Origin of the sequence: Leucobacter alluvii (assembly GCF_039530485.1) — a bacterium.
Lineage (GTDB): Bacteria > Actinomycetota > Actinomycetes > Actinomycetales > Microbacteriaceae > Leucobacter > Leucobacter alluvii.
Genome location: NZ_BAAAOP010000010.1, coordinates 19842 through 71444 on the forward strand (window position 1 = coordinate 19842; position 51603 = coordinate 71444).

The following is a 51603-nucleotide window of genomic DNA, read 5'->3' on the forward strand; positions in this document are numbered from 1 at the left end:
TCGCCGTCGCACTGGTGGGCCTGCACCTGACGATCCGCCGCATCGCTCCCGATGCCGACCCGCTCATCATGCCGATCGCGGCGATGCTGAACATGGTGGGCATCGCGATGATCTACCGCATCTCGTTCGACGAGGAAGCGGCCGATCCCGTGCGCCAGCTGCTGTGGTCGACCATCGCGGTCATCGCCGCGATCATCGTGCTGTGGGTGATCCGCAACCACATGGTGCTGTTCCGCTACACCTACCTCACGGGCCTCGCGGCCGTCGTGCTCCTGCTCCTGCCGATGCTCCCGGGCATCGGGCAGACCATCAACGGCGCACGGGTCTGGATCAACATCGGAGGGTTCTCCTTCCAACCGGGCGAGATCGCCAAGATCCTGCTCGCCATCTTCTTCGCGGGCTATCTCGTGCGCAGCCGCGACTCGCTCGCGATGGCCGGGAAGAAGATCCTCGGCATCCGCTTCCCGCGCGCCCGCGACCTCGGGCCGCTCATCGTCTTCTGGCTCGCCGCGATGTCCGTGCTGGTCTTCCAGCGGGACCTCGGCACCTCGCTGCTCTACTTCGGCCTGTTCCTCTCGATGCTGTACCTGGCGACGGGCAGGATCGGCTGGATCATTCTCGGGCTCGGCCTCTTCCTGGCCGGAGGGCTCATCGCGAGCCAGACGCTGAGCTACGTCGGCAACCGCTTCGCGAACTGGCTCGACCCGTTCGCCGACCCCAACGGTGCGAGCTACCAGATGGTGCAGGGGCTCTTCGGAATGGCGAACGGCGGCATGACCGGCACCGGACTGGGACAGGGCTACCCGTGGGTGACGCCGCTCTCGTTCAGCGACTACATCATTCCGAGCCTCGGTGAAGAGCTGGGTCTGATCGGAATCTTCGTGATTCTCGCGGCCTACCTGCTGCTGGTCGGCCGCGGGCTCCGGATCGGCTTCGCCGGGCACGACGACTTCGGCAAGCTGCTGGCCGCCGGGCTCGCGTTCACCATCGCGTTCCAGGTCTTCATCGTCGTCGGCGGTGTCACACGCGTGATCCCGCTGACGGGTCTCACGGCGCCGTTCCTCGCGGCCGGCGGCTCGTCGCTGGTCTCCAACTGGATCATCATCGCTCTGCTGATCCTGCTCTCGAACTCGGTACGCAATCGACCGAAGCTGGTGATCCGCGCATGAACAAGCCCCTCAAGATCATTACCCGCGCCGTCTTCGGCATGTTCATCGTGCTCTTCTTCTCGGTCACCATGATCCAGTTCGTGCAGGCCGACGACCTGCGCGCCAACTCGTTGAACTCGCGCGCGCTCATGAACAGCTACAAGGTGGAGCGCGGCGCGATCCTCGTCGATGGCGATCCGGTCGCCTACTCGACGCCGACCGACGACGATTTCCAGTACGTGCGCCAGTACGCGAACGGGCCGATGTACGCGCCGCTCACCGGCTACTTCTCGCGCACCCAGGGCATGACGGGCCTGGAGTCCGCGATGAACCAGGACCTCTCGGGAAGCGGCAACGCGCAGTTCTTCACGCGCATCATGAACACCCTGAACGGCGTCGAGCCGCAGGGCAGCTCGGTGGAGACCACGATCGACCCCGCGGCTCAGGAAGCGGCGTATGCGGCGATGACCGAGAACGGGTTCGAGGGCGCCGTCGTGGCCGTCGAACCGAAGACCGGCAGGATTCTCGCGCTCACCTCGACGCCAGGGTTCGATCCCAACGCGCTGTCGAGCAACAACGACGCCGACATCATCACGAACTACCGCCAGCTCAACGATGACCCCGCGCAGCCGCTCCAGAACCGCGCCATCGCCGGCGACCTCTACCACCCGGGCTCGGTGTACAAGCTGATCTCGGCCGCCGCCGCGATCGAAGCCGGAGAGGCGACGCCATCGACGGAGTTCGACAACCCGGCGCAGTGGACGCTGCCCCAGTCGACCTCCGTGCTGCAGAACGCCTCCCGCAGCACCTGCGGCCCCGGTGAGAAGGCGACGCTCGATCAGGCGATCGTGCTCTCGTGCAACATCCCGATCGCCGAGATGACGACGAAGATGGACGACAACGCCGTGCCGGAGATGGCCGCGAAGTTCGGGTTCGAGCAGGAGATCGCGATTCCGACTCCGGTGACGCCGAGCCAGTCGCCGGTGCCGGAGAGCAAGGCGCAGGTCGCCCTCTCCTCGATCGGTCAGCAGGATGTGCGTGCGACGCCGCTGCAGATCGCGATGGTCTCGGCGGGCATCGCCAACGGCGGAACGGTCATGAAGCCGTACCTCGTCGACAAGGTGATCACGCCCGATCTGAAGGTCGAGAAGGAGTACGCGCCCGAGGAGTTCAGTCAGCCGGTCTCGAAGAAGACGGCGGATGCGGTCGCGGGCATGATGGAGCGCGGTGTGAACACGCCGGAGGGTCTCGCGCAGAACGCGGGCATCGACGGCGTGCGCGTCGCGGGCAAGACCGGTACGGCGGAGAACGGCACGGACGCAGATGGGAATGATCTTCCCTTCACGCTGTGGTTCACTGGTTTCGCACCGGTAGAGGACCCGGAGGTCGCGGTAGCCGTTGTGGTCGCCGACGGCGGCGGCGCGAACTTCGGAAATGAGGGGGGCTCGTTCGATCTCCCCACGGCTGTTGGAAAACGAGTAATGGAAGCGGTGTTGAGCGAATGAGGCCAGCGGCAGGGATCACATTCGGCGGACGCTACGAGCTCAGCTCGAGGATCGCCGTCGGTGGCATGGGTGAAGTGTGGAAGGCGACCGACAGCATTATCGGCCGCACCGTCGCCATCAAGATCCTCAAAGACGAGTACATGGGGGATCCGGGCTTCCTCGAGCGCTTCCGCGCCGAGGCCCGTCACGCCGCTCTCGTGAACCACGAAGGCATCGCCAACGTGTTCGATTACGGCGAGGAGCAGGGCTCCGCGTACATCGTGATGGAGCTCGTCCCGGGCGAGCCGCTCTCTGCGATCATCGATCGCGAGGGGCGCCTCCCCGCCAATCGCGTGCTCGGCATCGTCGCGCAGACCGCGACGTCGTTGCAGGCAGCCCACGACGCCGGCCTGGTGCACCGCGACATCAAGCCGGGCAACCTGCTCATCACGCCTGAGGGGCGCGTGAAGATCACCGATTTCGGGATCGCGCGCATCGCCGACCAGGTACCGCTCACCGCGACCGGTCAGGTCATGGGCACCGTGCAGTACCTCGCGCCGGAGCAGGCCAGCGGGCACACGGCGACCGCGGCGACCGACATCTACTCGCTCGGCGTCGTCGCCTACGAGTGCCTCGCCGGCAAGCGCCCCTTCACCGGGGAATCGCAGGTGGCCATCGCGATGGCGCAGATCAACGACACGCCGCCCGACCTGCCGAACGACATTCCTGAGCCGGTGCGCAACCTCGTGTACGCCTGCCTCGCGAAGGATGCGGCAGGTCGGCCGATGACCGCCGCGAAGCTGGCGCAGGCCGCGACCGCACTGCACCGCGGCGACGTGCAGCTTGCCGCGAGCTACGTTCCGCAGGTGCTCGGCGACAGCCAGCCCGCGACCATGGCGCTGCCGCAGACCGCCTCGAACGATGCTGCGACCACGGCGCTGCCGCGCACCACGGCCATGGCGGGCGCCGTTGCGGGCGCCGATATCGCGGACGACGAGGCCCCGGTCGAGGAAGAACCGAAGAAGAAGAAGCGGAGCCCCTGGACCTGGCCGCTGATCACCCTGCTCGTGCTGCTGCTGCTCATCGGCGGCGGCACGGCGATCGCCCTGTTGAACGGCAACGACGACGCCAACCAGCAGCCGACGACCTCGACGCCGAAGCGCACCACCACTCCCACGAAGACCACGACTCCCCCGGAGCCCACCACGGGCGTCGTGAACGGCGACGAAGTCGTCGGGCGGAACGTCGAGGAGGCCGTCGGGTACCTGCAGGGACTCGGCTTCACCAACGTGACGACCGCCCCCGGCAATCAGGCCCCCGATGATCAGGTCAACCTGGTGACCTCGGTCAACCCGACCGGCAGCAGCGTGCCGCTCGACGAGCCGATCACCCTGACCTACAACGTCGCCTACGGTGAGGCACCCGCCCCGGTCGCACCGACCGGCCCGAGCTCCGTCAAGTCAGGCGCGTCATTCACCGTCTCGCTGCCGACCTACGTCTGCCCCACCGGCATGCAGGTCACGAACTACAACGTCGTTCCCACCGGCGCCTCGCTCGCCAGCCTCTCCGGCACGACCGCGAATCTCGTCGCTGATGAGCTCGAGGAAGGCGCGAGTGACGGCGCCATCACGGTGAACTACACGGTCTCGTGCCAGGGCAACGGCGCGGAGCGGGTTTCGCCGGCATCACCCGCCCTCGCGATCACCCTCGAAGCACCCGAGAAGGCCCCGACCACCGGCTCGAACTCCGGGTCGAACGGTTCGGGCAACCCGAACGGCAACCCGAATTCGGGGTCGAACGGCGACGACGAAGGGTAACAGCTCGGCCACACGGCGAAATCCCGGTTCGCATCGAGATAAACTGAGGACGATAATCCATGACCACGGAAGAGGTGAACATGCCCGAAACGACCGATGTCGGCGAACAGCGAATTCTCGCCGGCCGGTACGCGATCGGGGAGTTCGTCGGCCAGGGTGGCATGGCGACCGTGTATCGGGGCACCGACACGAAGCTGGGCCGTCAAGTCGCCATCAAGGTGATGAAGGCCGACCTCGCGGGAGACGCGCAATTCCGCTCGCGCTTCCGTCAGGAGGCCCAGTCCGCGTCGCGCATGGCCCACCCCACGGTGGTCCGCGTCTTCGACGCCGGTGACGACCTGATTCAGACGGCCGATGGCCCGAAGCGCCTGCCGTTCATCGTCATGGAGTACGTCGAGGGCACCAACCTCCGTCAGCTCGAGGCCAAGGGCCGGCTGTCGCAGTCGGAGGCGTGCCGTGTCGTGGATTCAGTGCTGACGGCGCTCGAGTATTCTCATCGCGCCGGCATCGTGCACCGCGATATCAAGCCCGCGAACATCATGATCACGAAGAGTGGTCAGGTGAAGGTGATGGACTTCGGCATCGCCCGCGCCGTCTCCGACACGTCGTCGACCTTGCAGGAGACGACGGCGATTCTCGGCACCGCAGCGTACTTCTCGCCCGAGCAGGCCAAGGGCGAATCGATCGATGCTCGCACCGATCTCTACTCGACCGCGGTCATGCTCTACGAACTGCTCACGGGCGACGTGCCGTTCCGCGGCGACACCGCAGTCGCGGTCGCGTACCAGCATGTGAGCGAACGCCCCAAGCCGCCGAGCGATCGCGAACCAGAGGTGACGCCCGAACTCGACCGCGTCGTGCTCTACGGTCTCGCGAAGGATCGCGCCAAGCGCTTCCAGTCGGCGTCCGAGTTCCGTGAGGCTCTTCGTGAAGCGGCTGAAGGGCGCATGCCGAAGCTCGCCGTGCAGCAGCAGGACACGGTGCTGTTCTCCGGCGGCGAGGAGGTATCCGAGTCGGATCTCGCGCTCCGCCAGCTCTCCGAGGGGGGCGGCGCGACGCGCACGCAGAGCCGCCCGCCGGTCATGTGGACCTGGGCCGCGATTCTCACCATCGGCGCTGTGATCGTCGCCGTCGTCTTCTGGCTGGTCACCCTGGCGCCGCAGGAATTCCTCCCGGATTCGTCGCGCGAGGTGCCCGATCTCATCGACATGCCGCGCGGCGAAGCGCTCGACCGACTGCGCGATCTCGAGCTCACGACCATCAGCGTGGAGCAGACGAGCGAGACGATCGCCAACGACCACATCATCTCCACCGAGCCGGAGGCCGGCTCAGTGCTGACCTCCGGCGACAGCATCACGATCTACATCTCTACCGGGCCGGAGACCGCGAAGGTTCCGTCGGTCGGCCGCATGTCCGAAGACGACTATCGGCAGAAGCTGGAAGATCTCGGCCTCACCGTCGGCATCGTGTCGAAGCAAGACGACCCCACCGAGGCTGCGGGTCGCGTACTCAGCGTGACGCCCGAGCCGGGTACGGAGCTGGAGTCGGGCTCCGGCGTCGAGATGGTGGTGTCGAGCGGCAACGTGCAGGTGCCGGAGGTCGTGGCGCAGCCGATGCAGGTCGCGAAGTCGATGGTGGAGAGCCTCGGTCTGAACGTGACCTACACGCCCGACCCGTCGTGCCCCACCGTCGAGGGGTATCCGATCATCGAGCAGTCGATCGTCGGGTCCCAGGCGCAGCGTTCCGCTCTCACCCTGAAGTACTGCGCAGGCTGACCTGCGGGTGAACGTGGCGGTCGTCCGCCGCAGTCCCCGCAGTTCCCCGCGCACGCGGTGGCCGCGGAGTCAGTCGATCAGCAGCGGCGACAGGGTGCGCGCAACTTCCGCCGCGTTCGGGACGCCGACGACTGCGAGCCAGTTGCCCAGCTGCTGGTACCCGCCCTCGGTGAGTACCGATTCCGGATGGTACTGCACGCCGTAGATCGGGAGCTCGCGGTGACGCACCGCCATGACGATCCCGCTCGCAGTCTCCGCGGTGATCACCAGACTGTCGGGCACCGTGTCGCGCACCACCGCGAGCGAGTGGTACCGCGTCGCATCGAACTCACGAGCCACACCGTCGAAGAACGGATCGTCAGTGTGGATGACGCGCGAGACCTTGCCGTGCATCAGCTCTTCCGCGTGAGTGACGGTGGCTCCGAGCGCTTCAGCGATGGCCTGGTGGCCCAAGCACACACCGAGCAGCGGCACGCCGGTGCGGAGCGCAACGTCGACCATGGCGATGGAGACACCGGCGTCCGTCGGCGTCCCCGGGCCCGGGGAGATCAGCACACCGTCGTACTCGGAGACGAGGGCTTCAAGGCCTCCGCGGGTGACCTCGTCGTTGCGCAGCACATGCGTCTCAGCGCCGAGTTGCTGCAGGTACCCGTTCAGCGTGTAGACGAAACTGTCGTAGTTGTCGATGACCAGGATCTTGCTCACGTGTTGACCGTCACTTCCTCGCCAGGCATCTGCGTGGCGACCCAGGGGTAGACGTACGCGATGAGCGCGTACACGATGGCCGCCGCAACGAGCAGCAGCACGATGACCCGGAGCCATGCCGGGCCGGGGAAGAAACGCCAGAGCATCGAGAACACTATTCCTGATCCCCTCTGAGGGCCTGGGTTGCACCCATCGTCGGATTGAGTTCCAGAAGCTCCTGCGGCGGGCCGTCGGAGCGAGGCTGGAATCCTTCGTACACGGAGTAGGCGATCGCGCGCTCGTCGCTCCCGGCCATCTTCGGGTGACACGTGGTCAGCGTCAGAATCTGATCGTCGCCAGGGGTTCCCTCGAGACGGGGGAACGGGTTCAGTACGTCGGTCTCATCCGGCAGCACGTACTCGATCGACCGGAACCGGTAGGTGTACCAACCGTCCGCGGTCTCCACGAACAGCGGATCGCCGACGCGCAGATTCATCACCTCGCGGAACGAGTTGATGAGCGGCCCGGAACGGTGGCCCGCGAGCGCGACATTGCCCGGTTCGCCCGGCATCTGCGTCATCTCGTAATGGCCGATGCCCTTGTCGTCCAAATTCAGGACGGTTTCCCACTTCGTCGTCTCAGCGACGCGGTTCGCATAAGTCGTACCGAATGCCGGCACCCGCAATACCGCGAATACTTCGGCATCCGCGGGGCGAGCCGTGACCGGAACGACTCCGTCGAACGGTGCCGACGCTGCTTCGCTGTCCCATTGGGCAGAGTCTTCAGCCGAAAGATCAGTCTGCTTGGCTGTGACACCGACGCCGGTGTGCCAGGGCTGCCAGACGATGTAGCCCATGACGGCGAGACCCCCGACCAGCAGCAATTCGCCGATCACGGTCAACGGGCTCAACCTGGCGCGACGGCGCCGGCGGCCTCTCTCGACTGTCTCGCTCACCCCCACATTCTAAAGCCCGCTCACTGGGCGTGAGCCAGGTTCCGGGTAGACTGTCACCCATGGCAGCACCTGGAAAGAATGTTAGTAAGCGAAACTCGGCCGAGGTTGCGCAGAATCGTGCAGACCTTGCGGCCGCACGGAAAGATGCTCCGAATCCCGTCTGGTTCAAGCCGGTCATGTTCGGCTTCATGCTGCTCGGTCTCGTGTGGATCGTGCTCTACTACATCACCAGCGCCGGGCTCCAGCTCCCCGTCCCCGCGTTCGGACAGGCCAACATCTTCATCGGCTTCGGCCTCGTGCTCGTGGGCTTCCTCATGACGCCATGGTGGAAGTAACGTCGTCATTTTCCGAATCACACGGGTGTAATTCCTCCCCAGGTGGGGATGAACCTGTGGATAACTGACTGAGGCCCGGCAGATGCCGGGCCTCAGTCAGTTCTGGGGGCGTCTCAGGCGACGAGGTTCGCAGCTGGGGCGACGACGAAGTACGCTCCCGAGGCGAGCACGAGCACGGCGCCGAGCGCGACGAGGCCGGCGACGCGCTGCTTTCTGCGCCGCACACCGCGTGTGGCGAGGATCACCCACATCGCAGCGGCACCCACGACCATGCCGCCGAGATGGGCCTGCCATGAGATCTGCGCGCCCGGGATCAATCCGAAGGCGAAGTTGATCGCGATGAGCACCGCGAGCGACGTCACATTGACGCGGGCTGCGCGCATCGTGACCAACGTGGCGGCGAGAACTCCGAAGATGGCGCCCGATGCGCCCACCGTCGGATACACGAGAGACTGCGGGTCGAAGTACGCCCACATCATCACGCCGAGCGATCCGCCGATGCCCGCGAACACGTACAGCACGGCGAACGCCCCTCGCCCGATGGCCTGTTCGAGATTGCGCCCGAACAACCAGAGTGCGTAGAGGTTGAACAGGATGTGGAAGATGAAGCCCGTCGAATGCGTGAACATCACGGTCAGCATGCGCCAGGGCTCGAACACGCCCGGCATCGAATACAGCGGCGCGTACCAGAGCGCCGCGGTGACCTCGTTCCCGCCGAAGGTCGCGCTCAACCACTGCGCGACGAAGACCACTGCGCAGAGCAGCATGATCCCGTACGTCACCGGGGCATCCATCGCCGCGATTCTGCGGCCGGCCACCCTGGTTGATCGAGCTGCGCGTTTCGTCGCGGGCGCGCGCATCTCCTTCGTGCACTCCGGGCAGAGCACGCCGACCGCAGAGGTGACCTGGCAGTCTCCGCAGATCGTTCGACCGCACCGCTGGCAGAGCGCGAAGCTCCGCACGCCCGGATGCCGGTAGCAGACGTCGTCGGGGCCGGGCTCGACCCGTTCGCCGAACGCCGGCCCCGACCCGTTCGTCACCTGAACTCTTCCTTATGCCGCGGCGATATCGACGCCGGAGATCACGACGTCGTCGACCGGACGGTCCTGAGCGCCGGTCTGCACGCTCGAGATCGCATCGACGACGGCCTTCGACGCATCGTCGGCGACGACGCCGAAGATGGTGTGCTTGCCGTTGAGCCAATCAGGAGCCGTGGTCGTGATGAAGAACTGCGAGCCGTTGGTGCCCGCGAGGCGACCGGTCATGTCGGGACGCTTTCCCGCGTTCGCCATGGCGAGCTGGTACGGCTCGGTGAAGCCCAGCTCGGGGTGGATCTCATCGTCGAAGGTGTAGCCGGGGCCGCCGGTGCCGGTGCCGGTGGGGTCGCCGCCCTGGATCATGAAGTTCGGGATGATGCGGTGGAAGATCACGCCGTCGTAGAACCCCTTCTCGGCGAGATCGACGAAGTTCTTCACGGTTTTCGGAGCGTGATCTCCGAACAGGTTGACCACGATGTCGCCGTGGTTCGTGTGGATGGTGGCTACAGAGGAGTGAATCGTCATGCGACCAGTGTAGGCCGGGGGGCGTGTGAAGAAAGTGTTGTCAAGGCCCTTCGGAGCCTGGGAAACCCTGACAACGCGCGGTTTCCGGGGATCCGGCCGCCGCCGCCGGGCGGGTTCGGTGTAGCGTGGAGGCTACGGGTGATATGGCCAAAGGATTGCCTCGTCGAGCAAGGAGGATACGAATGAATCTCTCACGTAAGCGCCGCCGCGAACTCCGGAAGCTGCGGAAGAACGCCCAGGAGCTGCTCGATCAGCAGCGGGTCGTACTGGGACACGCCGGGGAGGTGCTCGGTCAGGCCGGTGGACAGGCTCGTCGACTGAGCGATGAGCACCTGATGCCGCGCGTGGACGGCGCCATCGAGGCAGTCCGTCCGACCGTCGATCGCGGGGTCGCATCGGCGCGGCGGGCAGCGGACACCGTGCGTCGGGCCACGACGCCGTTCGTCGCGAGCGCCCTTGCGCGCACCATTCAAGCGCTCGACGAGATCGACAACCCGAAGGCGGCGAAGAAGGTTCGCGGATTCGGCGAGCGCTCGGGGTATCTCAAGCCGAAGAAGAGCGCTGGCGGCGTGATCGCGCTGGGTCTCGGCGTGGTCGCCGCGGCGGGCGTGGGGTACGCGCTCTGGCAGGCATTCCGCACGGACGATGAGCTCTGGGTCGCACCCGAGAACTGATTCCGATGCGGTGGATGGCGTCCTGGCACACGAGCCCGGGCGCCATTCGTTGTTTCACCGGAGAACGTCGGCTGATTCTCACGCCGGCATGCGCCAGCATCAGGGACGCCGGAACTCGGCAGCGTCAGGAGAGAATCGCTCGGTCGCCAGCGCTTACTTCCGCGGTTTGGCTGCTCGATTCTGGCGGTTCGCGCCCTTTCCGGGCTTTCCCGATGGCCGCCGGTTGAGGCCGGCCATCCGCAGCCCGGTCTGCACCAGGGAGAGCGTGCGCAGCGATTTGAGATCGCGAAGAGCGACCCAGCGCGCCTCGTCCGAAGATCCGTCCACCTCGTTCCGCAATGGCCCATCCACGACGGTGGCGCGGTAGACGATGCGAATGGTGTGCAGCTCCGGGTTGTCCCCGGCGGGCACTTCCTCCCGAATCATCACGCGCGAGTCGACGCCGAGCAGTTTGCCGACGCGCGCCTCGAGCCCGGTCTCCTCGGCGACCTCGCGCACGACGGTGTCCCGTGGATCCTCGCCGTTCTCGATGCCGCCGCCTGGCAGCGTCCACCCGTGCAAGTGACCCCGTCGCCAGTGTGTGAGCAGGATCTTGCCACGCCGCTCAACCACCGCGTAGGCGGCCACCCGAAGATCCATGATCCGAGCCTAGTCGGTCGGGCGCCGCGACCGCTGACCGCGCGCCGCAGCCCAGCCGACGAGCCAGCGGTCGAGCCGGTGATAGGCCTCCGCGCGCACGGAGTCTCGGGAGAGGAAGACGTCGTGCAGGGCGCCGTCGAGCCGTTCGATGGTGAGCGATGCGCCCAGTCGCAGGGATGCCTTGGCGATCTCATCGACCTCGAGCACGGTGTCGGCGCTCGTGAGACTCGGGTCCCACTTCAACGGCAAGGCCGACCGCGCCGACAGCAGCATCATCATCGGGGCTTCGATGCCGAGGCCTCGGCTCACGCGCGCATGGCCGGCCAGGATCGCGCGCAACCAGACCGTCAGCACCGCATGGCTCCGCGTCGGTCGCCACCGCTCGTCGATCAAGTCCAGCTCATCGGCGGGGCCCACCTCGCGCTGCGCGCGCGTGTACAGCCCGGCGTCGAACTGGGGCGCCGAGTCGCGAAGGTTGAATCGGGCCCCCAGATCGAGCAGTGGTGCCAGCATCTGTCGCCCGGCTCCGGTCAACTGGAACTCGAGCCACGGGCTGTTGAGCACGAGGCCGTCAGCGCGCCCCGTGTGCCGCGACGCCCAGAGGCTCAACACCAGCCCGCCGGTGGAATGGCCGAAGAGCATCAGCTTGCGCTCCGAGCCCGAGCGATGCTGCGTCTCGCCGGACCCGCGCTCGGGATGCCCCAGCGCATCGAGAGCCATGCCGATCTCGAGGTCGTACTCGTCGAGGTTCTCGATGTAGCCCGGCGTCTGTCCATCTCGCAGACTCCGACCGTACTTGCGCAGATCGAGCGCGTAGAACCGGGCGCCCCGGTCCGTCCAGAAACGGGCCATCGTACGTTGGAAGAAGTAGTCGGACCACCCGTGCACGTAGAGCACGTCGACGTCCTCCAGCACCCGAGTGCGATGCAGCACGCGATCGAGCAGTGACCGGTCGTCTGGCAGGCACCTGACGAGGGTCGCGACCAGCGGCCCCTCGTCATCCGCTCCGAGATCGAGTTCGGCCGCCTCGAAGCCAGGGCCGAGTATGTCGGGCCTCCAGCTCAGCGGCTCGCGGGTCTCGACCACCGTCGGTTGAGGTGCTTCAGCCGGGAGCGTGGTCGCCGAGCGATCCGTGTGCGGCCCGGCGGGTGCCGGATCGCGGGCCGCTGCGCTCGGCCTCGCCGATCGGCCGTGTCGCGCAGAAACCCCGCCGTGGTCCATGCGCCCAGTGTACGGGTCGCATGGGCCGCGGCGGGGCGGAAGGTCGTCACCGTGCCCACCCTGACGTCGCGGTGTGCACGGGCTCGCCTCACTGCAGCGTCACCTTCGCAGCTTCGGCGCGAACCGTGATCACGTGCGCCGCGTCTGCGGCTGCCGAATCGTCGCTCTTCGACAGGCGATCGTCGAGTTCACCGAGTTCGGTCTTCGCGTCGACGCGGTAGTCCGCTTCCGGCAGGTCGAGGGCGGCGCTGCCGGCACTCGCATCGACGGACACGCGATCCGGAGCCTCGCCCGTCAGCGACAGGCGCGCCGAGCCGGCTTCGACACCGACCTCTGCTGTGACGACATCCGCGAAGTCCAGCTCGGCCTTCCCGGCCTCGACGTCGACCGCGAGGCGCTGCGCGCTGCCTTCCAGACGGAGTTCGCCCGCCTCGAGTCCGAGGTCGAGCGAGCGGAAGGATCCGGCTCCGCGCACCGCTCCCCCTTCGACGCTGATCTCCGCATCGAGCCTGCCACTCTCGCTCATCGATTCGGGAAGGGTCAGTGTGGCCGTCGCGTTGCCGAGTCCGCCCGCCCCGCAGTTGAAGAGGCACCCTGCAGTCAACGCCCTGGCCGGGGTCTCGACGCTCAACTCCCCCTCCTCGACGCTCACCACCCATTGCTCGGCCCGGTCGCCACTCGTGACGAGTTCGGCCTCGGTGACGTCGCCGAATGCGAGTTCGAAGCCGGCTGCCGCGATATCCAGGTCGAGCGACTGCACGTCGTCGACGTTCGCGAAATACGTCTGCGTTCCGGAGCCGTCGCCCACGGCGGGCACTGCAGCATCGTCTGCATCGTCGAATCCGTACTCGGCGTTCGCGTCGCCGACGATCGCCTCGATGCCGTCGAAGCGCTGCGGCGCGATGGCGGCGTAGGCCGCCGAGACACCGACCGCCAGGAGCGCCACGCCGCCGACAGCCGCGGTGACCACGAGGATGGCGCGGGACGTTGGGGACTGCTTGCCCGAAGCCCCGGTGGGGCTCGGTGCGGAGGGCTGCTGCCCGTGATGCTGTGCGGAGGGCCCCTCCGGCTGCGACGGGTGCTGGTGCGGGTCTGTGGGGGTGTTCATGCTAAAGCTCCGGTCTGTGGGTACTGGGAAGGTCGATCGGCGTCGGATGCCACGGTTGAGGAGGATCCGATGCTCTCGAAGTGGGCGATGGCGGCGAGCACCCGACGATTGCCTCCGCCGTCTGGCTCGAGCTGCAACTTCTGGAAGATCGCCGTGATGTGCTTCTCGACGCTCGCCTCGGAGAGGAAGAGCAGAGCGGCGATCGCCTGGTTCGATCGGCCCTCGGCGAGTGCCGCGAGCACCGTGCGCTCCCGCTCGGTGAGCGCTCGCATCCGGTCGTCTCGAGACCTGCGCGTCAGGAGCTGAGCCACGACCTCGGGGTCGAGCACTGTGGCTCCTCCTGCGATGCGTCGCACCGACTCGATGAACTCGCCCACGTCGGCCACACGGTCCTTCAGCAGGTATCCGAAGGCTCCGCCCTGCGCCGCGATCAGTTCGCTCGCGTAACGCTCTTCCACGTACTGGGAGAGCACCAGCACCGGGAGCCCGGGGCGGAGGCGACGCAGCTCCAGCGCGGCGAGGATGCCCTCGTCGGTGAACGTCGGCGGGAGGCGCACATCCAGAATGCACAACTCGGGATCATTGGCCTCCACCGCTTCGAGGAGACCACTGGCTTCGGGCAGCGCCGCCACGACGGTGTGCCCGCCGTGTTCGAGCAGACGAACCAGGCCCTCCCGCAGCAGCACGGAGTCCTCGCAGATCAGGATGCGCATGGGACGCTCACCTCCAGGGTCGTCGGGCCGCCGTTCGGGCTGTCGAGCCGGGTCGTGCCGCCCGCGGCGAGCACCCGGTTCATGATCCCGTCGAGGCCGCCTCCGGGCGTGACCCGGGCTCCCCCGATGCCGTTGTCCTCCACTCGAGCCCACAGCTGGGGCGCCTGCGTCGGGCCGTCCTCGCGCATGCGCACCACCACGCGGGCTTCGCTGGCGCGGGAGTGCTTCGCCGCGTTCGTCAGCGACTCAGCGATGGCGAAGTACACAGCGGCTTCCGCGTCGCGGCTGCAGCGGTCGGTCAACCGCACGTCGAGGTGCACGGGGATGTGGGAGCGTGCAGCGAGCGCCGAGAGCGCCGCGTCCAGCCCGCGGTCGTCGAGCACCGAGGCGTAGATGCCCCGGGCGAGCTGCCGCAATTCCGTGATCGCCGCCTTCGTCGAGGTGTGCGCCTCGGCGACGAGCAGCTTCGCCGCCTGCGGATCGGTATCGATCTTCTCCTGAGCGAGTCCGAGGGTCATGCCCACCGAGACGAGCCGGGGCTGCACCCCGTCGTGCAGATCGCGTTCGATACGGGTGCGCTCGACGTCCGCTGCGCGCACCGCGCCCTCGCGCTGACGCGCCGACAGGCGTGCGGTCTCCGTGAGCTCGGCCTCGGTCGCGGTCGATCCGATGATCGCGACGGAGATGAGCCGGTGCAGCAGTGCGAGACCGACGATGCCTGCTGCGCAGAGGAGCATGCCGATGATGCCCGGCTGCCACCAGACGTTGAACGTGCGGAAGACCGAGACGAACGCCTGCACGAAGCCCTGGACGAGGCCCAGCATCGCGGCGCCGAGAGCGCTCGCGATGGCGAAGTTCGCGACCGCGCGCCACATGCGCCCGTCCACCGCCTGCCGCACCATCGAGGTGAACCAGCCCTTGAAACCTGGCGCACGACGCTGCTGCCACTGCGGAGCCGAGACGTGCAGTCCGTAGAGCCCGCCGACCCGGAAGGTCTCGAACCAGGCGATGCCGTACAGCGCATAGACCAGCGCTGCGAGCAGCACGAGACCGACTCCGATGACGAGCATTCCGATGCCGGTGCCCATGAGCGCGAGCAGCACGGCGGTGATCGTGAACCCCACGACGCCGAGTGCTGCGAGATGCAGCAGCGTCAGCAGGAGGTTGAGCGGCGGCTTGGGGATGGAGGACGTCTTCACCTCGGGCGGTGCCGACCGCTTCGACTTCTGGCCTGGAGCAGTACTCGGCGCCGCCGCCGGGATGCCCGGCGCTCCCGGCGCTGGCGCGGTCGCACCCGGGCCGGGCGCCGATCCCTGCGGGCCTCCGGGGACGGCGCCGGCGTCAGCGCTGGAGAGCGGAGGCAGCGGTGTCGTGGCTGCCTCTGAGTCTTGAGGAGTGATCATGTCTCTACGGTAGGTGCTCCCCCGGGTCGTCGGTGAGCGTGGGACCCGGAGAACGCGGTTCGGGTTTTCCCTACTTCGCAGCGGCGGCGTAGCCCTCGGGGCTTCGCACCCCGCATGAATTTGCCGCCAGTTCGAGCAGTGCTGCGATGTCGCCTCCACATGCCCCTGGCGACGTTCCACGTGAAACGAAAAAGCCCCCGTCGTGAACCGACAGGGGCTTGATGGTGGATCCTGGGAGAATCGAACTCCCGACATCCTGCTTGCAAAGCAGGCACTCTACCAACTGAGTTAAGGACCCGAGGGAGGTGGAGAACCTCCGCTCACCGTTCCCGTACGAAACCGGAACAACTCGCTCTACTTTACAGACATCTGCACTGAAGTGCAAAACGAGCCGAGCCGCGTACCAGCGGGTTCGTTGGCGGCATCATGAGTTCGGGGACGAACAACGGCCACGGGAATGATCCCGTAAACCACGAAAGTCCCGCTGAATTCAGCGGGACTTTCGTGTGGTTGTGGTGGGGCTACCAGGACTTGAACCTGGGACCTCTTCATTATCAGTGAAGCGCTCTAACCACCTGAGCTATAGCCCCTCGACCAAGCAATGACTCTACCCGAAGCCGAGACAAATCCGAAATCGGGCTCGTATACCGGGCGTGGCCCGGGCCGTTTCGGGCCCGGGCCACGAGTCAGTTGCTCGTGAAACCGAGCTGGAAACCGCCCAGAACCCGTACGAGCAAGTTGTAGACGAGCGATCCGACAGCGCCGAGCGCAGTGCCGACGATGACGTTCAGGATCCCGACGACGACGGCGAAGCCGAGCACCTGCGGGAACCCGATGATTCTCATCAGGCTGTTGTCTTCTCCCACGATGTCCATGAAGAGCTGGTCCACCTGCGCGAAGACACCGGTCTGCAGCAGCACGGTGTAGATCAGGATCGTCGCGACGACGCTCACGATCGCGAAGCACACCGCCACGAGGAACGAGAACTTCACCGCAGACCAGAAGTCGACGTACACGAGCTTGAGGCGAACCTGCTTCGCCGGCGCCTTCTTACGGGTCTTCTTGGCCAGCTTGTCGGCGACAGTGTTACTCATTCAGGTCTTCCTCGTTTTCCGCGTTCTCGGGCCCGGGGGCCTCGGACTCATCGTCGTCGAGCCCACGCTCCGGATTGCGCGCGATGCCAATAATACGGTCCTGCTCTGGGAATCGTGCAAAGACGACGCCCATGGTGTTCCTGCCCTTGGCCGGCACTTCTGCAACGCCCGAGCGCACGACCTTACCACTTGCGAGCACCGCGAGCACCTCGTCGGTCTCGTCGACGATCAGAGACCCGATCAACACGCCGCGGTTCTCGTCGAGCTTCGCGACCTTGATGCCGTACCCGCCGCGCTGCTGCACGCGGTACTCGTCGACAGCGGTCCGCTTGGCGTAACCGCCCTCGGTCACGACGAAGACGTATCCGCCGCTCCCATCGATGCGAGACGCCCCGAGAAGCGCGTCGCCCTCCCTGAAGTTCATCCCGCGAACGCCGCTGGTCGAGCGCCCCATAGGCCGAAGAGCCTGGTCAGACGCGGTGAAGCGCACCGACATACCGTGGCGCGAAACGAGCAGCACGTCGTCGCTCGCCTCGGCGATGAGCGCCGAGACCAGTTCGTCTCCGTCGCGCAACTTGATCGCGATGATGCCGCCCGTGCGGTTCGTGTCGTACTCCGTCAGCGCGGTCTTCTTGACCAATCCGTCCCGAGTGGCGAGTACGAGATACCCCGCTGCGGCGAAGTCGCGCACGTCCAGAATCTGCGTGACCTGCTCGTCGGGAGCGAGCGCGAGGAGGTTCGCGAGGTGCTGGCCCTTCGAATCACGACCGGCCTCAGGAATTTCGTACGTCTTCGCTCGATACACGCGCCCCGTGTTTGTGAAGAACAGGAGCCAATGGTGCGTCGTCGTCACGAAGAAGTGCTCGACGATGTCGTCAGCGCGCAGTTGAGCGCCCTTGACGCCCTTCCCGCCCCGGTGCTGCGAACGGTAGTTGTCGATTCGGGTTCGCTTGACGTATCCCCCGCGGGTCACGGTGACGACCATTTCTTCCTCGGGGATGAGGTCTTCCATGGACATGTCGCCGTCGAACCCGTGCAGGATCGCGGTGCGCCGATCGTCGCCGAACTTCGTGACGATCTCGCCGAGCTCCTGCACGACGATTCCACGCTGCTCCGAGGGAGAGGCCAGGATCTTCTCGTACTCGGCGATCTGCGCTTCCAGTTTCGCTGCGAGATCGAGGATCTTCTGCCGCTCAAGCGCAGCGAGGCGGCGCAATTGCAGACCGAGGATCGCGTCAGCTTGGATCTGGTCGACGTCGAGGAGCGTCATGAGACCTTCGCGGGCCTCGTCGACCGTGGGCGAACGCCGAATGAGGGCGATCACCGCATCCAGGGCGTCGAGCGCCTTCAAGTAGCCGCGCTGGATGTGGGCCTCGGCCTCGGCCTTCTTCAGGCGGTACGCCGTGCGGCGAACGATGACTTCGATCTGGTGCTTCGCCCAGGCGGAGATGAAGCCGTCGAGCGCGAGCGTCCGCGGGATGCCGTCGACGATCGCGAGCATGTTCGCACCGAAGTTCTCCTGCAGCTGCGTGTGCTTGTAGAGGTTGTTCAGCACAACCTTGGCGATCGCGTCGCGCTTCAGCACCACGACGAGTCGCTGGCCGGTCCGACCGCTCGATTCATCGCGGATGTCCGCGATGCCCTGAACCTTGTTCTCCTTGACCAGGTCGGCGATCTTCACGGCGAGGTTGTCGGGGTTCACCTGGTACGGGAGCTCCGTCACGACGAGACAGGTGCGGCCCTGGATCTCCTCGATGTTGACGACCGCCCGCATCGTGATCGACCCGCGCCCGGTGCGATAGGCCTCGCGTATGCCCTTGGAGCCCAGAATCTGAGCCCCCGTCGGGAAATCAGGCCCGTGCACTCGCTCCATGAGCGCTTCCAGCAGCTCTTCGCGAGTCGCCTCCGGATGCTCGAGGTGCCAGATCGCGGCTTCTGAGACTTCCCGCAGGTTGTGAGGCGGAATGTTGGTGGCCATGCCGACCGCGATGCCGACTGACCCGTTGACGAGCAGATTCGGGAAGCGCGCCGTGAGCACGGTCGGCTCTTGCGTGCGCCCGTCGTAGTTGTCTTGGAAGTCGACGGTGTCCTCGTCGATGTCCCGCACCATCTCCATGGCGAGCGGCGACATCTTCGTCTCGGTGTAACGGTGCGCAGCGGCCCCGTCGTTTCCGGGAGATCCGAAGTTGCCCTGTCCGAGCGCCAGTGGATAGCGAAGCGTCCATGGCTGCACCAAACGCACGAGTGAGTCGTACACGGCGCTGTCGCCGTGAGGATGGAACTGGCCCATCACGTCGCCGATGACACGGGTGCACTTCGAGAATGCCTTGTCGGGTCGGTAGCCGCCGTCGTACATCGTGTAGATGACACGCCGGTGCACGGGCTTCAGGCCGTCGCGCACATCGGGAAGCGCTCGTCCGACGATGACGCTCATCGCGTAGTCGAGGTAGGAGCGCTGCATCTCGAGCTGCAGATCGACTTGATCGATCCGCCCGTGGACGGCGTGGTCCGCCGCCAGGGTGACGTCGGACTCTGTTTCTGGGGTCTCGTTCTCAGATGTCAAGGAAGCGCACGTCCTTCGCGTTCTGCTGGATGAAGGTACGACGCGCTTCGACGTCTTCGCCCATGAGGGTTGCGAAGATCTCGTCGGCGATCGCCGCGTCATCCATGGTGACCTGCAGCAGGGTGCGGGTCTCGGGGTTCATCGTGGTCTCCCACAGTTCTTCGTGGTTCATCTCGCCCAGGCCCTTGTAGCGCTGGACACCGCTCTCCTTCATGAGCCGCCGTCCCTGTTCGGCGCCGATGGCGAGCCGCGAATCGCGTTCTGCATCGCTGTAGACGTATTCGTCTTCAGCATTCGACCACTTGATGCGGTACAGCGGCGGCTGTGCGAGATAGACGTAGCCGAGGTCGATCAGGGGTCGCATGTACCGGAAGAGGAGCGTCAGGAGCAGGGTCGTGATGTGCTGTCCATCCACATCCGCATCCGCCATGAGCACGATCTTGTGATACCGAGCCTTCTCCGGCGTGAAGTCCTCACCGATGCCAGCGCCGAAGGCCGTGATCATCGCCTGGACCTCAGCGTTATTGAGCGCTCGGTCAAGCCTGGCCTTCTCGACGTTCAAGATTTTTCCGCGAAGCGGCAGGATCGCCTGGGTGTGCGGATTGCGCCCCGTCTTCGCAGAACCACCTGCGGAGTCGCCCTCGACGATGAAGATCTCGGAGATCGTTGGATCCTTGCTCGAGCAGTCCGAAAGCTTGCCGGGCATTCCGCCCGACTCGAGCAGACCCTTGCGACGTGCGGTCTCGCGGGCCTTGCGAGCCGCGAGTCGGGCCGATGCCGCCTGAATGGACTTGCGAATGATGTCTTTCGCAGGGCCGGGGTTCCGCTCGAACCAGTCTCCGAGCTGGTCTCCCACAACTTTCTGCACGAAGGCCTTCGCCTCGGTGTTTCCAAGCTTCGTCTTCGTCTGTCCCTCGAACTGAGGCTCTCCGAGCTTCACCGAGATCACTGCTGTCAGGCCTTCTCGCACGTCGTCGCCCGAGAGGTTTTCGTCCTTCTCACGAAGAATGTTCTTCTCACGCGCATACCGGTTCACCAGCGTGGTCAACGCTGCGCGGAAGCCTTCTTCGTGGGTGCCGCCCTCGTGGGTGTTGATCGTATTGGCGTAGGTGTGCACGCTTTCGCTGTACGAGGTCGTCCACTGCATCGCGACCTCTGCTGCGATCTTGCGGTCGGTGTCTTCGGCCTCGAAGGAGATGATCTCCTCGTTGACGAGGTCGGAGCGCTTCGCCGCGTTCAGATGCTGCACGTAGTCCTGGATACCGTTCTCGTACATGAACTCGTCATGCGGGGCGGGCGGTGCGACCAGCTCCCCCTCTGCATTCTCGATCGGATCCTGCTCGCGCAGATCGGTGAGGGCGATGCGCAGACCCTTGTTCAGGAACGCCATCTGCTGGAAGCGAGTGCGGAGCGTCTGGTAGTCGAACTCGACGGTCTCGAAGATGTCTTCGCTCGGCCAGAAGGTGATCGTCGTGCCGGTCTCCGTGCTCACCTCGCCCTGAGCGAGCGGCGCGTCCGGGACGCTGTCGGTGAACGACATGTTCCACGTGAAACCTTGGCGCTGCACCGCGACATCGAACCGCTTCGAGAGGGCGTTGACGACCGAAGAACCCACGCCGTGCAATCCGCCCGACACCGCGTAGCCTCCGCCGCCGAATTTGCCGCCCGCGTGCAACACGGTGAGCACCACCTCGACCGTTGAGCGGCCCTCCGTCGGATGCTGATCGACCGGGATGCCGCGGCCGTTATCGACCACGCGCACTCCCCCATCCGCCAGAATGGTGATATCGATGAAGTCGCAATATCCTGCGAGTGCCTCATCAACGGAGTTGTCGACGATTTCATACACCAGGTGATGCAGACCCCGAGGTCCGGTGGAGCCGATGTACATGCCAGGCCGCTTGCGAACCGCTTCGAGCCCTTCGAGTACCTGGATCGCTCCGGCACCGTAATCTTCCGTGGCGGTCGCCTGCTCTGAACTCATACGTAGAATGATCCTTATCTGGGCGTCTCAGGGCGCGATTGAACCCTGCGTACTTCCGCCCACCAGCTTACCAAGATTCAGGCGCTGTACGGGGCATTACGGGCCTTGCAAACCGATGATTCGCCGGGGATCGTCCCCCCCTTCGTCCTGTCACCTCCCCGAGAATCGACATTGCTGAGCAGATGGTCCCGCTGAGCGCACCTCAGGTCGTCCGCTATCAGCCGTACGTGTCTCTCGGCCCCCGGCCTGGAACGGACCTCATGCCATGCCGCCAGCTCGGGGCGCCCGGCGCGAGGAATCGGAGATCCCGAATCTCCGAATCGGGATAATCTCGCAAGAGCCGCGTGAGCAACTCACCCCGCAACCGCCTGAGCTCGGTCGCCCAGGTCGTCGAATCGCACTGGACCTGAAGGACGCCGTGGCTGATGCCCACGACCGTCGTGTGCTCGGCGGTTGCATCGCCGGCGAACTCGGGCCATTCCCCGATCAACCGAGCCTGCTCGAGTTCAACGCTCCATCCCATGTCGCTCGCGACATTGACGAGGACATCTGAGAGAGCTTTCGGATCGCGACCGAACCCGAAGGGACTCCCACCAGGGGCTTCTGAACCGTTTCGGCGGGAACGACGACGTTGCGGAACCCCGCGCCACACGGATTTCGCTCGCAGATAGGCGTCCGACGTGAACTCGACGCCCGACTCAGCCACCGGAGTCCCCTTCGGTCGAACCGTCATCGCGAGCCTCCGCCCGCGACACTGATGTCTCTGGATCGGGGGTCGTCAGCACCACCGGGGGCGCGGCGCCTTCCGCCCCGGCCGCGTCTACTGCGGAGTCGTCACTGCGCTCCATCGGTGCCACGGTGCCTGCGCTGATACGCATCCTCTGCCAAGAAACGTCATCGGGCACATCCGATTCCACCGCTGCGGTGACGATCACCTGTTCATAGTCTCCCACGGCAGACATCAGTCGGGCTCGCCGCCCCGCATCCAACTCCGCGAACACGTCATCGAGAATAATCACAGGATCACCGGCCGACGACTCAGCCCTCAACAGCTCGGCGAGGCCCAGCTTCAGCGACAGTGCGAACGACCACGATTCGCCATGGCTCGCGTACCCCTTTACCGGGAGACCATTGAGCGAGAGCACGAGATCGTCCCGATGCGGGCCCACGAGCGTCACGCCGCGATCGATCTCACGAGCTTGCACCATCCGGAGCGCCTCGTGGAACTCCTGCGCGAGCGTTTCACGTGAAACGTCGGGGAGCTCGCTCGCGTTCGGTGTTTCACGTGAAACGCCCCGTTCGCTGAGCGAAGCGGCGACGCTCTCCGCCATACCCAACCGAGGAACGTGGTCGGAACCGACGAGCGCGTGATAGTGATCACGAAGCGGACCAGCGAGGTCGCGCAAGAGCTCTCGCCGAGCAATCATGATCTGCACACCGTATTCGACGAGCTGATCATTCCATATCGAGAGCGTTGAAGGGACAGTTGTCCCCCGGTTTCGGGTGGATTTCAACAGTGAAGTACGCTGCCGGACGACCTTTTCGTAGTCTGCCAGGGCCGCTGAGGCGACCGGATGGCGGGCGAGCAGCGCATCGTCGAGAAACCGCCGACGTCCTGAGGGCTCTCCACGAACGATAATGAGGTCTTCTGGTGCGAAAGCGATCGCAGAGAACCACCGCGTGATCTCCCTCGGGCGCACCGAGTTGCCGTTCACCTGAGCCCGGTTTGCGCGGCCCTGATTGAGCTGCAACTCCAGGCGCACCTCGCGCTCCCCCGAGCGCACTCCCATTCGCGCAACCGCTGAATCACTGCCGGCGCGGATGAGCGCCTGATCGCCGGTCACTCGATGCGAGCGGAGCGTCGCGAAGTAGGCGATGGCTTCGACGAGGTTGGTCTTTCCTTGACCATTCTGGCCGACGAGCAGATTCGGACCAGCGGCGAGTGGAAGCTCCGCAGACGCGTAGTTGCGGAAGTCGCCGAGCGAGAGATGCGTCACCCGCATCTCAGGCCTACCGAAGGAGCAGGTTCGGCTGCAGCAGGTAGCGGAAACTCTTCTCGTCCGCGTCGTCCTTGCTACGCTGACTCGTGATGAGGACGGGACCGGGCTTTCCAGGATTGTCCGTCCGAGTAAACCCGATCCGAGCGAACTCGGAATGCGTGGAGCGCAAGCCATCGAGCAGGAACTGGGGCTTCAGCGAGACCACCATCTCCTCGCCGACGAGGTGCGCATCAACCGTCTCGACGGCCTGCGCCGACTCGGTCCCAGCGGCTTCCAACGTCACAGTGCCCTCGGCGAACGAGAAGCGAAGGGCCGCCTCCCGCTCGAGCACCAACCCGACGCGGCCCACGGCCTCAATGAGCTCCGAAGTGCAGATCACGGCGTAATTCTCGATGCTCTCGGGGAACAAACGACCAACCGGCGGGTAGTTGCCCTTGATCAGCAGTGATGTCACCGTCTTCGTGCCACCGGTGAAGGCGATGAGTTCCCGGTCGGCATCCTTGACGATGCTCACCTGGACCTCCCCGACACCCGAGAAGGTCTTTCCGACCTCGGTAACGATCTTCGATGGGACCAGCGCAGTCAGCGCATCGCCGGAGTCACGGTGCTCCCAATCAATGCTTCGCGTAGCGACGCGGTACCGATCGGTCGCGGTGAGGGTCACTGAATTCGAATCGATCTCGAACTGCACGCCCGTGATCACCGGTGTCACATCATCCTTCGATGCCGCGAGCGACACCTGCGAGACGGCTTCCGAGAAGACATCCGCCGGCATCGACCCGGAGACGGAATCAACCCTCGGCACCTGCGGGTACTCCTCGACCGGCATCGCCGGAAGGCTGAACGACGCAGAGCCGCAGCGAACCTCGACGCGGCTCTCGAGCAGAGAGACTTCAACGTCGGAGTGCGGCAGGCGCTGGGCGATCTCGCCGAGCAATCGACCCGATACCAGGGCGCGCCCTGCTTCCGCGACAACCGCTGTGATCGAGGTCCTCGCGGAGACTTCGTAATCGAACGACGAGACCGTGAGCTGATCGCCATCGGCTTCGATGAGCGCCCCGCTGAGGAGGGGCTGCGTCGGGCGGGGAGGGAGCAACTTCACTGCGAACGATACAGCGTCGCTGAATACGTCACGATTGACGGTAAATCGCATCGGGCTTCCCTTCGCACGCGTTCTGGGTCGCGTCGTTCTCCTCGGCCTGACAATCTTTGCACACTCGTCGAGCCTCAGCATCCGGTCGACCTTCGTGTCACCGTTCACGGGTCTCTTCGCCGATCACCGTGTGTGTGATCGAGCGCCCGTTGAAAAGAATGAGAAGTGTTAACAGTGTTAACGTCTGTGGATTCTGTGGATAAGTCCCGGCACATCAATTCTTGTAACGGAACTACACGTCTGTGACTTGTGCAATCGCGGTGGATGGATTGCGATCCGCGGAATCATGCGGAACCCGGTGACAGGAGTCTCCCTCACAGGCTTCCCGGATCCATGCACAGGCGCGGGCGAGTTCTCCCCAACTATCCACACTCGGCGAGCGGCCTGTGGATAACTTCTTTATCGACTGCCCTGTTTGATGCGCGTGGTCAGTTCGGTGACCTGGTTGTAGATCGATCGCCGTTCGGCGATGAGCTGGGAGATCTTCTTGTGCGCGTACATGACGGTGGTGTGGTCACGGCCGCCGAACAACTGACCGATCTTCGGAAGGGAGAGCGGGGTGAGTTCGCGGCAGAGATACATCGCGATCTGACGCGACGTCGCGATCTGCTGCGCGCGCGTCGGACCGTACAGGTCGTCGACCGAGAGGTCGAAGTACTCGGCCGTCTTGCTGATGATGTCGGAGGGCTGCACCTCGTTATCGGCGTCCAGCGTGATGAGGTCCTTGAGCACCGTGTGCACGAGCTGCATGTCGATCCGCTGCTGATTCAGGCTCGCGTATGCAGTCACCCGAATCAGGGTGCCTTCGAGTTCGCGGATGTTCGACGAGAACTTGCTCGCGATGAATTCGAGAATGCTGTAGTCGACCTCGAGATTCTCCCGCTCCGCCTTCTTGCGCAGGATCGCGATACGCGTCTCGAGATCGGGCACCTGGATGTCGGTGAGCAGGCCCCACTCGAATCGCGAGAGCATGCGCTCTTCGAACCCCCGAAGCTGCTTCGGCTGCACATCGCTCGTGATGACGACTTGCTTGTTGTGGTCGTGCAGCGTGTTGAACGTGTGGAAGAAGGCTTCCTGCGTCTCCACTTTGTCTTCAAGGAATTGAATGTCGTCGACGAGAAGGATGTCGACGCTTCGATAGCGCGCGTGAAACGCCGCTCCTTGATTGTTCGCGATGGAGTTGATGAAATCGTTGGTGAAATCCTCGGAACTGACATAGCGAACCCGTACGTCCGGGAAGAGCTCGCGCGCGTAGTGCCCGATGGCGTGAAGCAGGTGGGTCTTGCCCAGACCCGAATCGCCGTAGATGAACAATGGATTGTAGGCGCGGGCCGGCGCTTCGGCGACCGCGACGGCAGCGGCATGTGCGAAACGGTTGGACTGCCCGATCACGAAGCTGTCGAATCGGTACTTCTCGTTGAGCCGACTGTCGAGGGCATCGTCGATTCCGTGTCGACGCCGTGGTTCTGCAACGGGGCGCTGGGTGTCGTGACGGGGCGAGTCGAATCGTGAGCCGCCGAATCCGCCGCCGTCGAAATCGCGCACGTGCTCGGATGAGGACGGCGTCTCGGCAGCGGGCTCGGGGTCGATGTCAGGGTGGGCGTCTTCGTCGACGATGACGATGAAGTTGTCGATCTCCCGCGCCTCCGGAATGCGGGAGATCGCCGCCATGATCGCGGGACGGAGTCGGTTCTCGAGCAGCTTGAGCGTGAAGTCGAGTTGCACGGCGAGATAGAGCGTTCCGGCTGCGATGCCTCGCGGCAAAGCGAGTGCGAGCTGTGCGCCGACGGCGGGGCCGACGGCCGGATCGCTCATCACCGCCTGGGTGACGCGATCCCAGACTTCTTGCAGTTCGTCCTCAGTCACGTCGCTCCCGGCTCGCTGTTCATCATGAAGAATGCCTGTTATACCCAGGCTTATCCACAGAGGGACGGGCACAATCTCGCGGGAAATCAGCGGAGTGCAGCCGTGTGGAAACGCTTGCGCCCACGTTAGTCACAGATTTGTCCACAGGCAAGTCGATGTGGGAACGCGCCATTTCTCGATCTCGATCCACGTGCCCAGCGGCCATCCTGCCTCCCCAACTTTGACGGAATGGTGCGGAAGGCGTAGAGTGAAGACCTTGTATGGGTGGCTCGTGTGAGACGAGTGCGCTACCGTGCGCTCGGAACGTGTCGAGCACATGAGGAACCGCACGCACACGAGTGGCCGACATCCGACTTCCTCGCCGCCCGAGAGGCGCGGGGATCTATTCCATAAGTCACGGAGTTTTCACTATGAGCAAGCGTACCTTCCAGCCCAACAACCGCCGCCGCGCCAAGGTGCACGGCTTCCGTGCCCGGATGCGCACCCGTGCGGGCCGCGCCATCGTCGCAGCTCGTCGCGGCAAGGGCCGCTCGAAGCTCACCGCGTAATCGTCGTACTCCCCCGGGATCGATCATGCCTGCACGGCGCAATCGAGTCACCCGGGGAGAGGACTACCGGCAGACCGTACGTGCCGGACGCCGCGTGGGTGGTGCACTCTGCATCACCCACGCGGTTTTGCGTTCACCGGAGGATGCCGCTCGATTCGGGTTCATCATCTCCAAGGCTGTGGGCAATGCGGTGACCAGGAACCTGGTGCGTCGGCGAATGAAGTCGATCGTGGAGCAACGCCTGCGGAACGGGGCGACGGGTGTCGACGTGGTCTTTCGTGCGCTCCCCGCCGCGGCGGATGCTCCGTTCGCGGAGCTCGAGCGGGAGATCAACCGTGCGCTCGATCGGGTGGAGCGCCGGCAGGCGTCGACGGAGACGCGCTCATGATCCGGGTCGCAGCCGAAATCTGGTTGGCACCCCGTAATGCCGCTCTCGCTTGCATGCACGCCTACCGCCGCGTCGTCTCACCGCTCTATGGCGAAGTGTGCAGGTATTATCCATCGTGTTCCAGATACGCTGTTGAGGCGTATCAAATCCGCGGATTCATTGTCGGAACCGTTCTCACTGCATGGCGGTTGCTGCGCTGCAATCCCTTCACTGCCGGTGGCATCGATGACGTCCCGCCGCGTGCGCACTCCCACTTCGTGACCAACACCCGCGGCTTCGTCCGCCCCATCGAGCGAAAGGCTTAACCCGGTGGACTTCTTCGAAACAATCCTGTGGCCGCTCCGCTGGCTCGTCGAGCTCGTGCTCGCGGTCTGGCATCAGGCTTTCACGTGGATCGGCATGGACCCCGAGTCGGGCCTCACGTGGGTGCTCTCGATCATCGGCCTCGTGGTCGTGGTCCGCTCGGCGCTGATCCCCGTGACGGTGCGGCAGATCAAGTCGCAGCGCCGCATGATGGATCTCGCGCCCGAGATGAAGAAGATCCAGGACAAGTACAAGGGCAAGAAGGATCAGTACTCCCGAGAGGCGATGAGCCGGGAGACGATGGCGCTCTACAAGAAGCACGGGACCAACCCGTTCTCCTCGTGCCTGCCGATCCTCATCCAGATGCCGGTCTTCTTCTCGCTCTTCTACGTACTCCGGCACGCGTCCGATAACACCACCGGCATCGGCTTCATGACGGCGGAGCTGACGAAGAACTTCAATGCCGCTGAGCTCTTCGGTGCTCCGCTGAAGATGACCTTTACGCAGGGCTGGGAGTCCGGCAACTGGACGGTCGTGGTGCTCCTGGGCATCAACGTCATCCTGATGATCGGGTCGCAGTTCTTCACGCAGCTGCAGATCATGTCGAAGAACGTCTCCGATGAGACGAAGAACTCGCCGATGTACCGTCAGCAGCGCATCCTGCTGTACATCATCCCCTTCGCGTTCCTCTTCTCAGGCGTTGCATTCCCGCTCGCGCTGAACGTCTACTGGTTCACCTCCAACCTCTGGACCATGGCCCAGCAGTTCATCGTGATCCGCAACATGCCGACCCCGGGCAGTGATGCGTGGCGCGCGCGGCAGGAGCGCCTCAAGGCGAAGGGCAAGCTGACCGACGACGAGAAGCGCGCGCAGGCTCGCGGCGAGGAGATCGCTCCCCCGAAGGCCGGTCAGCGCCAGCAGCCGGTCAGCGCCAAGCGTTCGAAGAAGAAGGGCAAGTGATGACGACCGACGATCGCACCGCACCTGACACCTCGACTGCTGAACTCAGCCTCGAAGAACTCGAGGCCGACGGCGACCTCGCTGCCGACTACATCGAGGGGCTTCTCGATATCGCGGATCTCGACGGCGACATCGATATCGACGTCGCGAACGGCCGGGCGTACGTCTCGGTGACCGGAGGGGACGTCGATCTCGACCGTCTCGCGGGGGTTGACACCGTGCAGGCGCTGCAAGATCTCACTCGTCTCGCCGTGCAGGCGAAGACGGGGCGCTTCTCGCGCCTGATCGTCGATGTGGGGGGATCGCGGGACGCGCGAGCCACCGAACTCAAGCGCATGGTCGATTCGGCGGTGGCGCAGATCGCCGCGGGCCGCGAGCAGGTCGAGCTCGAGCCCATGTCGTCCTACGAACGCAAACTGGTGCACGACGATGTCGCGGATCGCGGTTACTTCTCGGAGTCCCGCGGTGAAGGCCGTGATCGCCGTCTCATCATCAGCCGGGGATGAACTCACCCCCTTGTTTCACGTGAAACTCCGGAAGGACCGCCATGCCCGCTGAGCAGGTGATCGAGCAGGAACCCGCCGCCGCACCGCTGCTCGCCGGCGACCGCATCGAGATGCTGCGCGCGTTCACCGCGGACCTCGGCACGCGCGGCGAGCAGCTCGGGCTCATCGGTCCCCTTGAGGCGCCGCGTCTCTGGACACGCCATGTGCTCAACAGCGCACTGCTCGCCCCACTCATCGGCAGTGGTGCTCAGGTCGCCGACATCGGTACCGGTGGCGGGATGCCCGGCCTGGTTCTCGCGATCGTGCGCCCGGACGCGCACTTCCTGTTCGTGGAGCCGATGGAGCGACGATGCGCGTGGCTGCAGGAGCAGATCGAGGTACTCGGATTGGAGAACGCCGAAGTGCGCCGAGGGCGCGCCGAGGAGTTCCACGATGCGTGGGAGGTCGACCAGATCACGGCTCGAGCCGTGACCGCGCTCCGCAAGCTCGTCCCACTGACGGCCCCGTTGCTCCGCGACGGGGGCGAGATGCTGTTCCTGAAGGGCGCTGCTGTCGATGCAGAGATCGAAGCCGCGGCGAAGGTGCTTCGCAAGTTCCGGCTGCGTGACGTGGCCGTGGTCGAGCTCGGTGCGGACTTGTTCGCGCAGGAGCTGCTTGCGGAGACGACCCGCGTCTTTCGGGCTAAAATCGTGAGACATGGCTGAAGCGGAGAAGTCGCTGGTCGGCGATCATCTCGTCGACAAGATTCGGCGACGGCGCAAACTCGCGGAGACGGTGTCGCCACTCCCCGCTGAGACGCGCATCATCACGGTCTCGAACCAGAAGGGCGGCGTCGGAAAGACGACGACCACCGTCAATCTTGCCGCGGCCCTGGCCCGCCGCGGCGCGACGGTTCTGGTCATCGATATGGACCCGCAGGGAAACGCTTCGACGGCACTCGGCGTCCCCCATCGCCCCGAGATCACGAGCATCTACGACGTGCTCCTCGGCGATGACACGATCCCCGACGCGCTGCAGCCGACCTCAGATCACGAGAATCTGTGGTGCGTTCCCTCCACCATCAACCTCGCCGGCGCGGAGATCGAACTCGTGTCGCTGGTCGCGCGAGAGCAGCGGCTGCGCACGGCGCTGCAGGCCTTCCTCGCGGAATCAGAGCGCAAGTATCACTACGTCTTCATCGATTGCCCGCCGTCGCTCGGGCTTCTGACGGTCAACGCCTTTGTCGCAGCCGACGAGGTGCTCATCCCGATCCAGACCGAGTACTACGCGCTGGAGGGCTTGAGCCAGCTGCTCGGGAACATCCAGCTCATCCAGAAGCACTTGAATCCGGGCCTGCGCATCTCCACGATTCTGTTGACGATGTACGACGCCCGAACGAACCTCGCACAGGAAGTGGCCGGAGAAGTGCGTGCGCACTTCCCCGAACAGGTGCTCAGCGCGATCGTCCCGCGATCCGTGCGCATCTCTGAGGCTCCCAGCTACGGGCAAACGGTGCACGCGTATGACGGAGCTTCGATCGGAGCGCTCGCATATCTGGAGGCCGCGGCTGAGATCGCCGAGCGCGGCGAACGTGGCAGTCTCCCGGCGACAGCCGGCACACAGCATGAAGGAAAGGCGTAACGCATGGCGACCAAGAAACGAGGCGGTCTCGGTCGCGGAATCGGCGCGCTCATTCCGCAGTCGTCGTCGGGCGAAGAGCGTCCCGTCGACGTCTTCTTCCCGTCGAGCGCCGGGCTGAGCGCAGCCGGTGCCGATGCGAACGTCACCACGGAGGAGGGCGGAGCGCCTGCCGCGGAAACGGCGCCGCTGCAGGAAGTGCCGGGAGCTCGCCTGACCCGTCTCGATGTCGCTGACGTCGTTCCGAACCGCGCGCAGCCGCGCACCGAGTTCGACGAGCAGGCGCTCGACGAACTGACGCACAGCGTGCGGGAGTTCGGCGTGTTCCAGCCCATCGTGGTGCGCGCGATCGAACCCGAACCGGCCGATGGCGCCCGCTACGAGTTGATCATGGGCGAGCGTCGCTTGCGAGCGTCGAAGCGCGCGGGGCTGGAGACGATTCCCGCGATCGTGCGGAGTACCGCCGATGAGCACATGCTGCGCGACGCGCTGCTCGAGAACCTGCATCGGGCCCAGCTCAATCCGCTGGAGGAAGCGTCCGCGTATCAGCAACTGCTCGCCGATTTCGGGATCACGCAGGAGCAGCTCGCGGAGCGCATCGGCCGATCACGACCGCAGGTGTCGAATACGATTCGTCTCCTGCGCCTCCCCGAGCCCGTGCAGGCACGAGTAGCCGCCGGGGTGCTCACGGCGGGTCACGCTCGTGCGATCCTCTCGCTCGACGGCGATGTCGATGCCATGCAGCGCCTCGCCGACAAGGTGGTGAACGAGGGCCTGTCGGTGCGTGCCGCTGAGGCTGCCGCCTCGGAGCTGCCGAAGCGGAACAAGCCGAAACCGCGAGCCGGAGGCGTGCAGGCGCAGCTCGGCGAGATCGCCGAGCGACTCGGCGACCGCTTCGACACGCGTGTCGCCGTCAAGCTCGGGGCGAAGAAGGGGCAGATCGTCATCGACTTCGCCACGATCGCAGACCTCAAGCGCATCCTCTCCGATCTCGGAGACCCCGGCTTCGGCGCCTGACCTCGCACCTGCGTGGAGTGGCCTGAGCGCGTCCGCTCGACGTCGCCGGGCGCAGCGCCGGCGACGTGAGGCGTGTCGCCTGCAGACNNNNCTGTGCTGCGTAATGGAGGCGAACCTCCGGTTGCGCGGCTTAGATGATGCCGTCGAGGTGCTTCTCGATCATCGGCTTCGGCATCGCGCCGATGATTTCGCGAACCTCGGCTCCGCCCTTGAAGACCTTCATGGCCGGGATGGACGTGATGCGGTACTGCGCAGCCAGGTTCGGGTTCTCATCGACGTTCAGCTTCGCGATGATGATCTTGCCCTCGTTCTCAGCGGCGATCTGATCGAGCACGGGTGCGACCGCGCGGCATGGGCCGCACCATTCTGCCCAGAAATCGACGAGCACGGGGACGTCGCTCTGGAGAACGGCCTGCTCGAAGCTCTGCTCGTCGACGGTGATTGCTTGTGACATGGTGACTCCTTCTGACGATTTCTTGCGGTTAGGCAGTCGCGAGTGCGATCTGCTCGGCTTGCTCGCGAGCCGCGAGGTAGTGCTCGGCGTCGAGTGCGGCCACGGTGCCCGAGGCTGCTGCAGTGATCGCCTGCCGGTATGACGGGTCGATGACGTCTCCAGCCGCGAACACGCCAGGCGAAGAGGTGCGAGAACTGCGCCCTTCCACGGCGATGGTCCCGTCAGCGGTCAGGTCGAGCTTGCCGTGCACGAGGTGCGTGCGCGGGTCGTTGCCGATTGCGATGAACAGGCCGTCGAGGGCGAGATCGCGCTCCGAGCCGTCGACCGTGTCGCGCAGCGTGATGCCGGTGAGTTCGGTTTCGCCTTGGATCGCGGCGACCTCGGAATTCCAGACGAACTCGATCTTCGGATTGTCGAACGCGCGCTGCTGCATGATCTTGGACGCCTTGAGCTCCTCGCGGCGGTGAATGACGAAGACCTTGTCCGCGAAGCGGGTGAGGAAGGTCGCCTCCTCCATCGCCGAGTCGCCGCCGCCGACCACCGCGATCGTCTTCTCGCGGAAGAAGAAGCCGTCGCAGGTCGCGCACCAGGAGACGCCGTGCCCGGACAGTCGGTCCTCGTCGGCGATACCGAGCTTGCGGTACGCCGAACCTGTGGCGTAGATCACCGTGTGGGCCTCGTGGACCGATCCGTCTCCCGCGGTCACTCGCTTCATCTCGCCGGAGAAGTCCACCTCGGTGATGTCGTCGTAGATGACCTCGGTGCCGAAGCGCTCAGCCTGCTCTTGCATCTTCTGCATGAGGTCGGGGCCCTGCACGCCCTCGGGGAAACCGGGGAAGTTCTCGACTTCCGTCGTGTTCATCAGTTCACCGCCGATGCCCACGGCGCTCGCGAACAGCACAGGCTTGAGACCGGCGCGCGCAGCGTAGATTGCCGCAGTGAAACCGGCGGGGCCGGATCCGATGATGATGATCTGGTGCATGACGCTCCTTGCACACCTGGGGATTGAGTCGCGGCGATGACCGCTCGGGTGATACAACCCATCCTAGGCGCGCAGTATTCCTGGGCTCCTGAGGGCGCCTACATCGCGGGGACGATGTCGTCGCCGTCTCCGTCCGGCCCGGTTGCCGGTGCGTTCCGGCTCCGGCGGCGACGCACGCTGCGCACGATGCCGAAGACGAGCAGCATGACCGCGAGCCCGCCCAGCGCCCAGAAGATGATCGTCTCGATACTGCTGCGGATCGTGATCGGCAGCGTACCCGTGAACACCGTCGGGCTGCCGTCGGCCGCCGAGACGCTGACGACGAGGCCTGATTCGCCGGAGGAGACACGGCTGCGCACCGGTACGAGTACACGTTCGCTCGTCTCCGCGGGCACGACCACCTCGCGGAAGCGGCGCTCCGGGACCGAGAGCGCGGCGGACGCGGGGTCGACGTCGACGGTCACCACCGCATCGAAGGGAAGCGCGTTCCGCAGCTGCACCGGCACCCGCGAAGAGCTGCCGACGAGCTGGATGTGCTCGGTGCTGATCGCCTGCACTCCGCTGAGCAATTCGGCGTCGCGTTTGCGGAAGTCGGCGGCGACCTGGGCGAAGCCGTCGGCATCGGCGGCGTAGGGCGTCGAGAAGAGCTGCAGCAATCGCGTGCGCTGGTACCCGCTGAGGTACTCGGGGTGGGTGAGCACCGCACCGAGTTCGTTCACCGATCCCTCTCGATTCGAAGCCGAGCGCAGGAGTTCGAGTCGCTCTTGAGAGGGGCCGGATGGGCGGAGTTCGACCGTCCCCGTGCGCTGGTCGGCGATCGCCGTCGGAGTCGTCCACGCGAACGCCTCGAGTTGTTCGAGCAGCGCGGCGGGGTCGGAGGCGTCACCGGTCGCTCCGCGATCGAGGGCCAGTACGACCCCGTCCGATCCGCCCTGGGCGTCGACGACGAGCTCGGCCGCCAGGCGGGCCACTCCCCCGGATCGCTCCGTCTCGGTCTCGGAGTGCAGCGCCGTGCGCGCCGCCCGATCGAGTGCAGCATCCGTGACCGTGACGCTGTCGCTCCCGAGGCGAGCGCGAGGCCCGCCGTCGAGATCCGCTCCGTCCGAGCTCAGCACGAGGGAGTCGACTCCCTCCTGGTCGAGCAGCGGGAGCAGGGCGGGATCGGCGCGGCCCTCGGCCGGCCAAACGTGAGCGGTCTCCTGCTGCGGCCAGTCGAGCAGCTCGCTGAGCGTGGGAAGGGGCAGTTCTGCTGATCCGGCTTCCCCGTCGGTGTCGGGCGCGTCGGGAGCGTCGGCGCCTTCGTCACTCCCAGCGGTACCGTTCTCCTCGGCGCCCGGACCCGTCGCATCGGGGGTCTCCGAGAAGCTGCCGAATCGGCTCACGAAATCGAGGTTCGTGGGCTCCAGCAGCGTCGTGAAGCCGAGCGCCGCCTGCACCGAGGGGTCGGCGTCGGCGAACTGGAGGAGGAACGACGGGAGCGGAGTCGTCTCGAGGCGGCTGAGGAGCAACTGAGCATTCCGCGGCGCCTCGTCGCCGTACGCGCGAATGCCTGCGATGAGTCGGGGGTCGATTGCGAGCGTCGCGTCGTGGGCGCGCGCCGCCGTCAGCAGCCGGTCCCAGACGGGCGCGAGCTCCTCGAGCTGACCGCGCGTGGGCAGCGTGCGAATGTCGGAGGGCAGCACGAACGGCACGATGACGCTCATCGGCACGGTGTCCGTCCCGGCTCCCCTCCAGATCACCGGCGTAGCGGTCGACACGGTGGGACTGACCGCCGAGTCGTCCTCGCCGGGCTCTGCGCCGAACGCCGCGAAGCCCTGGTCGGGGTCTTCGGCGAACTGCAACGTCGCCCCCACGCGGTACGCCCCTGCCTCTGCCGCGGCGCCGATCGGCAGGTCGCTGCGGGAGACCGTGACTGTCGCGGTCTGCTCGGAACCGGGCGCGGTCGCCTCCACTGTCGCCTCTGCGAAGCGGTCCGCCGAAGCGGGCATCGGCTCGTCGAGGTCTCCGAGGTCGGTCAGGCGATCAGCGTCGAGGACGAGCGTGACGGTACCGGCCGGGAGTTCGGCGGTGGTCGAATTCCGGATCAGCAGCCCGAACTGCACCTCGTCGTCGCCGGCTGCGATCACCGGCTCTCGCGGCGAGACGACGAGGTCGACCCCTGCAGCGCGGTCGGCGCCTTCGTCCGAGGTCGCGTCGGCGCGGGTGCCCGACACGTGCTCGACTGCAGGGCGCTGCGAACCGGGACCGCTCGCCGTCATCGCTGCGGTCGCCGTGCCGGACGTCCCGAGCAGCGCACCGACCAGCGCGGCGACGGCGAGCGTCCGCGGCCCGAACGCGCGCACGTGCAGGCGGAGTACGGAGAGCATGGCGTCAAGTCTAGGGACCGGATCCCCCACGACGACCCGGGTACCCTAGAGGGATGCCCTCCCTCGCTGCATCCATGGACGCTCTGCGCGCCATCGCCGACTCAGCGCCGGTCGCGGTTCTCGCCACGGCGTTCGCCGATCGGGGCCACGAATTCGCCCTCGTGGGGGGTCCGGTGCGAGACGCGCTGCTCGGCCGCACCGTGACAGACCTCGATTTCACCACGTCGGCGCATCCCGATGAGACGCGCGCGGTGCTCGACGCCGTTTCGACGAACGTCTGGGACGTCGGTCGCGATTTCGGGACGATCGCTGCGCGCGTGCACGGTGAGACCGTCGAGATCACCACCTACCGCGCCGAGACCTACCGCGATGACTCGCGGAAGCCCGAGGTGCGCTTCGGCAAGACCATCGAGGGCGATCTCGTGCGCCGCGATTTCACGATCAACGCCCTGGCACTGATGCTCCCCGACCTGCGGCTCGTCGACGTCTCGGGCGGGCTCGAGGATCTGCTCGCGAGGAAGATCCGCACGCCGGGCGCCCCTGAGGAGTCGTTCACCGACGACCCGCTGCGCATGCTGCGCGCGGCGCGCTTCTCTGCGCAACTGGGATTCGAGGTCACGTCGGAGACACGGGATTCGATGGAGGAGCTCGCCGAACGCCTCGACATCATCTCGGCCGAGCGGATCCGCGACGAATTCGTGAAACTCCTCTCCGCGCGCGACCCGATTCCGGGCATTCGGTTGCTGGTCGAGACGGGGCTTGCAGAGCGATTCCTGCCGGAGCTCACGGCGCTCATCGCGACGCAGGACGACCACGGGCGGCACAAGGACGTCTACGAGCACAGTCTCACGGTGCTGCGGCAGGCGATCGAGCTCGAGCACGAGCGGCGCGCGAGCGATGGAGAAGACGACGCGGCCGCGGCGCCAGACCTCGTGCTGCGCATCGCCTCGCTGCTGCACGATGTCGGCAAACCGGCTACGCGCCGCTTCGAACGCGGGGGTGTGACCTTCCACCACCACGATGTCGTCGGGGCCAAGCTCGTGAAGAAGCGATTGCGCGAGCTGCGATTCGACAACGACACCGTGAAGCGCGTGGCGAGACTCGTCGAGCTGCATCTGCGCTTCTTCGGATACAGCGATCAGCCGTGGACGGATTCGGCGGTGCGGCGCTACGTGCGCGATGCCGGAGATGAGCTCGAGCGGCTCCACATCCTCACCAGAGCCGATGTGACGACGCGCAACCGCCGCAAGGCGGAGCGGCTGGACCACGCGTACGACGACATCGAGCGTCGGATCGCCGAGCTCGCGGAGGCGGAGGAGCTGGCGGCGGTGCGGCCGGAACTCGACGGAGAGGAGATCATGGCGATCCTCGACGTCCCGCCGGGGCCTGTCGTCGGGCGGGCGTACCGCTATCTCCTCGAGTTGCGTCTCGATGAGGGACCGATCGGCCCGGAGGCGGCTGAAGCGCGCCTCAGGGCCTGGTATGCAGAACAGGGTGGCGAGTGAATGGGAGACCGTGACGTGAGTGAGGGTGCACCGACGAGCTGGTTCGACGGGCGAGCGCGCGTGCTGTTCGTGCACGCGCATCCCGACGACGAGACCATCGCGACCGGAGGAACCCTCGCCGCGCTCGCCGAGGCGGGGCGGGAGCCGCTCCTCGTGACGCTCACCCGCGGAGAGCAGGGCGAGGTCGTCGCCGGTCCGCTGGAGGCACTCGTGGCAGCGCACGGACTGGCGGTGGCGCGGCAGAACGAACTCAGAACGGCGCTCGGCATGCTCGGCGTGGATCGCCATGCGTTTCTCGGAGTCGAGCCCGCCCGCGCCGACGGCTATCCCCCCGTCATCTACGAGGATTCCGGCATGGAGTGGGGTGCCGATGGCCGGGCGACCGCCGCGCGCGACGCGAGTCCGGATGCGCTGACGTCGGCTCCTGCGGTCGAGGCGCTGAACGATCTGCTCGCCGCCGCCTACCAGTCGAATGCGCAGGCAGTGGTGAGCTATGACGACGGCGGCGGGTACGGCCACCCCGATCACGTGCTGGCCCATCGACTCGCGCGCGCCGTCGCGCACGCGCTCGACGTGCCCTTCTGGGCGATCGTCTCCGATGTGTTCGCGAGCGAGACCGACCCGGCGGCGCCTGCGAGCGAGGCGGTGGAAGTGCACGACGTCTCCCCCTGGCTCCCCCGCAAGGTCGCCGCGCTGCGGGGGTACGCCACGCAGCTCACCGTCGACGGGGACGAGATCGTGCACGTCGGCGGTCAGCGCGAGTCCATCGGCACGGTCGAAGCATTCCGGCGGTTGACACCGGCGCCGGAGGCGCACGGATCGTCGTCCGCCGCGCGCTGACTCCCGGAGCCCGTGATGAGCCGGTATCTCGACCCGGTCGAGCAGATGCTGACGCTGCCCGATGTCAGGCAGAGCAGAACGGCGTTCCACCTCTCCTGGTCCATCGGCTTCGTCGTGCTCGGGATGATCGTCGTCGGCGTCGTCCTCCGCGCCGCTTCCGCGTCAGAGGTGACGTGCGCGCCCGGTGCCGACTGCTCGACGATGGTCGGCACGAGCCGCGCGCTCACGCTGGCCCTCCTCCCCTTCGGATTGCTCTTCGTGCTCGCACTGAGCATCGGGGGTGCTTACATGATCCGGCACCGCCTGTGGTTCAATCGCAGCGCCGATTCGCTCCGACGTCTCACGGGCGCCCCCGTGAGACGCGTGTTCGAGCGCACGTGGAACTCGAACGATGCCGGGAACGAGTGGGTCTATCAGCAGTTCCGTTCAGGCCGACTCGCCGCACTGCAGCAGCTCGGGATGCCGCAGTGGCACAACCTCGGCGACCTCTACGTGCACGTCTACGAGTCGCGAGTCGACCGCGTGGCGTACGTCTGCATCGGTTCGCACGCGGCTCGCCGTCGTGGAACCGACACCGGGTGGAGGCCGGTCGTCATGGTCGGCCCGTGGTACGACTACACGATGCAGTACTTCGGGATCGCGCCGACGTCGACCGCGGCGTGACGCTGAGAGCCGAAGGTGCTAAGCTTCTGAAGTTGTCTGCGTTCAGTGCACTCTGTGCTGCGCGGAGGCACGATGTATCAACACCCTCCTGTCACAGAAATCCTGTGGCCGTGAAGTCCGAAGGAGGTGGGTCAATAATGCATCCGTACGAACTGATGGTGATCCTCGATCCGGGTATCGACGAGCGCACCGTGGCCCCCAGCATCGAGAAGTTCCTCGGCGTCATCCGCAATGCGGGCGGCGAGATCGAGAACACCGATATCTGGGGCAAGCGTCGTCTGGCCTACGAGATCAAGAAGCAGTCCGAAGGCATCTACGTCGTGGTGAACTTCACCGCGACGCACGAAGCCACCGCTGAGCTCGATCGTCAGCTGGGTCTCTCCGAGGCCGTGCTCCGCACCAAGGTGCTGCGCTCCGACGAGCTCATCGCCCAGCGCGCAGCTCAGACGAAGCGCGACCAGGCCAAGGCCGCTCGCGCAGCCGCGAAGGTCGGCGCGTAGCTCATGGCCGGTGAGCCGCTGATCACAGTCGTCGGTAACCTCGTTGCCGACCCGGAGCCGCGCGTCAGCCAGGCGGGAAAGTCGTGGGTGACCTTCCGGATCGCCTCGACCCCTCGCGTGCGCGACCGCCAGTCGGGCGACTGGTCGGACGGCGAACCGTTGTGGCTCGGGTGCCGCGCATACGGCGAGTACGCCGATAACATCGCGGCATCGCTCACCAAGGGCATGCGCGTCATCGTGCAGGGCCGTCTCACCCAGCGCAGCTACACCGACAACCAGGGGCAGCAGCGCACCTCTCTCGACCTCGAGGTCGAAGAGGTCGGGCCCTCGCTCCGGTTCGCCACGGCTCAGGTCGCGCGCGGCCAGGCACGTGGTCAGGTCGGCGGCTTCGGCGGCGGCAATGCCGGTGGAAATCAGCCGGCAGGGCAGAGCAGCTGGGGTCAAGCGGCAGCTCCGCAGCAGCAGCAGCAGGACAACCCCTGGACCAATTCGGGTCAGGGCGAGTCTGGCGGCGGCTTCGGCGGCGGTTTCGACGACGAGCAACCCTTCTAAACTTCTTGATCCGGCTCAGCCGGAACGCATCACGAAAAGAGACCAATTATGGCAGGCAAGTCCAGCGGCACAGCCCGCAAGCCGGGTCGCGGTAAGAACGCCAAGACCCTCGCACCCGCGAAGAAGCAGACCGTCGGCGTCATCGACTACAAGGATGTCGCAACGCTCCGCAAGTTCATCTCCGAGCGCGGAAAGATCCGCGCCCGTCGTATCACCGGTGTGTCCGTTCAGGAGCAGCGACTCATCGCGAAGGCCGTGAAGAACGCCCGCGAGATGGCTCTCCTCCCCTACGCCGGTTCCGGCCGGTAAGGAGTAGAGCAAATGTCAAAGGTAATCCTCACGAACGAGGTCCAGGGCCTCGGTTCAGCCGGTGACGTCGTCGACGTCAAGACCGGTTTCGCTCGCAACTACCTCGTGCCCCAGGGCTACGCGGTGCACTGGACTCGCGGTGGCGAGGCTCAGGTTGCGCAGCTCCGCGCCGCACGCGAGGCTCGCGCACTCGCATCGGTGGAAGACGCTCAGGCACTCAAGGCCAAGCTGCAGGAGGGCAAGATCCGCCTCCTGACGAAGACCGGCAACGGTGGACGTCTCTTCGGCTCCGTGAAGCCGGCCGCTGTGGCGGCTGCGGTCTCCGAGGCCGGCATCGGCGAGATCGACAAGCGCAAGATCACGCTCCCCGCGATCAAGACCACGGGTGAGTACCAGGCGATCGTGCACCTCCACGAGGGTGTCGACGCCAAGGTGACGCTGCAGGTCATCGCGCAGCGATAAGCACCGCGCACTCGCGACGGCGGGACGCCGACCCGGTTCTCCGGGTCGGCGTCCCGCCGTTCGTGTGTGCGCTCCCGTATGCGGCGTCGGACGGGCGACGGCGGCCGCGAATGCGCCGCCGTCCGCCGGGAGGCGGCTCGTTGAACAGGTCGTGAACGCCCGACGGGATTCGGGCCGCAGAACCGCTATCAATCCGGGGCTCGCGACCGCAAGTTCTCCACATGTCGGGCGTTTCACGAAGCCTCAACGTGTACCTGAAACTTGAATAACTTTCTGCCTGTGGATATCTAAAACACCCGATCAAAGGCTACAAACTTCTTTCGCTCCACAAGCTCTCCACAGGTTGTCCCCAGGCGTGTGGACAAGATGTGGGGCGACGCGGTGAGTTATTCACCGAGATATCCACAGGGTTGGTGCACCTGTTGATCCTGCTGTTTTGATCGGAGCCGCGCGGGCCATACCGTGAATGTCCGGGGTCTGGTGTCTGATCGATCAGTAACCGAGTCCATCGCTGTGAGAGGAAGTCTGCACGTGTCAATCGCACACCTGGGCATTTCGGATCCGTTCGTCAACGACGATTCCCGGGGGCATGAGCGGACGCCCCCGTACGACCTGCTGGCAGAGCAGAGCGCGCTCGGCGGCATGCTGCTCTCCAAGGACGCCGTCGCGGACGTGACGGGGCTGCTGAAGGGCCCCGACCTCTACGTGCCGAAGCACGAGGTGATCTACGAGGCGGTGCTGTCGCTCTACTCGCGCGGTGAGCCGACCGATGTGATCACCGTCACCGACGAGTTGACGAAGAGCGGCGAGCTCCAGCGCGCGGGCGGCGCGGAGTACCTGCACACGCTCACGAGCATCGTGCCGACAGCCGCGAATGCGAGCTTCTACGCCGAGATCGTGGCGGAGAAGGCGCTGCTCAGGCGCCTGGTGGAGGCCGGCACCCGCATCGTCCAGATGGGATATGCGGGCGAGGGCGAGGCGATCGATCTCGTCAACGTGGCGCAGTCGGAGATCTACGGCGTCACGGGGGAGAGTCAGGGAGAGGACTACGTTCCGCTGCACCTCGCCGTCGACGCGGCGCTCGAGGAGATCAACAAGGCGAACAGCGCCACCGGCGGCATGCTCGGCGTGCCGACGGGCTTCAGCGAACTGGACGCCATGACCAACGGGTTCGCCGGCGGGCAGATGATCATCATCGCCGCGCGACCGGCGATGGGCAAGTCGACGCTCGCGATGGACGTCGCCCGGAACGCATCGGTGCACGCCAACGCGCCGACGGTCTTCTTCTCGCTCGAGATGGGGCGGGCCGAGATCGCCATGCGACTGCTCGCCGCGGAGGCGAGCATTCCGATGCAGACGCTGCGCAAAGGGGCGCTCGACAACCGCGATTTCCAGAAGCTCGCCGCGACCCAGGCGCGGGTGGCGGAGGCGCCCCTGTACATCGACGACAGCCCCAACCTGACCCTGGTCGAGATCCGCGCGAAGTGTCGGCGGTTGAAGCAGCAGCACGGACTGCGAATGGTCGTCATCGACTACCTGCAGCTGCTCTCCAGCGGGAAGAAATCGGAGAGCCGTCAGCAGGAGGTGTCCGAGTTCTCGCGGGCGCTCAAGCTCCTGTCGAAGGAGCTCGACGTGCCCGTGATCGCGCTCTCGCAGCTGAACCGTGCCTCGGAGCAGCGCGCCGACAAGATGCCGGCCATCAGCGACCTTCGTGAGTCGGGTTCGCTGGAGCAGGACGCCGACATGGTGATCCTCCTCCACCGCGAGGCCGTCGGAGACCGCGACAGCCCGCGCGCGGGCGAGGCCGACTTCATCCTCGCCAAGCAGCGCAACGGGCCGACCGGCACCGTCACCGTCGCGTTCCAGGGCCACTACTCCCGCTTCCAGGACATGCCGCAGGTCTGACACCCCTGACGGCCGAGTCCTCGGTCTCGACCGCTGCCGTGCGCCTCGGCGCCGATCCGGCGCCGTGCGGTGCCGGGATTCTCTCCAGCGAGGCCGGGGTAGACTGGACCGTGACCGAGAAAGGGGTGTCATGCCTGCTGCAGTTTCGACGACTGCGGGATCGACGACTCCCGAAACCCCCGTCTCGCGCACAGTGAAGCTGGTGCGAGTCGCAGTGCTCCTGATCTCAGGCATCGCAATCGCCTTCTCCGCGCCCCTGCACGAGCAGCTCGCGTTCGACCGTGGCATGGCCGCACTCACCATCGGCGCCATCGGCATCGCGCACCTGGTGGAGTGGTGGTCACGACGGCCCGCCGGCGGCGATCCGTTGCCGCTCCTGCTCGGCATCGCCTCGTGCGCGCTCGCGGTCGGCCTCGCGTTCACCGGCTCCGCCATCGCGTTCGCGATGGTCGTCGCAGGGTGGGCCGTCGTCAGCGCGATCCTCGAATTCCTCGGGACCACCGTGCGCCCCGGAAGCCGGCAGGACGCCATCTTCCTCGGCGCGACCGGCATGCTCCTCGCCCTACTCGTCGTGCTGGTACGCAACGATCAGGTCGCAGTACTCGGGTTCCTCGGCGCCTACGCCGTACTCGCCGGAGTGTTCCTCGGCATTTCCGCGTTCGACACGCGCCAGGAGCGCGCGTCTCGAGATGCCATCGCCGGCGACCGATAACCGACCACGATTCTCCGGAAAGCAGACATGACTCAGCCCCCCGAGCCCGCCAATCAGGAACCCGTGACGCCGTCGCGCCGTGACCGCCTGAAGCCGCTCGAGCTCATCGGTTTCTCCGTGGTGCTCGGGCTGTTCGCCGGACTGGTGGTGCTGATGGCGACACGGGATCTGATCCTTGCAGCTGTATTCCTGGGCATCGGCTTCATCGTCTCGATCATGATGGTGGCACTCGTCGGGCTGGGCGGCAAGCCGAGTCAGGAAGACATCGACGCTCGGAAAGACCTGCAGCGGCCGGACGACAAGCCCAACTGGCACTGATCCGCCGGTTCACGCCGAGGGGCTCGTGCGGTGTCGGGAACGACGCCGCTCCCTGCGAGCGTCGCGTCGCCCGAGCGTCCAGGCACGCGCATCTCGGCTGGAGAGCGCGAGCATGAGCAGGATGTCGAGCGACACCGTCAGCAGCGTCGTCCGCACGGTGATCTCCGCGCCCGCGGCGAAGTAGCTCACTGCGGAAGCCGTGACGCTCGCGGCCGCCCACCCCATCGCGAGCATTCGCGCACGATTGCTGCCGCGCCAGAGCAGCCACGCGAAGAGGGCGAGGGCGCCGAGCCAGACCGCCTCGAACGCGGCGAGCACGCCGAGCGCAACGGCGGGCGCGACGCCGTCGAGTTCGAGGTCCTGCTGGATCGAGGGCCACTGGGCGAAGACGCTGACGACCCAGACGATGCCGCCGACGCAGCGCAGCAGCACCAGCAGGGCGCCGCCGGTGAGCGACGCCGGACGGGGAGCGGAGACCGGGGCCGGAGCGGACGGGCTCGCGAGCGCGCTCACCGTCACAGAGGCGGCGCGCTTGCCGGGATCGCGCATCACGAGGTCGCCGAGTTCTGCTCGGGGTACCCGACTTCGAGGATCGGCAGGTCGCCATCGGTGCGGATGCTGTCGCCGCCCCCATTCCTCGAGTGGTACCCGGTGGCGAAGTCGCGCAGAGTCTCGAGCCCCACCGCCGGGTTCGATGCACGAACGGAAGCGATGATGTGATCTCGCTCCACGTCCGTATCGGCGTCGATCTTGTGCGTGACCTGCAGCGTGAACAGTGAGAGCCCGACGGCGCGATCGAAGGTCCCCGCGGCGAGCCAGTCCACGCGCGCCCCGCCCGGGAGCAGCCAACCGTCGGGGGTGCGCCAGAACCGCACGTGATGCCGCTTGGCGGGATTCCCGGCGACCTCCTGCTGGTACGCGAAGTCCTGCACGCGCGAGAAGAGCATGAGCGGGCTCACGGGCGCGCGGTCGTAGCTGCGCCGCGTGACGGTCGACGTGATGATCCGCCACGAGGAGGAGAGGGTGACGGCGTCAGCGGGGATCCAGCCGGCCCGTTCGAGCGCGCGGCGCAGCTCCGCCTCCCCGCCTCGAACCGCGAGGTTGACGGGATCGCCGAGCAGGCCGTCACTCGTTCTCGTGCGTCCGATGAAGTAGTCGGGCACATAGATCGTCGTGAGAATGCGGTGGAGGCGGGGCAGCGCGAGGTACGCCAGCGTCGCCCAGAAGATCACCCCGAACAAGATGCCGAACCAGCCGATGTGGAAGCTCTCGGTGAAGATGAGCCAGGCGAGCCAGACCGCTGCGACCCCCGCATAGACGAAGAAGAAGTGATCGAGCGCTGTCGTCACCGAGAAGCGCCGGCGAGTCGGTGCTCCACCGTGCGCCGGCGGTGCGACGTTCTGCTCTGAACTCATAGTCACATCGTAATCAGCGGGAGGCGGGCCGTGCAGAGGGATCGCGGCGGGCGGCCGTGGGCTCCCGGGCCGTCCGCCGATCCTGTGCCCCGGCGGCCCCGATTCAGCGCTGCAGGAAGTCGACGAGCCGCACCGCGTCGCCGATGTAGGTCGACGGGGTGAGCGCGAGCAACCGCTGCTTCGCGGCATCGCCGATCTCGAGCCCTTCCACGAACTCGATGAGGTCGGCCTGCCCGATGCGGCGGCCGCGCGTGAGCTCCTTGAGCGCCGCGTACGGATCGCTGATCGTCGACCGACCGGCGGTCACCTCTGCGCGGATCACGGTCTGAATCGCTTCTCCGAGCACCTCCCAGTTGGCGTCGAGATCGGCGGCGAGCACCTCGGGCGCCGCGTCGATCTGACCGAGCCCCTTGACGATGTTGTCGAGGGCGAGCACCGAGTGGCCGAGCCCGACGCCGATGTTGCGCTGCGCCGAAGAATCGGTGAGGTCGCGCTGCCAGCGGCTCGTCACGAGCGTCGCGGCGAGCGAATCGAGGATCGCATTGGAGAGCTCGAGGTTCGCCTCGGCGTTCTCGAAGCGGATCGGGTTCACCTTGTGCGGCATGGTCGACGAGCCCGTCGCCCCGGCGACCGGAATCTGGCGGAAGTAGCCGATGGAGATGTAGCTCCAGATATCCGTCGCGAGATTGTGCAGAATGCGGTTGGCGTGGGCGATGCGCGTGTACAGCTCGGCCTGCCAGTCGTGCGACTCGATCTGCGTCGTGAGCGGGTTCCAATCGAGCCCGAGCCCCTCGACGAACTCCTGCGATACCTGCGCCCAGTCGGTCTCGGGATCCGCGGCGAGGTGAGCGGCGAAGGTGCCGGTCGCGCCCGAGAACTTGCCGAGGTACTCGACATCGTCGATCTGGTTGAGCTGACGCTCCAGACGGTGCACGAAGACCGCGAGCTCCTTGCCGAGCGTCGTCGGGGTGGCGGGCTGACCATGGGTGCGGCTCATCATGGGGAGCTCGCGGTACAGCTCGGCCTGGCGCGCGATCTCCGCGATGACCGTCTCGAAGCGCGGCCGCCACACATCGGCGATCGCCTGCTTCACGGTGAGCGCATAGGAGAGGTTGTTGATGTCCTCGCTCGTGCAGCACACATGCGTCAGCTCGGCGAGGCGGCCGAGCCCCTGCGACTCGAGCCGGGCGCGGACGAGGTACTCGACGGCCTTCACGTCGTGCTGCGTGACGCGCTCGGTCTCGGCGAGCTCGTCGATCTCGGCCTGGCCGAACTCGGCGGCCCAGGCGCGCAGTGCGACGACCTGCTCGGGATCGATCGGGGTGCCTCCGAGCAACGAGTGCTCCGTGAGGTACACGAGCCACTCGACCTCCACGTGCACGCGCGCCTTGTTGAGGCCCGCCTCGGAGAGGGTGTTGCCGAGTTCGGCGACCGCAGCGCGGTAGCGTCCGTCGAGGGGGCTGATGGGCTGCGTGGGGAGCGGGGTCATGTGAGCCTCTCGGAGTTCGGGATCGCGGTCCGTCGTCCATTCTCCCACGCCGGGCGCCGCACCGGTCCGTTGCCGCCCACGGGGGCGGGGCTCAGCGATCCTTCTTGCGGGAGGTCCCGAGCAGTCCGTTCAGGATTCCGGAGAGGATCGACAGCACCAGTGCAGCGAGCACGCCCCACCAGAACCCGTCGAGTCGCAGGCCGAACCCGGCGAGCTCGGAGAGCCAGGCGACGACGGCGAGGAGCACGCCGTTCACGATCAGGCCGAACAGGCCGAGCGTGAGGATGTAGAGGGGGATCGAGACGAAACGCACGACCTTGCCGAGCGTCGCGTTGACGAGGCCGAAGACGAGCGCGACCAGTACGAGCGTGAGGAGGTACCCCGAGCTCTCGGTGTTGATCGGCACGATCCAGACGCCGTGGTCGCCGCTGCCGCCGACGATGAGCGTGGTGAGCCAGAGGGCGAAGGCGTTGACGAGGACTCGGAGGATCGTGCGCATGCTTCATTCTCTCACCCGATGCGTGCATCGCGAGAGAGCGAACGAGCACCGCCGGGGGCGCTCAACGAGTACATGCTGGCCTGGTCACTAGACTCACTTGTCATGAGTGACAACGTCGTGCCCCCCGTCCGTTTCCGTGCGGACGTGCTCGCCGTCCCGGCGTACCGCCAGGGCGCAACGCCCACGAAGCCGGGCTACAAGCTCTCGAGCAACGAGAACCCGTTCGAGCCGCTCCCCGGTGTGCTCGATGCGATCGCGCAGCGCTCCGACATCAACCGGTACGCCGCCGTGGCGATGCCAGAGCTCCGAGAGACGATCGGCGCGGAGTTCGGCGTCGACGGAACGCACGTGCACCTGGCTGCGGGCTCTGTCGCAATCCTCTTCCAGCTCGTGCAGGCCGCCGCCGCCGCGGGCGACGAGTACCTGCACGCGTGGCCGAGCTTCGAGGCGTATCCGTCGCTCGGCCTCGCCTCGGGCGCCGTTGCGAGCCGCGTGCCGCTGACCCCCACCGCCGAGCACGACCTCGACGCGATGGCCGACGCGATCACCGAGCGCACCCGAGTCGTGCTGCTGTGCTCGCCGAACAACCCGACCGGGCCCGCGATCCGCCGCGCCGACTTCGACCGGTTCATGACGCGAGTGCCGGCCGACACCCTCGTCGTGCTCGACGAGGCGTACCGCGAATTCGTCACCGACCCCGAGGCGGTGCGCGGCGAGGAGGTGCTGCGGCAGCACCCGAACCTCGTCGTCCTGCGCACCTTCTCGAAGGCCTACGGCCTCGCCGGCCTCCGGATCGGGTACGGCGTGGGCGATCCCGCGATCTTCGCTGCTGCGGCCAGCGTGGCGATTCCGCTCTCGGTCACCGGAATCGCGGAAAGCGCTGCGCGAGCCTCGCTCACCCCCGCGGCACGAGCCGCGCACGCCGAGCGCGTGGCGGCACTCGCCGAGCGACGGGATGCGCTCGCCGCTGCGCTGCGCGAGCTGGGCCTCGCGATTCCGCAGGCGCAGGCGAACTTCGTCTGGATTCCCGAGACGGGTCAGGCGCCCGGGGGAGTCGCCGATGCGCTCGCGCTCGCCGCAGACTTCTCAGAGGCCGGGACGCTCGTACGCCCGTTCGCGGGAGTCGGCGTGCGAGTCTCGGTCGGAGAACCGGAGAGCGTTCCGGTCGTCATCGACATCGTGCGGCAGCATCTCGCGCAGCGGTAGGCGCCCCGGCATGACATCGACGGTATATCCCGCCCGGTGCAGCAGCACTCATTACACTGAATCGAGATGAGCGAACAGATCACAGAGCGCCTGCTGCGCAGCGACGATCCCGAGCCGATCCGCTTCTTGGACGCGGAGGGCGGGTACGCGCCGTCCGGCACCGCAGCCGAGTACGCGGCCGAGCTCGAGGGCATCGGTGTGGACGACTTCAAGCAGTGGTACCGGGACATGGTGTCCACCCGTGCCTTCGACACTGAGTGCACGCACCTGCAACGGCAGGGCCAGCTCGCACTCTGGGTGCCGAGCGTCGGCCAGGAGGGCTGCCAGGTCGGCCTCGTGCGCGCCACCGAGCCCCAGGATCACGTCTTCCCCGCCTACCGCGAGCACCTCGTCGCGCAGGTGCGCGGCGTCGACCTGCTCTCCATCGCCGCGCAGTTCCGCGGCGTGACGCACGGCGGATGGGACATCACGGATCCGGCCAACGGCAACGTGCACCTCTACACCCTGGTGCTCGGCTCGCAGACGCAGCACGCCACCGGGCACGCCCTCGCGCAGGTGCTCGACGCGAAGCGCCGCTCGGGCAGCACGACGCTCGACGCGGGCGAGGCGGGCACCCCAACGGGCGAGGCGACCATGGTCTTCTACGGCGACGGCACCTCCAGCCAGGGCGATCCCAACGAGGCGATGATCTTCGCGGCGAGCTACCAGACGCCGGAGGTGTTCGTCGTGCAGAACAACGGCTGGGCGATCTCGGTACCGGTGGCGCGTCAGTCGCGCACGCCGCTCTACCGTCGCGCACTCGGCTTCGGTCTGCGCGCGGTGCAGATCGACGGGAACGATCCGCTCGCAGCCTACGCGGTGGGTCGGCGCTTCATGCGCCTCGCGCGCGAGGGCGCGGGACCCGGGTACATCGAAGCGCTCACGTACCGCATCGGCGCGCACACGACCGCCGACGACCCCACGCGCTACCGCCCCGAGGGCGAGCTCGAGTCGTGGCAGTTGCGCGACCCGATCGCACGCCTCGAGGCCTACCTGCGGGGGCTCGGAGTGGATGACGCGTTCTTCGCCGAGGTCGCCGAGACCGCGGACCAGCAGGCGAAGGTCGTTCGCGACCAGATTCTGACCCTGCCCGCGCCGCACCCGGAGTCGATGTTCGCCCACGTGTACGCCGAGCCGCATCCGCGCATCGACGAGCAGCGCGCCTGGTTCGCCGAATACGAATCGTCGTTCGAGGGGGGCGCCGAATGACCGAGGTGCAGACGCTGACGGAGCGCACCACCCTGCCGATCGCGAAGGCGATCAACGAGGGGCTGCGCGCCGCAATGGTCGAGAACGACCGTGTGCTGCTGATGGGCGAAGACATCGGCCCGCTCGGGGGCGTGTTCCGCGTCACCGACGGACTGCAGGCCGACTTCGGCTCAGCGCGCGTGCTCGATACGCCGCTCGCCGAAGCGGGCATCGTCGGCAGCGCGATCGGTCTGGCACTGCGCGGGTACCGCCCCGTGGTCGAGATCCAGTTCGACGGATTCATCTTCCCCGCGTTCAACCAGATCACCACGCAGCTCGCGAAGATCCGCGCCCGGCACGACGGCACCGTCAACATGCCCATCGTGATCCGTGTGCCATACGGCGGGCACATCAACTCGATCGAGCATCACGAGGAGAGCCCGGAGGCGTACTTCGCGCACACCGCCGGCCTGCGCGTCGTGGCCCCGTCGACCGCGAACGACGCCTACTGGATGATTCAGCAGGCGATCGCCTCCGATGACCCGGTGCTCTTCTTCGAGCCGAAGGCCAAGTACTGGCACAAGGGCGAGGTCGATCCAAGTGCGCCCGCCTCCGGCCTGCACCAGAGTCGCGTGGCCCGCACCGGCACCGACTGCACGGTCGTCGGGTTCGGCGCGATGGTGACGACGTTGCTGCAGGCCGCGGAGATCGCCCAGTCGGAGGGCACGAGCCTCGAGGTGATCGATCTGCGCACCGTTTCGCCCATCGACTACGAGCCCGTGCTCGCCTCCGTGCGCAAGACGGGGCGCCTCGTCGTGGCGCAGGAGGCCTCGGGCAACGCGAGCGTTGGCAGCGAAATCGCGGCGACGGTCGCCGAGCGCGCCTTCTACTCGCTGCAGGCGCCAGTGCTGCGCGTCTCGGGCTACGACGTCCCGTTCCCCGCGGCGGCGATCGAACCGCTCTTCCTCCCCGATGCGGACCGGGTGCTCGAAGCCGTCGACCGCACGATGCACTACTGACCCCCGAACTGACAGCAGGAGATTCCATGAGCGAGATGACGTTCCCACTCCCCGACGTCGGCGAGGGTCTCACCGAGGCCGAGATCGTCACGTGGCACGTCGCGGCCGGCGATACGGTCGCGCTGAACCAGGTGATCTGCGAGATCGAGACCGCGAAATCGCTCGTCGAGCTGCCGTCCCCATTCACGGGGGTCGTGTCTGAGGTGCTCGTCGAGGTCGGCGTCACGGTGCCGGTCGGGCAGCCGATCCTGCGCGTGACCGTCGATGCTGCGGACGCCGACGGCGCGCCGGCCGTCGGTGGGCAGCACCGCGTCGCCGCGGATCCCCAGGCCACTGCCGCCCCCGTCGATACGGAGGAGACGCGCGACGTGGTCGCCGACACCGCGGCGAGTGTGGCGCACGAGAACGGCGAGGCCGGAGCGGTACTCGTCGGCTACGGCACCGGCGGCGCAGTGAAGTCGCGCCGTCGTCGCGGGGGAGAACCGCTGGTGCGGAGCGCAGCTGCGAGCGAGGGATCGGCGGACGCCGCCGCCGCGCAAGCGGGTGCGACGCGCACGCCCCAGCAGGGCTCGCACGCCGTGATCCCCGTCGCCGACTCGTCGCCGGTGATCGCGAAACCGCCGATCCGCAAGCTCGCGAAAGACCTGGGCGTCGATATGACGCAGATCATCGGTTCGGGGATCGCCGGGGAGGTGCTGCGCGACGATGTGGTTCGTCAGGCGTCGCAGGCCAGTCTCTTCCGCAACCTGTCGACCCCGGAGGTCGCGGAGGCGCGCGAGGAGCGCATCCCGCTCAAGGGCATTCGCAAGATGACCGCGCAGGCGATGGTGACGAGCGCGTTCGAGGCGCCGCACGTGAGCGTGTTCACTGACGTCGACGCCACTCGCACGATGGAGTTCGTGAAGCGGCTCAAGAGCTCGACCGATTTCGCTGGCGTCAAGGTGTCGCCGCTGCTGATCTTCGCGAAGGCGATGCTCTGGGCAGTGCGCCGCAGCCCAGAGGTGAACGCCACCTTCACCGACACCGAGATCATCCGGCACAACTTCGTGAACCTCGGGATCGCCGCGGCCACGCCGCGCGGGCTCGTCGTGCCGAACATCAAGGACGCGCAAGACCTCAGCCTGCTCGACCTCGCGCGTGCGATCGAGCAGCTGACCATCACCGCTCGCGACGGGCGGACGCAGCCGAGCGACATGGCGCGAGGCACCATCACCATCACCAACATCGGCGTCTTCGGCATGGACTTCGGCACGCCGATCCTCAACCCCGGTGAGTGCGGCATCATGGCGATGGGCACGATTCGTCAGAAGCCGTGGGTGGTCGACGGAGAGGTGCGCCCCCGCATGGTGACCACCGTCGGCGGATCGTTCGACCACCGCATCGTCGACGGCGATGTGATCTCACGATTCGTGGCCGACGTCGCCTCGGTGCTCGAGGAGCCCGCACTGCTGCTCGACTGAGCGGATGAGCTCTGCGGCGCTGGTCAGGTGCGCGGCGCGGCGCCGATCAGGTGCGCGGCCCGGTGAGGTGCGCGACCCGGCGCCGATGAGTCGCGCGGGCCGGTGAGGGATTCACCGTCGGTGAGAAGTGCTCGGGGGCGGTTTCATGTGGTCGTTGCAACACCCAGCGTGTGTGGTGTCTCTGAGAGTAACGCTTCTAACGC

The 51603-nt window shown here is 66.4% G+C and carries 52 protein-coding genes and 2 tRNA genes; 28 read left to right on the forward strand and 26 right to left on the reverse strand.

Translation table 11 applies throughout. From position 1 onward, the window contains the following. The 4 genes from ABFX18_RS10925 to pknB all read left to right on the forward strand — a co-directional run. Positions 1–1169 (forward strand): FtsW/RodA/SpoVE family cell cycle protein (locus ABFX18_RS10925; protein ID WP_346058337.1); only part of this gene is annotated, 1169 nt, incomplete at its 5' end. After that, positions 1166–2653, forward strand: a complete 1488-nt coding sequence (locus ABFX18_RS10930) for a penicillin-binding transpeptidase domain-containing protein (RefSeq protein WP_090145753.1) — start codon at positions 1166–1168, stop codon at positions 2651–2653. The genes ABFX18_RS10925 and ABFX18_RS10930, both read left to right, overlap by 4 nt. Continuing rightward, positions 2650–4449, forward strand: coding sequence for a serine/threonine-protein kinase (locus ABFX18_RS10935; RefSeq protein WP_346058338.1), 1800 nt, complete (start codon positions 2650–2652; stop codon positions 4447–4449). Before ABFX18_RS10930 ends, ABFX18_RS10935 begins: the two co-directional genes overlap by 4 nt. 59 nt (positions 4450–4508) lie before the next feature. Then, positions 4509–6224: a Stk1 family PASTA domain-containing Ser/Thr kinase gene (pknB, locus tag ABFX18_RS10940; protein ID WP_090145756.1), complete on the forward strand. Its 1716-nt coding sequence runs from the start codon at positions 4509–4511 to the stop codon at positions 6222–6224. Between the two features lie 69 nt (positions 6225–6293). Here the strand turns inward: pknB and ABFX18_RS10945 are convergent, their stop codons facing one another. Genes ABFX18_RS10945 through ABFX18_RS10955 form a run of 3 tightly spaced genes read right to left on the reverse strand, consistent with a single transcriptional unit; the run spans position 6294 to position 7863 of the window. Next, the gene (locus ABFX18_RS10945; protein ID WP_090145758.1) at positions 6294–6929 is read right to left on the reverse strand and encodes a glutamine amidotransferase-related protein; all 636 of its coding nucleotides are present in this window, start codon (positions 6927–6929) and stop codon (positions 6294–6296) included. Beyond that, positions 6926–7075, reverse strand: coding sequence for a hypothetical protein (locus tag ABFX18_RS10950; protein WP_200331145.1), 150 nt, complete (start codon positions 7073–7075; stop codon positions 6926–6928). Before ABFX18_RS10950 ends, ABFX18_RS10945 begins: the two co-directional genes overlap by 4 nt. A gap of 8 nt (positions 7076–7083) precedes the next feature. Then, positions 7084–7863: a class E sortase gene (locus ABFX18_RS10955; RefSeq protein WP_336662227.1), complete on the reverse strand. Its 780-nt coding sequence runs from the start codon at positions 7861–7863 to the stop codon at positions 7084–7086. Positions 7864–7922: 59 nt separating this feature from the next. Here ABFX18_RS10955 and ABFX18_RS10960 point away from each other — a divergent pair, with 59 nt between their 5' ends. Then, positions 7923–8198 (forward strand): cell division protein CrgA, encoded by a 276-nt coding sequence (locus ABFX18_RS10960; RefSeq protein ID WP_090145760.1) that lies wholly within the window; start codon positions 7923–7925, stop codon positions 8196–8198. A gap of 113 nt (positions 8199–8311) precedes the next feature. Here the strand turns inward: ABFX18_RS10960 and ABFX18_RS10965 are convergent, their stop codons facing one another. Beyond that, positions 8312–9238, reverse strand: coding sequence for a rhomboid family intramembrane serine protease (locus ABFX18_RS10965; protein ID WP_336662228.1), 927 nt, complete (start codon positions 9236–9238; stop codon positions 8312–8314). A 12-nt stretch (positions 9239–9250) separates the two neighbouring features. Beyond that, positions 9251–9760 carry a peptidylprolyl isomerase gene (locus ABFX18_RS10970; RefSeq protein ID WP_090145765.1) on the reverse strand — a complete coding sequence of 170 codons (510 nt, stop codon included), beginning with the start codon at positions 9758–9760 and terminating at the stop codon, positions 9251–9253. A gap of 182 nt (positions 9761–9942) precedes the next feature. On the opposite strand from ABFX18_RS10970, the gene ABFX18_RS10975 reads away from it, so the two are divergent. Next, positions 9943–10434 carry a DNA/RNA helicase gene (locus ABFX18_RS10975; protein WP_090145767.1) on the forward strand — a complete coding sequence of 164 codons (492 nt, stop codon included), beginning with the start codon at positions 9943–9945 and terminating at the stop codon, positions 10432–10434. Positions 10435–10587: 153 nt separating this feature from the next. Here the strand turns inward: ABFX18_RS10975 and ABFX18_RS10980 are convergent, their stop codons facing one another. The 14 genes from ABFX18_RS10980 to dnaA all read right to left on the reverse strand — a co-directional run bounded on the left by ABFX18_RS10980 (position 10588) and on the right by dnaA (position 26178). After that, positions 10588–11073, reverse strand: a complete 486-nt coding sequence (locus ABFX18_RS10980; RefSeq protein WP_090145770.1) for an NUDIX hydrolase — start codon at positions 11071–11073, stop codon at positions 10588–10590. A gap of 9 nt (positions 11074–11082) precedes the next feature. Beyond that, positions 11083–12294, reverse strand: coding sequence for an alpha/beta hydrolase (locus ABFX18_RS10985; protein ID WP_346058339.1), 1212 nt, complete (start codon positions 12292–12294; stop codon positions 11083–11085). Between the two features lie 88 nt (positions 12295–12382). After that, positions 12383–13402: a hypothetical protein gene (locus ABFX18_RS10990; protein WP_346058340.1), complete on the reverse strand. Its 1020-nt coding sequence runs from the start codon at positions 13400–13402 to the stop codon at positions 12383–12385. After that, positions 13399–14115 carry a response regulator transcription factor gene (locus ABFX18_RS10995; RefSeq protein ID WP_346058341.1) on the reverse strand — a complete coding sequence of 239 codons (717 nt, stop codon included), beginning with the start codon at positions 14113–14115 and terminating at the stop codon, positions 13399–13401. Before ABFX18_RS10995 ends, ABFX18_RS10990 begins: the two co-directional genes overlap by 4 nt. Then, positions 14103–15518 carry a sensor histidine kinase gene (locus tag ABFX18_RS11000; protein WP_346058342.1) on the reverse strand — a complete coding sequence of 472 codons (1416 nt, stop codon included), beginning with the start codon at positions 15516–15518 and terminating at the stop codon, positions 14103–14105. The genes ABFX18_RS10995 and ABFX18_RS11000 overlap by 13 nt, the downstream gene beginning before the upstream one ends. A gap of 222 nt (positions 15519–15740) precedes the next feature. Next, a tRNA-Ala gene (locus ABFX18_RS11005) sits at positions 15741–15816 on the reverse strand. Positions 15817–16031: 215 nt separating this feature from the next. After that, a tRNA-Ile gene (locus ABFX18_RS11010) sits at positions 16032–16108 on the reverse strand. 96 nt (positions 16109–16204) lie between these two features. After that, positions 16205–16612: a DUF3566 domain-containing protein gene (locus tag ABFX18_RS11015; protein WP_346058343.1), complete on the reverse strand. Its 408-nt coding sequence runs from the start codon at positions 16610–16612 to the stop codon at positions 16205–16207. Continuing rightward, a complete protein-coding gene (gyrA, locus tag ABFX18_RS11020) occupies positions 16605–19175 on the reverse strand; it encodes a DNA gyrase subunit A (RefSeq protein ID WP_370567926.1) in 2571 nt (856 codons plus the stop codon). Before gyrA ends, ABFX18_RS11015 begins: the two co-directional genes overlap by 8 nt. After that, positions 19165–21159, reverse strand: a complete 1995-nt coding sequence (gene gyrB, locus ABFX18_RS11025; protein ID WP_336662233.1) for a DNA topoisomerase (ATP-hydrolyzing) subunit B — start codon at positions 21157–21159, stop codon at positions 19165–19167. The genes gyrA and gyrB overlap by 11 nt, the downstream gene beginning before the upstream one ends. 217 nt (positions 21160–21376) lie before the next feature. Next, positions 21377–21892, reverse strand: coding sequence for a DciA family protein (locus ABFX18_RS11030; protein ID WP_346058344.1), 516 nt, complete (start codon positions 21890–21892; stop codon positions 21377–21379). After that, complete coding sequence (gene recF / locus ABFX18_RS11035; protein WP_346058345.1) at positions 21858–23162, reverse strand: DNA replication/repair protein RecF; 1305 nt, start codon at positions 23160–23162, stop codon at positions 21858–21860. Before recF ends, ABFX18_RS11030 begins: the two co-directional genes overlap by 35 nt. A 7-nt stretch (positions 23163–23169) precedes the next feature. Further along, entirely contained in the window at positions 23170–24312 is a 1143-nt protein-coding gene (gene dnaN / locus ABFX18_RS11040) for a DNA polymerase III subunit beta (protein ID WP_346058346.1), read from the reverse strand. A 399-nt stretch (positions 24313–24711) separates the two neighbouring features. Further along, on the reverse strand, positions 24712–26178 hold the full coding sequence (gene dnaA / locus ABFX18_RS11045; RefSeq protein WP_428833666.1) for a chromosomal replication initiator protein DnaA: 1467 nt from the start codon (positions 26176–26178) through the stop codon (positions 24712–24714). Between the two features lie 410 nt (positions 26179–26588). Between dnaA and rpmH the strand changes: the two genes are divergently transcribed. The 8 genes from rpmH to ABFX18_RS11085 are packed head-to-tail and all read left to right on the forward strand — an operon-like array spanning position 26589 to position 31517. Further along, complete coding sequence (rpmH, locus tag ABFX18_RS11050; protein ID WP_010155609.1) at positions 26589–26726, forward strand: 50S ribosomal protein L34; 138 nt, start codon at positions 26589–26591, stop codon at positions 26724–26726. 25 nt (positions 26727–26751) lie between these two features. Next, the gene (gene rnpA / locus ABFX18_RS11055; RefSeq protein WP_200330775.1) at positions 26752–27114 is read left to right on the forward strand and encodes a ribonuclease P protein component; all 363 of its coding nucleotides are present in this window, start codon (positions 26752–26754) and stop codon (positions 27112–27114) included. Beyond that, positions 27111–27419 carry a membrane protein insertion efficiency factor YidD gene (gene yidD / locus ABFX18_RS11060; protein ID WP_176698239.1) on the forward strand — a complete coding sequence of 103 codons (309 nt, stop codon included), beginning with the start codon at positions 27111–27113 and terminating at the stop codon, positions 27417–27419. The genes rnpA and yidD overlap by 4 nt, the downstream gene beginning before the upstream one ends. A gap of 4 nt (positions 27420–27423) precedes the next feature. Further along, positions 27424–28377 carry a membrane protein insertase YidC gene (yidC, locus tag ABFX18_RS11065; RefSeq protein WP_090145791.1) on the forward strand — a complete coding sequence of 318 codons (954 nt, stop codon included), beginning with the start codon at positions 27424–27426 and terminating at the stop codon, positions 28375–28377. Beyond that, positions 28377–28883, forward strand: coding sequence for a Jag family protein (locus ABFX18_RS11070; RefSeq protein ID WP_090145792.1), 507 nt, complete (start codon positions 28377–28379; stop codon positions 28881–28883). The genes yidC and ABFX18_RS11070 overlap by 1 nt, the downstream gene beginning before the upstream one ends. A gap of 41 nt (positions 28884–28924) precedes the next feature. Then, positions 28925–29587: a 16S rRNA (guanine(527)-N(7))-methyltransferase RsmG gene (rsmG, locus tag ABFX18_RS11075; RefSeq protein WP_346058347.1), complete on the forward strand. Its 663-nt coding sequence runs from the start codon at positions 28925–28927 to the stop codon at positions 29585–29587. Further along, positions 29580–30503, forward strand: a complete 924-nt coding sequence (locus tag ABFX18_RS11080; protein ID WP_346058348.1) for a ParA family protein — start codon at positions 29580–29582, stop codon at positions 30501–30503. Before rsmG ends, ABFX18_RS11080 begins: the two co-directional genes overlap by 8 nt. A 3-nt stretch (positions 30504–30506) precedes the next feature. Beyond that, positions 30507–31517 carry a ParB/RepB/Spo0J family partition protein gene (locus ABFX18_RS11085; RefSeq protein ID WP_090145795.1) on the forward strand — a complete coding sequence of 337 codons (1011 nt, stop codon included), beginning with the start codon at positions 30507–30509 and terminating at the stop codon, positions 31515–31517. A gap of 130 nt (positions 31518–31647) precedes the next feature. Here ABFX18_RS11085 and trxA read toward each other — a convergent pair whose 3' ends face one another. From trxA to ABFX18_RS11100, 3 genes are all read right to left on the reverse strand, one after another. Continuing rightward, on the reverse strand, positions 31648–31971 hold the full coding sequence (gene trxA / locus ABFX18_RS11090; RefSeq protein WP_090145796.1) for a thioredoxin: 324 nt from the start codon (positions 31969–31971) through the stop codon (positions 31648–31650). A 28-nt stretch (positions 31972–31999) separates the two neighbouring features. Then, positions 32000–32953: a thioredoxin-disulfide reductase gene (trxB, locus tag ABFX18_RS11095; protein WP_346058349.1), complete on the reverse strand. Its 954-nt coding sequence runs from the start codon at positions 32951–32953 to the stop codon at positions 32000–32002. Positions 32954–33051: 98 nt separating this feature from the next. Next, positions 33052–35319 (reverse strand): DUF6049 family protein, encoded by a 2268-nt coding sequence (locus ABFX18_RS11100; RefSeq protein WP_346058350.1) that lies wholly within the window; start codon positions 35317–35319, stop codon positions 33052–33054. A gap of 53 nt (positions 35320–35372) precedes the next feature. Between ABFX18_RS11100 and ABFX18_RS11105 the strand changes: the two genes are divergently transcribed. The 10 genes from ABFX18_RS11105 (at position 35373) to ABFX18_RS11150 (ending at position 43085) form a co-directional block, all read left to right on the forward strand. Further along, a complete protein-coding gene (locus tag ABFX18_RS11105; RefSeq protein WP_346058351.1) occupies positions 35373–36824 on the forward strand; it encodes a CCA tRNA nucleotidyltransferase in 1452 nt (483 codons plus the stop codon). A 15-nt stretch (positions 36825–36839) separates the two neighbouring features. Further along, positions 36840–37664: a PIG-L deacetylase family protein gene (locus ABFX18_RS11110; RefSeq protein WP_346058352.1), complete on the forward strand. Its 825-nt coding sequence runs from the start codon at positions 36840–36842 to the stop codon at positions 37662–37664. Positions 37665–37679: 15 nt separating this feature from the next. Next, the gene (locus ABFX18_RS11115) at positions 37680–38327 is read left to right on the forward strand and encodes a hypothetical protein (RefSeq protein WP_346058353.1); all 648 of its coding nucleotides are present in this window, start codon (positions 37680–37682) and stop codon (positions 38325–38327) included. Positions 38328–38464: 137 nt separating this feature from the next. Continuing rightward, positions 38465–38827 (forward strand): 30S ribosomal protein S6, encoded by a 363-nt coding sequence (gene rpsF, locus ABFX18_RS11120; RefSeq protein ID WP_090145806.1) that lies wholly within the window; start codon positions 38465–38467, stop codon positions 38825–38827. A gap of 3 nt (positions 38828–38830) precedes the next feature. Further along, positions 38831–39379 carry a single-stranded DNA-binding protein gene (gene ssb / locus ABFX18_RS11125; RefSeq protein ID WP_090145808.1) on the forward strand — a complete coding sequence of 183 codons (549 nt, stop codon included), beginning with the start codon at positions 38831–38833 and terminating at the stop codon, positions 39377–39379. 48 nt (positions 39380–39427) lie between these two features. Continuing rightward, positions 39428–39688 (forward strand): 30S ribosomal protein S18, encoded by a 261-nt coding sequence (gene rpsR / locus ABFX18_RS11130; protein WP_010155628.1) that lies wholly within the window; start codon positions 39428–39430, stop codon positions 39686–39688. A gap of 12 nt (positions 39689–39700) precedes the next feature. Then, positions 39701–40150: a 50S ribosomal protein L9 gene (gene rplI / locus ABFX18_RS11135; RefSeq protein ID WP_090145809.1), complete on the forward strand. Its 450-nt coding sequence runs from the start codon at positions 39701–39703 to the stop codon at positions 40148–40150. 531 nt (positions 40151–40681) lie between these two features. Next, entirely contained in the window at positions 40682–42055 is a 1374-nt protein-coding gene (gene dnaB, locus ABFX18_RS11140; RefSeq protein WP_090145812.1) for a replicative DNA helicase, read from the forward strand. A gap of 130 nt (positions 42056–42185) precedes the next feature. Further along, a complete protein-coding gene (locus tag ABFX18_RS11145; RefSeq protein ID WP_090145814.1) occupies positions 42186–42767 on the forward strand; it encodes a hypothetical protein in 582 nt (193 codons plus the stop codon). 27 nt (positions 42768–42794) lie between these two features. Further along, positions 42795–43085, forward strand: a complete 291-nt coding sequence (locus tag ABFX18_RS11150; protein WP_090145817.1) for a hypothetical protein — start codon at positions 42795–42797, stop codon at positions 43083–43085. A gap of 9 nt (positions 43086–43094) precedes the next feature. Here ABFX18_RS11150 and ABFX18_RS11155 read toward each other — a convergent pair whose 3' ends face one another. The 4 genes from ABFX18_RS11155 to ABFX18_RS11170 form a co-directional block, all read right to left on the reverse strand. Then, positions 43095–43637 (reverse strand): hypothetical protein, encoded by a 543-nt coding sequence (locus ABFX18_RS11155; protein WP_346058354.1) that lies wholly within the window; start codon positions 43635–43637, stop codon positions 43095–43097. Beyond that, positions 43634–44500 (reverse strand): LssY C-terminal domain-containing protein, encoded by an 867-nt coding sequence (locus tag ABFX18_RS11160; protein ID WP_090145822.1) that lies wholly within the window; start codon positions 44498–44500, stop codon positions 43634–43636. Before ABFX18_RS11160 ends, ABFX18_RS11155 begins: the two co-directional genes overlap by 4 nt. A 103-nt stretch (positions 44501–44603) precedes the next feature. Continuing rightward, positions 44604–45989 carry an adenylosuccinate lyase gene (purB, locus tag ABFX18_RS11165; RefSeq protein ID WP_336662246.1) on the reverse strand — a complete coding sequence of 462 codons (1386 nt, stop codon included), beginning with the start codon at positions 45987–45989 and terminating at the stop codon, positions 44604–44606. Between the two features lie 91 nt (positions 45990–46080). Continuing rightward, positions 46081–46488, reverse strand: a complete 408-nt coding sequence (locus ABFX18_RS11170; RefSeq protein ID WP_346058355.1) for a phage holin family protein — start codon at positions 46486–46488, stop codon at positions 46081–46083. A gap of 102 nt (positions 46489–46590) precedes the next feature. Between ABFX18_RS11170 and ABFX18_RS11175 the strand changes: the two genes are divergently transcribed. The 4 genes from ABFX18_RS11175 (at position 46591) to ABFX18_RS11190 (ending at position 51400) form a co-directional block, all read left to right on the forward strand. Further along, the gene (locus tag ABFX18_RS11175) at positions 46591–47694 is read left to right on the forward strand and encodes a histidinol-phosphate transaminase (RefSeq protein ID WP_336662247.1); all 1104 of its coding nucleotides are present in this window, start codon (positions 46591–46593) and stop codon (positions 47692–47694) included. Between the two features lie 66 nt (positions 47695–47760). Further along, positions 47761–48942 carry a thiamine pyrophosphate-dependent enzyme gene (locus ABFX18_RS11180; RefSeq protein ID WP_200330745.1) on the forward strand — a complete coding sequence of 394 codons (1182 nt, stop codon included), beginning with the start codon at positions 47761–47763 and terminating at the stop codon, positions 48940–48942. Beyond that, a complete protein-coding gene (locus tag ABFX18_RS11185; protein ID WP_346058356.1) occupies positions 48939–49940 on the forward strand; it encodes an alpha-ketoacid dehydrogenase subunit beta in 1002 nt (333 codons plus the stop codon). The genes ABFX18_RS11180 and ABFX18_RS11185 overlap by 4 nt, the downstream gene beginning before the upstream one ends. A 26-nt stretch (positions 49941–49966) precedes the next feature. After that, complete coding sequence (locus tag ABFX18_RS11190) at positions 49967–51400, forward strand: dihydrolipoamide acetyltransferase family protein (RefSeq protein ID WP_346058357.1); 1434 nt, start codon at positions 49967–49969, stop codon at positions 51398–51400. Positions 51401–51603 lie beyond the last annotated feature (203 nt).

What these genes read in the sequence shown, in the direction of transcription:
- ABFX18_RS11085 (WP_090145795.1), top strand. Translation starts at nt 30,507, where the DNA reads ATGGCGACCAAGAAACGAGGCGGTCTCGGTCGCGGAATCGGCGCGCTC.
- ABFX18_RS11015 (WP_346058343.1), bottom strand. Translation starts at nt 16,612, where the DNA reads ATGAGTAACACTGTCGCCGACAAGCTGGCCAAGAAGACCCGTAAGAAG.
- ABFX18_RS10980 (WP_090145770.1), bottom strand. Translation starts at nt 11,073, where the DNA reads ATGGATCTTCGGGTGGCCGCCTACGCGGTGGTTGAGCGGCGTGGCAAG.
- ABFX18_RS11000 (WP_346058342.1), bottom strand. Translation starts at nt 15,518, where the DNA reads ATGATCACTCCTCAAGACTCAGAGGCAGCCACGACACCGCTGCCTCCG.
- rnpA (WP_200330775.1), top strand. Translation starts at nt 26,752, where the DNA reads ATGCCTGCACGGCGCAATCGAGTCACCCGGGGAGAGGACTACCGGCAG.
- gyrB (WP_336662233.1), bottom strand. Translation starts at nt 21,159, where the DNA reads ATGAGTTCAGAGCAGGCGACCGCCACGGAAGATTACGGTGCCGGAGCG.
- ABFX18_RS10985 (WP_346058339.1), bottom strand. Translation starts at nt 12,294, where the DNA reads ATGGACCACGGCGGGGTTTCTGCGCGACACGGCCGATCGGCGAGGCCG.
- trxA (WP_090145796.1), bottom strand. Translation starts at nt 31,971, where the DNA reads ATGTCACAAGCAATCACCGTCGACGAGCAGAGCTTCGAGCAGGCCGTT.
- ABFX18_RS11080 (WP_346058348.1), top strand. Translation starts at nt 29,580, where the DNA reads ATGGCTGAAGCGGAGAAGTCGCTGGTCGGCGATCATCTCGTCGACAAG.
- ABFX18_RS10950 (WP_200331145.1), bottom strand. Translation starts at nt 7,075, where the DNA reads ATGCTCTGGCGTTTCTTCCCCGGCCCGGCATGGCTCCGGGTCATCGTG.
- rpmH (WP_010155609.1), top strand. Translation starts at nt 26,589, where the DNA reads ATGAGCAAGCGTACCTTCCAGCCCAACAACCGCCGCCGCGCCAAGGTG.
- ABFX18_RS11070 (WP_090145792.1), top strand. Translation starts at nt 28,377, where the DNA reads ATGACGACCGACGATCGCACCGCACCTGACACCTCGACTGCTGAACTC.
- ABFX18_RS11170 (WP_346058355.1), bottom strand. Translation starts at nt 46,488, where the DNA reads ATGCGCACGATCCTCCGAGTCCTCGTCAACGCCTTCGCCCTCTGGCTC.
- ABFX18_RS10960 (WP_090145760.1), top strand. Translation starts at nt 7,923, where the DNA reads ATGGCAGCACCTGGAAAGAATGTTAGTAAGCGAAACTCGGCCGAGGTT.
- rpsR (WP_010155628.1), top strand. Translation starts at nt 39,428, where the DNA reads ATGGCAGGCAAGTCCAGCGGCACAGCCCGCAAGCCGGGTCGCGGTAAG.
- ABFX18_RS10990 (WP_346058340.1), bottom strand. Translation starts at nt 13,402, where the DNA reads ATGAACACCCCCACAGACCCGCACCAGCACCCGTCGCAGCCGGAGGGG.
- rplI (WP_090145809.1), top strand. Translation starts at nt 39,701, where the DNA reads ATGTCAAAGGTAATCCTCACGAACGAGGTCCAGGGCCTCGGTTCAGCC.
- rsmG (WP_346058347.1), top strand. Translation starts at nt 28,925, where the DNA reads ATGCCCGCTGAGCAGGTGATCGAGCAGGAACCCGCCGCCGCACCGCTG.
- ABFX18_RS11150 (WP_090145817.1), top strand. Translation starts at nt 42,795, where the DNA reads ATGACTCAGCCCCCCGAGCCCGCCAATCAGGAACCCGTGACGCCGTCG.
- dnaN (WP_346058346.1), bottom strand. Translation starts at nt 24,312, where the DNA reads ATGCGATTTACCGTCAATCGTGACGTATTCAGCGACGCTGTATCGTTC.
- ABFX18_RS10930 (WP_090145753.1), top strand. Translation starts at nt 1,166, where the DNA reads ATGAACAAGCCCCTCAAGATCATTACCCGCGCCGTCTTCGGCATGTTC.
- ABFX18_RS11100 (WP_346058350.1), bottom strand. Translation starts at nt 35,319, where the DNA reads ATGCTCTCCGTACTCCGCCTGCACGTGCGCGCGTTCGGGCCGCGGACG.
- ABFX18_RS11180 (WP_200330745.1), top strand. Translation starts at nt 47,761, where the DNA reads ATGAGCGAACAGATCACAGAGCGCCTGCTGCGCAGCGACGATCCCGAG.
- ABFX18_RS10935 (WP_346058338.1), top strand. Translation starts at nt 2,650, where the DNA reads ATGAGGCCAGCGGCAGGGATCACATTCGGCGGACGCTACGAGCTCAGC.
- ABFX18_RS11190 (WP_346058357.1), top strand. Translation starts at nt 49,967, where the DNA reads ATGAGCGAGATGACGTTCCCACTCCCCGACGTCGGCGAGGGTCTCACC.
- ABFX18_RS11145 (WP_090145814.1), top strand. Translation starts at nt 42,186, where the DNA reads ATGCCTGCTGCAGTTTCGACGACTGCGGGATCGACGACTCCCGAAACC.
- purB (WP_336662246.1), bottom strand. Translation starts at nt 45,989, where the DNA reads ATGACCCCGCTCCCCACGCAGCCCATCAGCCCCCTCGACGGACGCTAC.
- ssb (WP_090145808.1), top strand. Translation starts at nt 38,831, where the DNA reads ATGGCCGGTGAGCCGCTGATCACAGTCGTCGGTAACCTCGTTGCCGAC.
- ABFX18_RS10975 (WP_090145767.1), top strand. Translation starts at nt 9,943, where the DNA reads ATGAATCTCTCACGTAAGCGCCGCCGCGAACTCCGGAAGCTGCGGAAG.
- ABFX18_RS11185 (WP_346058356.1), top strand. Translation starts at nt 48,939, where the DNA reads ATGACCGAGGTGCAGACGCTGACGGAGCGCACCACCCTGCCGATCGCG.
- pknB (WP_090145756.1), top strand. Translation starts at nt 4,509, where the DNA reads ATGACCACGGAAGAGGTGAACATGCCCGAAACGACCGATGTCGGCGAA.
- ABFX18_RS11115 (WP_346058353.1), top strand. Translation starts at nt 37,680, where the DNA reads ATGAGCCGGTATCTCGACCCGGTCGAGCAGATGCTGACGCTGCCCGAT.
- ABFX18_RS11175 (WP_336662247.1), top strand. Translation starts at nt 46,591, where the DNA reads ATGAGTGACAACGTCGTGCCCCCCGTCCGTTTCCGTGCGGACGTGCTC.
- ABFX18_RS10970 (WP_090145765.1), bottom strand. Translation starts at nt 9,760, where the DNA reads ATGACGATTCACTCCTCTGTAGCCACCATCCACACGAACCACGGCGAC.
- ABFX18_RS11105 (WP_346058351.1), top strand. Translation starts at nt 35,373, where the DNA reads ATGCCCTCCCTCGCTGCATCCATGGACGCTCTGCGCGCCATCGCCGAC.
- ABFX18_RS11030 (WP_346058344.1), bottom strand. Translation starts at nt 21,892, where the DNA reads ATGACGGTTCGACCGAAGGGGACTCCGGTGGCTGAGTCGGGCGTCGAG.
- rpsF (WP_090145806.1), top strand. Translation starts at nt 38,465, where the DNA reads ATGCATCCGTACGAACTGATGGTGATCCTCGATCCGGGTATCGACGAG.
- yidD (WP_176698239.1), top strand. Translation starts at nt 27,111, where the DNA reads ATGATCCGGGTCGCAGCCGAAATCTGGTTGGCACCCCGTAATGCCGCT.
- ABFX18_RS11160 (WP_090145822.1), bottom strand. Translation starts at nt 44,500, where the DNA reads ATGAGTTCAGAGCAGAACGTCGCACCGCCGGCGCACGGTGGAGCACCG.
- recF (WP_346058345.1), bottom strand. Translation starts at nt 23,162, where the DNA reads ATGCGGGTGACGCATCTCTCGCTCGGCGACTTCCGCAACTACGCGTCT.
- ABFX18_RS10995 (WP_346058341.1), bottom strand. Translation starts at nt 14,115, where the DNA reads ATGCGCATCCTGATCTGCGAGGACTCCGTGCTGCTGCGGGAGGGCCTG.
- trxB (WP_346058349.1), bottom strand. Translation starts at nt 32,953, where the DNA reads ATGCACCAGATCATCATCATCGGATCCGGCCCCGCCGGTTTCACTGCG.